This window comes from Arthrobacter sp. TMT4-20 (genome assembly GCF_054510775.1).
Window position 1 is genome coordinate 57,672 of sequence record NZ_JBTNDW010000003.1, and the last position, 57,671, is coordinate 115,342.

The window sequence follows — 57,671 nt, forward strand, 5'->3', positions numbered from 1 at the left end:
TGAAGCTGGGGTACCGGGTGGACCTGGTGGGCGACGGCGCCGAAGCGGTGAAGGCTACCTCCCACGAAACCTACGCGGCGGTCCTGATGGACTGCCACATGCCGGTGATGGATGGGTTCGAAGCTACCCGTGCCATCCGCGGTCGTGAGGGTGCGCACCTGCCGATCATCGCCATGACCGCTGGCGCGCTTAGCGAGGATCGTGAACGGTGCCGCGCCGCGGGAATGGATGACTACCTCGCCAAACCGGTTGATCTGGCGCTGCTGCAGACCACTCTGCTGCGCTGGGTGCACACCCCCGGCGTGCCAGCGCCGGCGGTCAGCGCGCCAACCCTTCCGGCGTCGCCGTCCGCGGCAGCAGCAGTGGAACCCGGTCCGGCTGCCACACCGCGGCAGGTGGTGGATCCAGCCCGGCTGGAGCTACTCCGCGGGCTCGGCGCAGCCGACGGGTGGGGAGTGCTGCCCGCTGCAGCAGCCGCCTTCCTTGAAGGGGTCCCCGCCGATCTGGCCGCGCTTAGACGGGCAATCGAACAGGGGACAGGGCTGCGGGACGCGGCGCACAAGCTCAGGGGCGCTGCCGCTAACATTGGCGCCGACGGCGTCGCGGCCCTCTGCGGCGAACTCGAAAATGATGCGGTTGCCGACGCGGAGACACACCCTGCAAGGATTGAAGAGCTGGCGGCAGAACTGGAGTTGGTCTCCCTGGCCCTGGCCGACTCCGTGAGAGGAGCCCCGTGAAGGTGATGGTGGTCGACGACGACCCGGGATCATTGATGGTCGCCAAGGCCGTGGTGGAACAGGCTGGCTACGAGTGCCTGTCGGCAACCAACGGGGACGCCGCCTGGGACCTGTTCCAGCGGTATCAGCCCCAGGTGGTCGTCACCGACTGGATGATGCCCGGCATGAACGGGCTGGAACTGTGTAAGGCAATTCGCAGCGCCGAGGAGGACACCTACACCTACCTGGTCTTGCTCACGTCTTTCGGCTCCCAGGACGCCGTGCTGGCGGGGATGGAAGCCGGCGCCGACGACTATGTCACCAAACCGCTGGATCCCTTCACGCTTCGCACCCGACTGCTGGTGGCGCTCCGCGTGACCGCGCTGCATTCTCAGCTTGGAAAGTACCGGCAGGAACTCACCCGGCAGGCGAGAACCGATCCGCTCACCAGGGTGGACAACCGGTTGAAACTGACCGAAGACCTCGAACTCCTGCATAACCGGAGCCAACGTTACGGCGGACAGTATTCCCTGGCGCTGTGCGACGTTGACTACTTCAAGAGCTTCAATGATCTGCAGGGGCATCCGGCGGGTGATGAAGCGCTGAAGGCGGTAGCCAGGACTCTCACCCTGCTGTCACGGGACACCGACGGTGTGTACCGGTACGGCGGCGAGGAATTCCTGCTGATCCTGCCCGATCAGGGCGCGCACGACGCCGAGGTTGCGGTTGAGCGGATCCGCTCGGGGATTGAGTCACTGGCCATTGCGCATACCGGCAACCCGTTGCGGGTGCTGACAATCAGCGCCGGGATCTCAACCTTTACCGCTGACCATGCGGTGAGCAGCGGACAACTTTTGAAGGAAGCCGACGACGCCCTGTACTCGGCGAAGGCGGCCGGCCGGAATCGGGTCGCCAGCTCGCTCCGGACCGGCTAGGGGAAGCCCGGCCCGGAGCGTGCGTGGCCCTACTCCGCCCGGGCCTGCCTGATCAGATCCGCGCACCGTTCGCCGATCATCATGGTGGTGATGTTCGGGTTCACGGTGGTGAGTTCCGGCATCACCGATGCGTCTGCGACGCGCAGCCCGGTCACGCCTTTCACCCGCAGCTGAGGGTCAAGGGGTGACAGCTCATCGGCCACGGCTCCCATCCGCACCGTACCGGCGGGGTGGTAGACAGTGTTGTGGGTTTTCCGGATATAGTCGGCAATTTCGTCATCAGTCTGCACGTCCCCGCCCGGGTACAGTTCACGTCCTGCCCACTCCGCCATGGCCGGCTGGGCGACAATGTCCCGAGCCTTCCGGATACCGGCGATCATCACCCGCATGTCGTGGGGATCGGTGAAATAGCGAGGATCCACCATTGGTTTGTCCCGGTAGTCACGGCTGCGCAACCGGACCGTTCCGCGTGACCGGGCATGCGTGACATTCGGGGTCAGGCAGAACCCGTTGTCGGTGGTGGGGTACCCGTGCCGCAGGGTGTGCATGTCGAAGGGTACAGAACCGTAGTGGAACATCAGGTCGGGCCGGTCCAGCCCGTCTTCAGTGGTGGTGAAGATACCAATTTCCCACCACTGGGTGGACGTTTCAGGCATCGGCTGCTTGGCTTCCCACTGGATGACACCCTCAGGGTGGTCCTGGAGGTGTTCGCCCACCCCGGGGGAGTCCACCCGGACGTCGATGCCGTGCGCTGCGAGGTGCTCCGCCGGGCCGATGCCCGACAGCATGAGCACTTTCGGAGAATCGATGGCTCCAGCCGACAGGATCACTTCTGACCGTGCGGTGAGCGCGTGGGTCCGCCCGAAGGAGGAGTCAACGACGTCGAGGCCGGTGCACCGGTTGTCCGCGTCGAACCTCAGTTCCCGCGCCCGCAGGCCGGTAAGCAAGGTGAAGTTGGGCCGTTCCATGATCGGGTGGATATACGACACCGAGGACGAAGCGCGGGTGCCGTCGGCCTGCCGGTTGATCTGGAAGAAACTGGCACCATTGATCACCGTCGCACCCGTGTTGAAGTGGACCCGTGGGATACCAGCCTGTTCACAGGCGTCAAGCAGTGCCTTGCCCGAAGGGTCCGACGCCGGAATGTTCATCAGGTGCACGGGTCCCGCATCACCGTGGTGAGGAGCGTCCGGACCGGCGTCCTCGTTGGTTTCCAGCCGCTGGTAGAGGGCATAGGCGGTATCGGAGTTCCATCCCTCCGCCCCGAACTTCGTTTCCCACTCATCGATGTCCTCCCGGGGCGCCCAGAAGGCGATACAGGAGTTGTGGCTGGAGCAGCCGCCCATCACCTTGGCGCGGGCATGCCGCATGAAGGAGTTACCGTTTTCCTGCGGCTCGATGGGGTAGTCCCAGTCGTATCCGGATTCCAGCAGTTCCATCCACCGGTCAAGGCGGAGGATCTGGTCAACACCCCGGTCGTCGGGGCCCGCCTCGACCAGCGCTACCTGTACGGTCGGGTCCTCGCTCAGGCGGGCCGCGACGGCGGCGCCAGCCGAACCGCCACCCACGACGATGTAATCGAATGCTGTCTTCTCGAAGTGGCCAGTCGCTGCTATTTGATCAGACACGGTTACTGCTCCTCTTTACGGTCCGCAAACCAGCCGGTTACCTGCGGATCGATGTTGTGGTAAATGTGCTTGGCCTCCTGGTATTCGGACAGGCCGGTCGGCCCGAGTTCACGTCCGACACCTGACTGCCCGAACCCGCCCCACTCGGCCTGCGGCAGGTAGGGGTGGAAGTCGTTGATCCAAATGGTGCCGTGGCGCAGGCGCCTGGCGATCCGCTGGGACTTCCCTGCGTCCTGGCTCCAGACCGCTCCGGCGAGACCGTAATGGGTGTCATTGCCGATCGCCACGGCCTCCTCCTCACCGTTGAACGTCTCGACAGTGACCACCGGGCCGAAGGCCTCATCGACTACCACCGACATGCCCCGCTTGACCTGGTCGAGCACCGTCGGGGTGTAGTAGAAGCCCTTTTCCAGGTCCCCGGTGCCCCAGGTGCCGCCGCAGCGGAGCCGTGCCCCCTCAGCGACGCCCTTGTCGACGTAGCTGGTGACCTTGTCACGGTGAGCCGCGGAGATCAACGGACCGGTTTCTGCGTTCTCATCGAAGGGACCGCCGAGCTTGATCAACTGTGCGCGCCGCACCAGTTCATCGACGAAGCGTTCAGCGATTGGTTCCTCGACGATCAGCCGGGCACCGGCCGAGCACACCTGTCCCGAGTGCACAAACGCAGCGTTCAGCGCGTTGTCCAGGGCAGCGTCGAAGTCGGCGTCGGCGAAGATGATGTTGGGATTCTTGCCCCCGAGTTCCAGTGCCACCTTCTTGACGGTTGCCGATGCAGCTGCGGCAATCCGTTTGCCGGTTTCAAGCCCCCCGGTGAAGGAGACCAGGTCGATGTCGGCGTGCTCCGAGAGCGGCGCCCCGACGGTGGCCCCGGCGCCGAGCACCAGGTTTGCCACCCCCTTGGGCAGTCCGAGCTCGTCCAGCACATCCATCATGAGCATGCAGGTGTGGGGGGTGAGCTCGCTGGGCTTGAGAACGAAAGTACAGCCGGCCGCCAGCGCGGGGGCAATCTTCCAGGCGGACTGCAGCAGCGGATAGTTCCAGGGCGAGATCAGGGCGCAGACGCCGACCGGCTCGTACTCGATCCGGCTGACCACTGCGGCGTTTCCGGGGTCCACCAGCCGGCCCTGGTTCTGACCGGCGAGCTTCCCGAAGTAGGTGAAGCAGCCAATGATGTCATCCATGTCGATCTCACTCTCGACCAGACGCTTCCCCGTATCCATGGTTTCGGCGCGCGCAAACTCGGCCTTGCGCTCCCGCAGGCGGGCAGCAACCTTCAACAGGAAGTCACCGCGCTCGGGTGCGGGAACGGCGGCCCACTCGCCACGGTCGAACGCCGAGCGTGCGGCAGCGATGGCTGCAGCGGCGTCGTCGGCGGTCCCTTCGGATACCGTGCCCACCAGTGCGCCGTCAGCCGGGCAGCGGATCTCCCGGGTACCACCGTCCGAAGCGGGTACCCAGGTGCCATCAATAAACAGTGTTGCGGTACTCATGAACGCTCCTCGGGGTTGGTGAAATCGGATTCCCAGTTGTCCGAGGCCAAATGATCCTCGGTGATTGCGGTGTTGCCGGGCGAGGCGCGGTTGCTGTGCAGGAATTCCAGATGTGTCTCGTAGTGATCCAGCACATCGGTGATGACCTGCTCCTTGGTGTAACCCAGGAGGTCGTACCCGTTGCTTCCCTCGAGGGAGAAGACTTCCATGCGGTAGTACTTGTCCGCCGTCGAGGCGCTCCTCAGCGCATAGGACGGAGTGTCGTACTGCACGGGGTAGACCTGGTACTTGAACGCGCGTTCGCTGCCCAGGCTGACCGACAGGTCTACCTGTCCAACCCCACCCGGACCAGCGTTGCCGGCGGTCAGGGTGACGTCGGCGCCCTGCGCGGCGAGTTCATCGTGAACCTCCTGGAGTGCGGGAAGGGCCACCTCGTCGATGAACCGCTGGGCCTGTTTGCGTCCCGGATAGGTCAGGACATGGGCGAGTCGTTGGCGCCAACTGCGGCCACCGCGGGCTTCGCTACCGGATCTGCTGGAGATGATCCCCGGTAGGGAAGTCCGGTAACTATCCATCCGCGAGCTTTCCACTTTAAGAGCCTTGTAAAGCCCGTACATGATGAACAGCAGCAGGATGGAAAGCGGCAGCCCCATTACCACCGTCGCGTTTTGGAGGGTCAGGACCCCGCCGACGGACAGCATGGCGAGGGTGAGGGCACCGGTCACCAGCGCCCAGAACACCCGGAGCCACTTCGGGCCGTCGGAGTTGGCGTCCTTGAGGTGGGAGGTGAAGTTGGCCATCACCAGCGCACCGGAATCGGCGCTGGTGACGTAGAAGAGCAGACCCGTGAAGGTAGCAATCGCGATGATCAGCGGAGCCATTGGATACTGTTCCAGCAGTCCGTAGAAGGCCCGCTCCGGATTGTTCATCCCCACTTCGCCGAACTCGGCGTTACCGCCCATCACAATGTCCAGTGCGCTGTTACCGAAGATCGAGATCCACAGCAGGATGAACGTGAACGGCACGATCATCACGCCCAGGACGAACTGCCTGATGGTGCGGCCTCGGGAAATGCGTGCCAGGAAGAGTCCGACGAAGGGTGCCCAGGCGATCCACCAGGCCCAGAAGAACAGCGTCCACCAGCTCAACCACTCGTCGGGACGGTCATAGGCGAACGTATCCATGGTCATGCCGGGGAACTGGCTGAGGACGTCGCCGGTGTTCTGGATGATCCCGTCCAGCAGGAAACTGGTCTTGCCGGCGACGAGGATGAACAGCATGAGGGCGGCGGCCAGCAGCACGTTCAGCTCGGACAGGCGTCTGATGCCCTTTTCGACCCCCGACACCGTTGAAACCACTGCCATCACGACGGCGACGGCGATGAGACCGATCTGGACTGCGAGGTTTTCCGGCAGCCCGAACATGAGGGTCAGCCCGTAATTGAGCTGCACGACGCCGATGCCCAGGGACGTGGCGATGCCGAAAATGGTGCCGAGCAGCGCTGCAATATCCACGGTGTGTCCGATTGGGCCTTCCACCTTCTTCCCGAAGATGGGGTACAGCGCCGAACGGATGCTGAGGGGCAGATTGTGGCGGTAGGCAAAAAAGCCAAGAGCCAGACCCATCAGGGCATACAGTGCCCAGCCGGTAATCCCGTAGTGGAAGAGGGTCCAGACCATAGCCTGTCGCGCGGCTTCAACTGTTTCACCCGAGCCCTGGGGCGGTGCGAGGTACTGGGTGATTGGCTCAGCCACCGAGAAAAACATCAGGTCGATGCCAATGCCGGCGGCGAACAGCATCGAAGCCCAGGTGAACATGCTGAACTGTGGTTTGGAGTGGTCCGGCCCGAGCCTGACCTTCCCGACTCTGGAAAGCGCCGCGACCAGAACGAAAATGACCACGAGGGTGACGATCAGGAAGTAATACCAGCCCATATTGACTGACACCCAGGTGACCAGGGTGCCAATGACTGCTGCGGCGTTTACCGGGGCGACGATGGCCCAGACGGTGATTGCCAGAATGCCGACGGCCGAGCCGATGAAGACCGTCTTGTTGACTCTGGTTTTGGGTTCTGAATTCGGCTCGCCGGGGGAGTCCGGCCGTGCTTTGATCTCTTGACTCATCATCTGCCTAATCGTTGATCGACGCCGCGTCGGACTACAACTGAACTGTGCAGGTTATGCGAGGGTAAGGGTGCGACGGGCCTGTCAACGCTACCAACCTGGTCTTCTCCCCCCAAGTCGTAGAATCAAAATTACCAGCGAATCAGTGGTTCGTGACCGATCTGCAACCGAACTCTTGATTCAGGAGCGCATAGGGCTAAGGGTTATGACTATGACTATGACAGTTTCGCGGATTGAACTTGCCAGCGGTTTTACTGTCAGTGCCCAGGGTTTTGGTGGCATGGCATTGACCGAGGTTTACGGGGGCCTGGATGAGAGTCAGGCATCGGCGACGTTGAATCATGCGGTGGATATCGGGGTCACGTTCATTGACACCGCGGATATCTACGGTGCAGGAAGCAACGAGGCGCTGATCTCACAGCTGCTGCGCCATCGACGCGACGAGGTCGAAGTGGCTACCAAGTTCGGGCTGATCGGCAGCCCCTCACAGGGGTACTCGGGGATTCGTGGTGACGCCCGGTATGTGAGGGACGCAGCGGACGCGAGCCTGAGTCGGCTCGGCACCGACGCCATTGATCTGTACTACATGCACCGGCGGGACACCCGCGTCCCGATCGAGGAAACGGTGGGTGCAATGGCAGAGCTGGTCACCGCTGGCAAAGTGCGCCACCTCGGCCTGTCAGAGGTCACCGCAGACGAACTGCAGGCAGCCCACGCCGTTCACCCTATTGCAGCAGTCCAAAGCGAATGGTCAATCTGGAGCCGTGACGTCGAGACGTTCGTGGTTCCGATGGCTGCGCAGCTGGGGGTGGGATTTGTTCCCTACTCTCCGCTGGGGCGCGGCTTTTTGACCGGCACAGTCCAGGCAGCAACGCTTGGCGACGGCGACTTCCGCCATCGGGTGCCACGGTTCGCTACCGACGCACTGACCGCCAATGCAGCCGTGGTGGAGGCGGTCCAAACGGTTGCCGCGGACACGGGTGCCACTGCCGCACAGGTTGCCCTCGCCTGGCTCGCTGCTCAGGGCCGCCGGTTTGGGCTGCCAGTAGTTCCTATCCCCGGCACCCGGAAGCCGGAACGTGTCGAGGAAAACGCCGGCGCCACCGCCATGGTGCTGTCCGCCGCGCACCTTGATGTGCTGGACGGTGCGGCTGCGCTGGTGGTGGGTGACCGCAGCGCCGACCGGTCCTGGGTCTCTCAGGGAAGAGAGGCTTAGGGCCCTACCAGTCAACGCCTGGCGGTGCTCTACTGGGGGCCGGTGCAGGACCTGTCTGCTGTCAGCGAACCAGCAGCGGACACGCACCTGTGCCAAGTTGAGCGGGGTACACTCAACTCTAAGGTTATTGCTGTTTGAAAGGTTGAGACATGGACGCCAAGTTCACCACCAAAAGCCAGGAAGCACTGTCCGCCGCAGCCACGAATGCTTCGACCGCAGGTAATCCTCAGGTCGAACCCGCACACCTCCTGAAAGCGTTGATGGACCAGCGTGACGGCGTCGCTGTTGCTTTGCTCAAAGCCGCCGGGTCCGACCCCGACGCCGTGAGCACCCGGGCGAGCTCCGCAATCAAGGCGCTCCCGTCGTCGTCGGGCACGTCAACGGCGCAGCCGCAGTTCTCCCGCGACACCCTGCAAGCCATCAAGGCCGCCCAGCAGGAGGCCGAGACGCTCGGCGACAGCTTCATTTCCACCGAACACCTGCTGCTGGGGATAGCTGCCGGGGTCGGCTCAACCGCCGCCATCCTGAACAACGCCGGCGCTTCACGCGCGGCCCTTGCGGCTGCCCTGCCGGGCATTCGCGGCGACCGGCGGGTGACCACGCCGGAGCCGGAGAACACCTTCCAGGCGCTGGAGAAATTCGGCGTCGATCTGACCGAGATCGCCCGGTCGGGGAAACTCGATCCGGTGATCGGCCGGGATAGCGAAATCCGCCGCGTCATCCAGGTGCTGTCCCGCCGCACTAAGAACAACCCGGTGCTGATCGGTGAGCCGGGGGTGGGGAAGACGGCCGTCGTCGAAGGCCTCGCCCAGCGCATCGTTGCCGGCGACGTCCCTGAATCCTTGCGAGACAAGACCCTGATCAGCCTCGACCTTGGCTCGATGATCGCGGGGGCCAAATACCGGGGCGAGTTCGAGGAGCGGCTGAAAGCAGTCCTCGAAGAAATCAAGTCCGCAAACGGCCAGGTAGTCACGTTCATCGATGAACTTCACACGGTGGTCGGTGCTGGGGCCTCCGAAGGGTCAATGGATGCCGGGAACATGCTGAAGCCGATGCTGGCTCGCGGGGAGCTGCGCCTCATCGGTGCCACCACGCTCGATGAGTACCGCAAGAACGTCGAAAAGGATGCAGCCCTGGAACGGCGGTTCCAGCAGGTCTATGTGGGTGAACCAAGCGTTGAGGACACTATCGGTATTCTTCGCGGCCTCAAGGAACGCTACGAGGCGCACCACAAGGTGACCATCGCCGATTCGGCGCTTGTGGCCGCTGCCACCCTGTCCAACCGCTACATCTCAGGTCGACGGCTCCCGGACAAGGCGATCGACCTGGTGGACGAGGCGGCGTCACGGCTGCGCATGGAAATTGACTCGGCCCCCGAGGAAATCGATCAGCTGCGCCGCTCAGTCGACCGGCTGACGATGGAGGAGCTGGCACTGACGGGCGAGAGCGATGACGCCTCCCAGGACCGGCTCCACGCCCTGCGCGCCGACATGGCCGATCAGAAGGAAAAGCTCGCAGCACTCAACGCTCGGTGGGAAGCCGAAAAGGCGGGGCTCAACCGGATGGGTGACCTGAAGGCTGCCCTCGAGGACCTGCGCTCGCAGGCAGAGCGGGCCCAGCGCGACGGCGACCTTGAGCAGGCCTCACGGTTGCTGTACGGCGAAATTCCCACCCTGCAGCGCGAGCTCGACGCCGCACAGGACGCCGAACCCGAGGACACTCCGCTGCCGATGGTCGCGGAGGACGTCACAGCCACCGACATCGCCGAGGTGATTTCCGCCTGGACAGGCATCCCCGCCGGGCGCATGCTCCAGGGCGAAAGCCAGAAACTTCTGCACATGGAGCAGGTCATTGGCTCCCGGCTGATCGGGCAGTCAAAGGCAGTGACGACGGTGTCGGATGCGGTCCGCCGCGCCCGCGCCGGGATTTCAGATCCCGACCGGCCCACCGGATCCTTCCTCTTCCTGGGGCCTACCGGGGTGGGGAAGACCGAGCTGGCGAAAGCCCTCGCCGACTTCCTGTTCGACGACGAGCACGCCATGGTGCGGATCGACATGTCCGAGTACTCCGAGAAGCACTCGGTCTCCCGTCTGGTCGGCGCCCCTCCAGGCTATGTCGGCTACGAGGAGGGCGGTCAGCTCACGGAAGCCGTCCGCCGTCGCCCCTACAGCGTGCTGCTGCTCGACGAGGTGGAAAAAGCGCACCCCGAGGTCTTCGACATTCTGCTGCAGGTGCTCGACGACGGCCGCCTCACCGATGGGCAGGGCCGCACCGTCGATTTCCGCAACGTTATCCTGGTGCTGACGTCCAATCTGGGCTCCCAGTTCCTGGTGGACCCGTCGATGACGGACTCCGCGAAGCGCGACGCGGTGATGTCGGTGGTGAACGCAAGTTTCAAGCCGGAGTTCCTGAACCGGCTGGACGATGTGGTTCTCTTCGACGCCCTCACTCTCGAGGAGCTGTCCCGGATCGTCGACCTGCAGGTGCAGTCACTCGCTTCCCGGCTTCACGAGCGGCGGCTGAATCTGACGGTCACCGACGCAGCCCGCGAATGGCTGGCCCTCACCGGGTTTGACCCCGCGTATGGCGCCCGGCCACTACGCCGGCTGGTGCAGCGTGAGATCGGTGACCGCCTGGCGCGGGGCATCCTGGCCGGAACCATCAACGACGGGGATACGGTGCTGGTGGACCGGGTGGTTGATGCTGATGGCCTCAGCGTTGCTGCCGAGGTACTCGAGACGAGCTAGTTGTTGATCAGAGTGTCGCTGATGACGTTGCCCTCGTCGCTGGTCACGAGGCAGTCCACCCGGCGGTCGCCGTCGGACCAGGCGCCCTCGCGTGGGGTGACGCGCAGGAGCTCGAGGTTCTCGTAGCGGGCTGCGGCGGTTTCATCGAGGTCGACGCCGTCGCACACCTGCTGCGCGCGGAGAGCCAGCGCGTCGTCACCGGGGAACTCGGCGTCGTCCGCGTAGAAATCGCTGGCCAATAGCTGCGCGTTGTGGGGTGTTGAGCAGGTCACGACAGTTGAGGTGCTGTTGATGTCCACGAAGTCCCGCAGGCACTGGCCCTCTTCAAGGTCCAGGGGCAGGACGTTCTCGGCGATGATCCCGTCAGCACCCGGTGTGCCGTTGCTAATGGGCTCCCGCTCCGGCGACGCCGTCAGGCCGGTGATGAGGGCGACCAGGCCCCAGATCAGGAGACCCAGGGCCAGCAGCCCCAGGAGTGCGCCGCCGATCAGGAGACCCCGCTTGTTTTTGCCGTTGCTGGCCGCCTGACGACCGTCGCGACGCCGGGTACCGGCCGGGGGCAGCCCGTAGGGGCCTCCGGTGGGTTCGGTAGGGGACTCGGACGGCTGCTCGGGGTAGCTGCCCTGCGGGCCGGTCTGACCTGCTGGGGTGCCGGGGCTGGTTGGCGGCGCCGCACCCATTCCCGCGGGGAGGGCTGCTGGGTCCGTGCTGGCGGCTGCCGCTGCTGAGACCGGGCTGGGAATGTCGGCGTCCGCTTCCAGGTCAGTGTCGGAATCAATCCCAACTGCTGGACTGGCATCAGAAGCGGGGCCCGTGGTTTCGAAGAGGCGGTCCCACCGCTGCGCATCAGTGGCTGCGGGAGTCCACTCCGGGGCGTCTCCGGCGGCGGCGAAGTTGGGGAGGGCGCGGGTGGTGTCCGTGCTGGCCAGTGCGACCGCTTCGTCTGTGGAGTCTGTGGAGTCTGTGGAGTCTGTGGAAGCGGTGTCTTCGGGGATGCCGGTGTCTCCGTCGTCCCCGGGGGCGTCGGCTGGTTCCGCGTCATGTGGCTCGTCGACGGCGTCAGGATTGCCATCAGTGCTGTCGGCTGCGGCCTCCGGGGCCCCGTCGGTCGTGTCGCCCGCTGCTCCGCCGGCGGGTGCTGTCCCGGCGGGAGCGGCCTTCGTTGTCGGGTCTGCCGTCGGGACCGCCCCGGCGACGAGCAGGCCTGCATCCAGGGCCTCCTGCTCGACACGGCGGGCTTCGGCGGCGATTTCCTCGAGCGATGCAGCGCGTGCGGTGTCCTCGCTGATCCGTGCCGGGTTGAGGGAAGGCTCAACCAGCTGGACGTCGTCGGCGGAGACCGACAATTCCGGCTCGACCGTCTCGGGGGATACCTCGGCGTCGCTGAGCTGCACAGTGTCCGGGTCAACCAGTTGCGGTTCAGCGACGTGAATGGGCTCGGATTGGTGCTCTTCAGCGCCGCTCTGTGCCGGATCGGATTCGGAGTCCCGCGGGGTGCGCTCCTGATCGCTCATGATGTTCCGCCCTGCCTTCTACGTTCTTGTGCGTCCGCCCTCACTGCAGGCTCCTCTGCTACGACTTTAGCCAAGTTTCGGCTGCAGTAGGCGGGAGCCGGTAGCACCAAGTGTACTGACGAAGATCGGCGATTTTCGGGCGACAGGGAGGGCGCACGCGGAGACTGGGAAAGCATGTAATCTATAGGTACGACAAACTGACCAAATACTCCGGGGCCTCGCTGCAGCCTTGGGCCGATAAGGCCCCAGTGACCACCTCCGGATCGACGCAAAAGGGGGTCACGCCATGGGGCGCGGCCGTCAAAAGGCAAAAGCTACCAAGCAGGCTCGGGACATCAAGTACTTCAGCCCCGCGACTGATTACACGGCACTGCAGCGAGAGCTCACAGGCCCGGGCGAGCGAGCCTCCAAACGTTCTACGGATCCGATGGAGCCGGTTGAACCGGACTACTCGGCTTACGAAGACAAGTACGCAGATGTGGACGACGACGAGGACGACGGCGGATCACGCCGCACTGGTTGATTCACTGCACTGGTTGAGACACTGCACCAAAAAAGTGGGGTACCCGCAAAATAGCCGTTGCGCAACGGCGATTCTGCGGGTACCCCACTTTTTTGTGCTCGAAAGCGGGCGGGGCTTAGGCGTACTGGCCCACGAGGCGCACCGATCCACCGTCGACACCCTTGGCGCCCTGCACATAATCCGGTCCGTCAGTTGACTCGTTGGAGGCTGCTGCAATCTGGCCCATTACCCAGGCGGGGACGCCACGCTCGGTCAACCGGGCAATGGCGGCGTCTGCTGCCGGCGCCGACACCACCGCAACCATTCCCACACCAAGGTTCAGGGTGCGTTCGAGGTCCGGCAGCGGCACGGCACCGAGTTCGGCGACCAGCTTGAAGATGGCGGGCAGTTCCCAGGTGGAGCGGTCCACCGTTGCTTCCAGGCCGTGCGGCAGCACCCGGGCCAGGTTGGCGGCCAGACCGCCACCGGTGACGTGGCTGAAGCCGTGCACACCGGCGTCGTTGGCAACGGGCAGGAAGCGGGCCAGATCCAGGCAGTCCGCGGCGTAGACGCGGGTGGGCTCAAGAAGTTCCTCGCCGAGGGTCCGCCCGAGCTCGCTGACCTGGCGGTCCAACGCCCAGCCAGCCTGGTTGATGATCCGGCGGACCAGCGAGTAGCCGTTGGAGTGCAGGCCGGAGGACGCCATCCCGATGACGACATCGCCCGCACGCACCCGGTCGGGACCGAGCAGTGAATCCGCTTCGACCACGCCGGTCGCGGCACCGGCGACGTCGTACTCATGTTCTCCGAGCAGCCCGGGATGTTCAGCGGTCTCGCCACCCACCAGGGCGGTGCCAGCCACCGAGCATGCGGCGGCGATGCCCCGCACGATGTCGGCGATACGTTCGGGGACAACCTTGCCGCACGCGATGTAGTCGGTCATGAAGAGCGGCTCGGCGCCAACCACCACAATGTCGTCGACCACCATGCCCACCAGGTCAAACCCGATGGTGTCGTGGATATCCATGGCCTGCGCGATGGCCACCTTGGTGCCGACGCCGTCGGTCGACGTCGCCAACAGAGGCTTGCGGTAGGTCAGGAGCCGGGACACGTCGTAGAGTCCGGCGAATCCGCCCACCCCACCAATGACCTGGGGGCCGTGGGTAGCCCGGACGGCGTCCTTCATCAGTTCAACGGCGCGGTCGCCGGCTTCGACGTCAACTCCGGCGCTGGCATAGGTGATGGGGGAGTTGGAGGTCATACCCGTTCTTTCTTGTCTTCGTCGGTCAGCACTGCCTCGAACTCACTGTCAGGCCCGGGATCGCAGCCGTTGGAGCCAGGATTGTCGGCGGGATCAACCCGTTCCAGGAGATTCTTGCCGCGGCGTTCCTCAGCCGGGAGTGCGATTGGATAGTCGCCGGTGAAGCAGGCGGTACACAGGCGTTCGCGGGGCTGCTCGGTGGCGGCGATCATTCCGTCTTCGGAAATGTAGGCCAGGCTGTCAGCGCCGATCGAGTTACTGATCTGCTCCACTGCCGCTCCGTTGGCGATGAGCTCGGCCCGCGACGCGAAGTCGATGCCGTAGAAGCACGGCCAGCGGACCGGTGGAGAGGAAATCTTGACGTGCACCGACGCTGCGCCAGCTTCACGGAGCATTCGCACCACTGCCCGCTGGGTGTTGCCGCGCACAATGGAATCGTCCACCACGATGATCCGTTTGCCCCGGATGACCGACTCCAGCGCGTTGAGCTTCAGGCGGATGCCGAGCTGGCGGAGGGTCTGGCTGGGCTGGATGAAAGTGCGGCCCACGTAGGAGTTCTTCACGAACCCGTGAGCGAACGGTATACCCGACTGCTCGGCGAATCCCACCGCGGCAGGGGTGCCCGATTCGGGGACGGGGATGACGACGTCGGCCTCGGCTGAGTTCTCGCGGGCGAGTTGCCGGCCCATTTCCACGCGGGCCTCGTACACCGAACGGCCAGCGATCGCAGCGTCGGGACGGGCCAGGTAAACGTACTCGAAGACGCAGCCGGCCTTGGTGGGCGTGGCGAACTTGCGGGTCCGGACGCCGTCCTCGTCGATGGCAATGAATTCGCCGGGCTCGATTTCCCGGATGAAGCTGGCGCCCACGGTGGCGAGGGCGGCCTGCTCGGAGGCGACCACCCAGCCGCGTTCCAGCCGACCGAGGACCAGGGGGCGGACGCCGTGGGGGTCCCGGGCCGCGTAAAGCGTGCCTTCGTCCATGAAGACGAAGCAGAATGCGCCGCTGATTTTGGGGAGTAGTTCGAGGGCTGTTTCCTCGAGGGAGCGGCCGTCGTCGCCGGCCAGGAGGGTGGTCACCAGTGCGGTGTCCGAGGTGTTTCCCTGGGCCATTTCGCCGCTGCGGGGCTTGCCGTGGCGGGCGAGGACCATCTGGTAGAGGTCGGCCGAGTTGGTCAGGTTGCCGTTGTGGGCGAGGGCGACGGTGCCGACGGCGGTGGCACCGAGGGTCGGCTGCGCGTTGGCCCAGTTGGAGGAGCCGGTGGTCGAATACCGGCAGTGGCCCACAGCGATATGGCCTTCAAGGGTGTTGAGGGTGGTTTCGTCGAAGACCTGGGAGACCAGGCCCATGTCTTTGTAGACGCTGATCCGCTCACCGTTGCTGGTGGCGATGCCCGCAGACTCCTGGCCGCGGTGCTGCAGGGCGTACAGACCGTAGTAGGCGAGCTTGGCTACCTCCTCGCCGGGCGCCCAGACACCGAATACGCCGCAGGCATCCTGGGGCCCCTTCTCGCCTGGAAGAAGGTCATGGGAAAGATTTCCGTCACCGCGAACCATTGCATCATTCTCTCACGCGTTGGGGTCTGCGGCTCCACCGGTTACTCGGGGAACTGGTCGTCGTCGTATGTGCGCTGGGCGACTGCCCGCTTGGAGCGTCGGACGCTGATCCGATCGAGCACCAGCACCAGCAGCGCGCCGAGCAGCAGGCCGGGGATCGCAAACACCATGATGAAGAATCCGAAGATGGATTCGCGGGTCAGGGTGGGGTCGCCGGGGCCCGCGTAGGCAACGATCGCTGCGATAACAACACCCACCAGCACGCCAAGGCCCATGAAGGGCGCAAAGCGCGGAGCACGGCGCACCGTGACTTCCCGACGGGCTGGTCCCTGCCCCGGGGTCGCGCCGGGGCCTGCGGCCGCGGGGCGGGCAGTAACCGAAGGGTCGTTGTCGTCGCGAGGCGAGGGTAGCTCTGAACTCATGCTTTAAGGCTACCGGCGTTTAGCCGATCCGCCTGACCAATTGGTACCCGTTCTCCTGGAAGACGAGTTCGTAGGATTCCCCGGGGTAGGTTTCCTCGGCATGCGCCACCCCGTCGGCCGGGTGGGTGGGACCCCAACTCCAGTCCTGGTCGTCGACAATCAGGTATTCCGGCGCCGGATTATCGTTGCCCAGCCAGAACACCTCGGTGTCGGGGACCAGGTACGGCATCAGCACCACCCCCGTCTCCACGGTCGAACCAGCGGGAATCTGAGCCATCACCTGGTGCGCTGTCGCCCACCGTTCGGACTGGCGGAAGGTCGCCGGATCGGCCAGTTCGCCCAGGGGCTGGCTCGGCAGCAACAACAGGGCAGCGACGGTCACCGCGGGGACGACGACGGCGTCAGCCGAGCGCAGCCACCGCCGCCCCGACCTGCGGGAGGTATCGATTGCGTCGATCAGTGCGGCGAACAGGACTGGCATCAGGACGGCGCTGTAATGCCACTCCGGGCCCCAGTACACATCGTTGCCCGAGACGAAACGCCAGGCCAGGGTGGGCACCATGATCAGCGACAGCGGTGACCTCAGGAACAGGAAGCCTCCCGCCAGCAGCAGCAGCCACACCGTTTCGTATTTCGCGCTGGCCGAGAAAATGGTGACCAGCGCGCCAACCGGGTCAGCAATCATCCCGCGAACGTCGATCCGGTCTGAATAGTCGTATTGGCCGCCAGTGTTCAGGAGCGGCAGGATCACCGCCACGGAGAGCAGCAGCCAGCCGACGCCCCACGCCGCCAGCCACAGCCCGATCCGGTCCCGATACCGCCACGCGATGACCAATCCGATCGCGGCAACCGTCAGGCCGAGGTCCTCTTTCACGAAAACCAGCAGTCCAGCCCAGGCGACGGCGGTGCGCAGCCGCCCGATGATCATCGACTCAAGAGCGAGCGCAAGAAGCAGGATGGCGAGCGCGATCTCGTGGAACTGCGCGGCCACCGCTGTCTGAAGACCCCACGACAATCCGTAGGCTACGCCGAGGCAGCTGCCGGCCATCGTGCCGAGCCGCCGGATGCCTAGCCGAGCGATCACGAGGACCGACAGTCCGATCAGAATGTTTTGCAGAATCAGCAGGGTCAGGCCGGAGGGGAAAAACGCGTAGGCGGGACCAAGAATTACCAGCAGCGGATGGAAGTGGTCACCCAGGAGGTTGAAGCCGTCACCCTTGATCGACACAATCGGCGCGTCGAAGCCGGCGTAGGCCTTGGCCAGCTGGGTGAAGATGCCGAGGTCCCAGGACGGGGTAGCGAGCCGGTTCCATTGCGCCACGGAGTAGACCGTGTAAGTGGCGGTGATCAGCAGGGCGATGATCACCGCGGCGGGTGGCTGCCGCCGGACGGCCGCCACCGACGACCGCACACCTTCAGTGATGAAGGTGGTTCGGCGAAGTGAATGTTGAGCTGTCACGGTGTCGGGGGCGTGCCGGTGGGGAACAGGGGAAGCCAATCGCTCAGGTCGGCCCGTTGCCCCGAGGCGGCAACCTTTCCAGCGCCGACGGCGTCGGCCCAGGTGAGACTTCCAGTCACCAGTGCCAGCCAGGTGACGGCGTCGGTCTCCACCACATTCGGCGGAGTGCCCCGGGTGTGGCGTGGTCCGGCAATGCACTGCGCCACACCAAACGGCGGCACCCGCACCTCTACACTGTTGCCCGGCGCCCGGTCAGCCAATTCCTCGAGTGCGTACCGCACGGCGGTGGCCGTCTCGGGGCGGGTGGCCGAGCCGGACCGGACAGCGTCGAGGGCTGGCTTGCCCGCCGGGGCGGGGATCCGTCGTCGTGCCATGGGGCCTAGTCCAGGAGAGCCATGACCGGTGCGGCGAGCCGAAGCTTGCCGACCGCTGCGCTGCCGCCCATCACCGGAGGGACCACCTTGGCGAGGACTGCGCTCACTTTGTCGGCGTCGACGGCGCCGGTGGCAGCCAGGAGGGTCAGGCCCACCAGCGTGGTGGCGCGGATGTTGCCGTCGAGTATTTTGAGGGCAAGGGAGACTCCGGTATCGGTGCCCATGACGAGGACGCCTTCGGCGCCGTTCTTGGAGATGATGCCCAGATCCTCCATCACTACCGAGTTTTCGCGGCCCCGGCCGTGTACGGCCCAGGGGTAGTCGAGCATCGCGGTGGCAATGGTCGCGGCGCGGGCGTCAGCGTTCTTGTCCGAGGGTGCCTTGGAGAACTTGCCGATGCCGCGGGCGAGGCCCGTCAGCGAGACGGCGGCGAGGGGAGCCCCGCAGCCGTCGACACCCCAGTGGGAAATCTTCTCTTCGGTGTACTCCTCAATGACCGCGGCGATGCGCTCCTGCAACGGGTGGGAGGGGTCAAGATACGTGGAGTGGTCCCAGTTGTTCTCGGTGCAGGCCCACAGGAAAGCGGCGTGTTTGCCGGAGCAGTTGAACGCGATGCGCTGCTTGCCCTTCTCCGTGCGGATCAGCCAGTTGCGGGCTTCCTCGTCCTGGGGCCAGTCGGCGGGGCATTGGAGGTGCTCCTCCGAGACTCCTGCCGCGCTGAGCATGGTGCGGACCACGTCCATGTGCTCATGCGATCCCACGTGGCTGGCCGCGGCCAGAGCGACCTGAGGCCCACGCAACGGCACTCCAGACTGCATCGCGGCGAGCGCCTGAAAGGGCTTCAGGGTGGAGCGGGGAAAGATGGGGGCGTGGATGTCGCCGAGTTCAGTGACCACAGTGCCATCGGCGGCGAGGATCACTGCAGATCCCAGGTGGCGCGATTCGATGAAGCCGTTGCGTTCCAGGACGGCAAGTTCGACGGCGTCGGCGGAGGAGAAAGTCTGAGGCATGAGACAAGTATCGCTTATCGGCTGTCGAGGTGGAGCTTGTACCCACCGGAGGAACGGACATCCGGTGGGTACAAGGTTTGGGGAGTGCTATTCGGCGGTGAACTGCACTGACTGCCAGCCGGAGGCGCCGTTGGGCACCGTGTCGGCGCGTTCCTCGGTCTGTACGCCGTCGGGGTCGTAGGCGCGGGCGCGGACGGAGTGGGAGCCCGCTTCGACGTTGATCTCATGGGACCACTGGCGCCAGGTGTCCACCGAGGCTTCGGCGGCGAGAGTGGCTTCCTCCCAGTCGCCGTCATCGACCTGGACCTCCACCTTGGTGATGCCGCGGTGCTGGGCCCAGGCAGAGCCGCCGATGGTCGACGTCCCGGCCGACACTTGGGCGAAGGAACGGGGCACCTCGACGCGGGCCATGGTCTTGATGGGCCCCTGCTCGGACCAACCGCGGTCGGTCCAGTAGGCGGTCTTGTCGGCAAATCGGGTGACCTCAAGGTCCACCACCCATTTGGTGGCTGACACGTAGCCGTACAGGCCGGGCACCACCATGCGGACGGGGAAGCCATGCTCCAGCGGCAGGGGCTCGCCGTTCATTGAAATGGCGAGCATCGCATCGCGGTCATCCTGCAGGATCGGCAGGGGAGTGGAGGCGCTGAAACCGTCGGTGCTGGTGGAAAGGACCATGTCGGCGCCGGCCGTGGGCCTGGCGCGGGCCAGCAGGTCGCGGAGCGGGTAGCCGAGCCATTTGGCGTTGCCCGCCAGATTTCCGCCGACCGGGTTGGACACACAGGTGAGGGTGATGTGGCGTTCGATCAGGTCGGCATCGAGCAGGTCCCGGAACGTGATGGTGAATTCTTCCTCGACCATGCCGTGCACCCGCAGCTCCCAGGTTTCCAGGTCGATCTGCGGCACGCTCAGCGCGGTGTCGATGCGGTAGAAGTCCGGGTTCGGGGTGACCCAGGGGACGACGCCGTCGACGCCGGACTCCACACCGGCAGGGATAGCCGGCGCGGCGCTGGCCGGGGTGGGAAACGTGAGGGCCTCCCGGGCCATGTTGACGGTATTCCGGGCGCTGGAAATGGCACGGCCGCCGGCCGCCGCGGCACCCGCGATGACTGCGGTGATGCCGGCGGCGGCAAAAAAGGTGCGGCGGCTGGTGCCGGTGGCTGGGGTGTTGGTGCTGGTCGCTTCCTGGGTGGCGTCGGCGTCGTCGCGGGTTTTATGCAGCGCACGGATCAGGTAGCGCAGGGCCAGGAGGCCGACGGCGGTCCCGATCACCGTGGGGACAGCGTCCAGCAGGGTGGCGCCGGCCCGGGAAATCACCGCCGCAACAATGACGGCGCCCATCAGGACCACGCCGGCTACACCGAGCACCCACTTCCGGTAGGCGACCACACCGAGGATGGCGGCGAGGAGGACGATGGTGACGCCCATGCCAACGAAAAGTGCCACCTTGTCGTTGGTGCCGAACGTGGCGATCGCGAAGTCCTTCAACCACGGCGGGGTGAAGTCGATGAAGGTGGAGCCGAGGGCGATCAGGGGCGCGGCACGGGCGGTCAGGAAGGAGCCAAGCAGTTCTGCCACGCCCAGCACCAGGCCGGCACTGACTATCCCAGCTAGTGCTGCCAGCATGGATTCCTTGCGCCCGGGGCGTCGTAAAGCGTTCATGCACCTTATTCGGAGTGGTGCGCCGTGCGTATGGGTTGTCACAGGGCCGATTACCCCGTCACAGCTTCGCGAGGATCCAGCCGAGACAGTACGCTGAACTACTGTGAAGGTTCTAGTGATTGGCCCCGGCGGCCGCGAACACGCCCTTGTCCGAGCACTGCTATCCGACCCGTTCGTCCACGAGGTGCATGCCGCCCCCGGCAACGCGGGGATGGGCAGCATCGTCCCCACCCACGAAGTCGACGCCGCTGACCCGGCCGCTGTGACGGCCCTGGCCCAGTCCCTGGATTCGGACCTCGTGGTGATCGGCCCGGAGGCGCCGCTCGCTGCCGGAGTAGCTGACGCACTGCAGGACGCGGGAATCCCCGTCTTTGGTCCGTCCCGGGAGGCCGCCCAGCTTGAGGCGTCCAAAGCCTTCGCCAAACAGATCATGGCCGCAGCCAACGTCCCTACCGGCATGGCCCGGGTTGCTTCGAACGCCGAGCAGGCAGCCGAGGCGCTGGACATCTTCGGCGCACCCTATGTGGTCAAGGATGACGGTCTGGCCGCTGGCAAGGGCGTCGTAGTCACCACTGACCGGGCCGAGGCGCTGGACCACGCGCAGGCCTGCTTCGACGCTGGCGGCACGGTGGTCATCGAGGAGTTCCTTGACGGCCCCGAGGTGTCCCTCTTTGTGCTCTCCGACGGCCGTAACGTGCTTCCGCTCGCCCCGGCCCAGGATTTCAAACGCATTTACGACGGCGATCAGGGGCCGAACACCGGCGGCATGGGAGCCTATTCGCCCCTGGACTGGGCGCCAGCGGGGCTGGTTGACGAGGTTATCGACCGGGTGGCCCAGCCCACCATCGACGAGATGGCCCACCGCGGGACTCCGTTCGTTGGAGTCCTCTATGTTGGGTTGGCCCTCACCACCCGCGGCCTTCGTGTCATCGAATTCAACGCCCGCTTCGGTGATCCCGAGACGCAGGCCGTCCTTGCCCGGCTGAAGACTCCGCTAGGCGGAGTGCTCATGGCTGCCGCCAAGGGTGGGCTGGACCAGGTTGAAAGTCTCAACTGGTCTCCCCAGTCGGCAGTGGCCGTGGTCCTCGCGTCGGAGCATTACCCCGACGCTCCCCGCACGGGCGACCGCGTCCGCGGCCTGAAGCGGGCCGAGACGATCGACGGCGTCCAGGTGCTGCACGCCGGAACCGCCCTCAAGCACGGCAAGGTGGTATCGGCCGGTGGCCGGGTACTCGCCGTCGTCGGGCTCGGAGATGACCTGACGGCCGCCCGCGACAGGGCCTACCGTGGGATCGCCGAGCTGAGCCTCAAGGGCGGTCAGTTCCGGCGGGACATTGCGTTGAAGGCCGCGCAGGGTGAGGTGGTGGCGCCCGCTGTGGCGTCCCCGTTGTCGCCTGTCACTGCCGCGTCGGCGGCCACGCCCGCAGGGGCCTGAGCGTGACCTTCGCGCCGTCGTTCATTGACGTACCCGGGTGGACGCACATCTATTCGGGAAAAGTGCGTGACCTGTACTCGCCTCTGACCGGACCAGACGACCGGGTGCTGGTGGTCGCGAGCGACCGGATCAGTGCCTACGACTTCGTGCTGTCCTCCGAGATCCCCGACAAGGGCCGGGTCCTGACCCAGCTGAGTCTGTGGTGGTTTGAACAGCTGGCCGAGGTACCCAACCATGTGCTGTCGACCGATGTGCCGGCCGAGGTTGCGGGTCGGGCAATGATCTGCCGGAAGCTGGAAATGTTCCCGGTGGAGTGCATCGCCCGCGGGTATCTCACCGGGTCCGGGCTGCTGGAATACCGCTCGTCGGGCACCGTGTGCTCGCTTCCGCTGCCGTCCGGGCTGGTGGATGGGTCGCGGCTCGAGCCGGCGGTGTTCACGCCCTCGGCGAAGGCCGCGGTGGGGGATCACGACGAGAACATTGCGTACGACGACGTCGTCGCCACCGTGGGCGCGCCCGTGGCGGAGGAACTGCGTCGGCTGACCCTGGCCATCTACGGCCGGGCCGAGGAAATTGCCCGGTCCCGGGGGATCATCCTGGCGGATACGAAGGTGGAGTTCGGGCTCTCTACCGACGGGCAGATCACCCTCGGTGATGAGGTCCTGACACCCGACTCGTCACGTTTCTGGGATGCTGCCCTGTATGCCCCCGGACAGGCGCAGCCGTCCTTCGACAAGCAATTCGTCAGGGATTGGCTCACCTCGGAGGCATCCGGGTGGGATAAGTCCGCCACCCCGCCGGAACTTCCCGCCGAGATTATCGAGAAGACCCGCGGCCGTTACATTGAGGCCTATGAGCGGCTGACGGGCCTCACCTTCGCCTAGCCTTTGCACTCCTGTTCACCAGACCAGCTCCGGCCGCCGCTTAATCTCCACTGGTCGGCGCGTGGTGGGTGGGAGACTGTGCCGGACCAGCCACAAAAAAGGCCCCGCGGTTGGTCTTCAACCGGCCGCGAGGCCTTTTCTGCTGGTCGGGGTGACAGGAATTGAACCTGCGACCTCGTCGTCCCGAACGACGCGCGCTACCAAGCTGCGCCACACCCCGATGCTGCTCAGCGAACGTCAGAAACGGCCAGCAGAGCAACCTCTAAAGCGTACCCGAGCACACGAAGATGCAAAACTAGACGAGCGTCTCCTGCCAGGCCGCATGCAGGGTCGCGAAGCGCCCGTCGCCGCCAATGAGCTCTGCCGGGGTGCCATCCTCCACCACCTTGCCGTCGTGGACCACGAGCACCCGGTCGGCAATCGACACGGTTGACAGTCGGTGCGCAATGATCAACGCGGTGCGGTTGCCCAGCAGCTTCTGCAGACCCTCCTGCACCAGCCGCTCACTGGGAATATCCAGGGACGAGGTGGCCTCATCCAGGATCAGCACCGCAGGGTTCGCCAGGAACGCGCGGGCGAAGCTGATCAGCTGCCGTTGCCCCGAGGACACCCGACCGCCACGTTTGTTGACGTCGGTGTCATAGCCCTCGGGCAGGGATCTGATGAACGTGTCGGCGCCCACCGAGCGGGCAGCCTCCTCGATCTCCTCGCGGCTTGCCTCCGGCTTCCCCAGGGCGATGTTGTCCGCCACGCTGCCGCTGAACAGGAACGCTTCCTGCGTCACCATGACGACGGCGCGCCGCAGGTCACGGGGATCGACCTCCCTGATGTCGACGCCGTCGAGAGCGATGCTGCCGGAGGACACGTCGTAGAACCGGGCGATCACTTTCGCCAGGGTGGACTTGCCAGCACCGGTCTGACCCACCAGGGCGATGGTCTGCCCGGCCGGAATCTTCAGGTCCATGGTCGGCAGGATGACCGGGCCGTCGCCGTACCGGAACTCCACGCCGTCGAACTCAATTGCTCCCCGAGGGTCTTTCAGCGGCACCGGGTTTTTCGGTGGGCGCACCGTCGGCACCTCCTCGAGCAGCCCAGACACTTTCTCCAGCGCCGCCGACGCGGACTGGAACGAGTTGTAGAACATGGCCATTTGATCGACGGGCTGGAAGAACCGCTTGCTGTACAGCAGGAGGGCGAGCAGGGCGCCGACCGCCAGAGTGCCGTCAAGGACCCGGAACCCGCCGACCAGCAGGACCACCGCAACGGTGACGTTGCCGATCAGCACCAGACCCGGCTGGAAGACGCCGTTGAGGTTGATGGACCGGACGGTGACCTTGCGGTAGTCCTCGGCCAGCTCGTCGTATTTCGAGGCGTTGACTTCCTCGCGGCGGAAAGCCTTGACGGCACGGATCCCGGTCATGGTTTCGATGAAGTGGACGATCAGCCGCGCAGACACCACCCGGGAGGCACGGAACGCGATCTGGGAGTGCTTCTGGTACCAGCGCGCCAGGAAGAACATTGGCACGGCGGCGACGAGGATCAGCAGACCCGTCCGCCAGTCCAGGACGAAGATGGTGATCGCGGTGAAGAGCATGTACATGACGCCGGAGGCGAGGGAGCTCACGCCCGAGTCGAGAAGTTCGCGCAGCGCCTCAAGGTCCGAGGTTTGCCGGGAAATGATGCGACCCGAGGTGTACTTCTCGTGGAATTCGAGGCTGAGCCGCTGGGTGTGCCTGAAGACGCGCAACCGCAAATCCAGCAGCATCGCCTGGCTGAGCAGCGCCGTCGACCGGACATACCCGGCCGTCAAAAAGGCGGTCAGGACTGCCGCGATCAGGTAGGTAAGGCCGGCGAGCCAGAGGTAGATCGGGTCGCCGTCGAGCAGCGATGGCAGGGCGTTGTCGATGCCGAACGCGATGATCGCCGGGCCGGCGACCCGGGCTGCCTGCGACCCGACCACCAGGGAAATGGTCCAGATGAACTGGCGCCGGTTGGGTTTGATGAGAGACCCCAGCAGGCGGAAGGACCGCGAGCGGACCGACCTGTTCTGGGCCTTGGACAGGAGGACGTCGTCCTCGTTGGTCACACCCGACGACGTCCCCCCGGTGGGTGCCGATCCGTTGTTCGGCTGTGGTGATGTGCTCACGTGAGCGCCCCCTCGTCGTCGTTCTCGAAGTCTTCAAGCTCCGTGTCCAAATCGGTCGGGCCATCAGGGAGGCTCGCGATCACGTAGCGGTAATGCGTGTTGCGCGCCAGCAGCTCGGTGTGTGTGCCGACGTCGGTCACCCGGCCGTCCTCGAGCAGGGCCACCCGGTCGGCGAGGGCAACCGTCGACGGCCGGTGGGCGACAATCAGGGTGGTGGTGTGAAGGAGAACCTTGCGCAGGCCTTCCTCCACAAGTTCCTCGGTGCGGACATCCAGGGCCGAGAGCGGGTCGTCGAGCACCAGCACCCGAGGTTTCGAGGCAATGGACCGGGCGAGGGCAATCCGCTGCCGCTGGCCGCCGGAAAGGCTCAGGCCCTCCTCCCCGATCAGGGTGTCGACGCCGTCGGGCAGCGAATATGCGAAGTGCGCCTGCGCGACCTCGAGCGCCTCAGCCAGGATCTCCTCGGCGTGTTTCTCATCCCGCGGCTCCGCGCCCATCAGGACGTTCTCTCGGACCGAGTTGGAGAACAGCGTGGTGTCCTCGAAAGCGACCGACACATGGGTGCGCAGATCGGCGATGGAGATGCTGCGCAGGTCGGTGCCGTCGATGGCGATGGACCCACCGGTCACCTCATAGAGGCGGGGGACCAGCTGCAGCAGGGTGCTCTTGCCGCACCCGGTTACACCTACCAGCGCCATCGTCTCCCCGGCACGCATGGTGAGGTTGATGCCGTTGAGCACATCGGCGGTGCCCTCCTCGGCGTCGGGGTAGCGGAAGTGCACATCGGTGAAGGTCACTTCGCCGCGGGGATCGATCAGCCGGACCGGCTCCTCGGGATCGGTGATGGTGTTGACGGACTCCATGACCTCGTAGTGGCGGTCGATGGCCGTTTTGGCGGTGAAGGTCATGGCGAGCAGCGGGCCGATGAACTCAACCGGGGTAGCGACCACGGCGGCCGTCGCGAAGAAGGCCACCAGGGCGCCGATCGAGAGGTCACCGTTGGCGGCGAACAGCACGCCGACCACCAGTGAGGCGCCCAACGCCAGCTCGGGCAGCAGGGTGACGATCAACGAAAAGTTGGCCAGCGAGCGTGACTTGTAGATCTCGGTCTGCCGGAGTTCCTCGGCCTGCAGGTTGAATCCTTCGAGGGCCTCACGGCTCCGGCCAAAGGCTTTCAGCACCCGGATGCCGTGGACGGATTCCTCGACGGTGGTGGCAAGGTCGCCGGCCTGGTCCTGGCTTTTCCGCGAAACCTTGCTGTAGGAGGTGCGGAACCGGAAGCCATAGATCATGATCGGCAGCGCCGCGGCGAGGAAGATCAGGGCCAGCACCCACGAGGTGAGGAACATGATGACGACGCCGATGACCACGGTCAGCGACGTCACCACCAGCATGATCAGCCCGAACGCCATCCACCGGCGCATCAGGTTCAGGTCCGTCATGGCGCGGGAGAGGAGCTGGCCGCTACCCCAACGGTCATGGAAGGCGACGGTGAGATCCTGCAAATGGCGATAGAACGACGTCCGCATGTTGGTTTCAACGGTCGTCGCCGGGGCGATGACGAACTGGCGCCGCAGTGCAACGAAGGTTGCTTCGAGGATGCCCAGTAGCAGGACCACGCCAGCCGCAATCCAGACGGTCGACGTCGCGCCTCCGACGGCGAGGGCATCGTTGATCAGCACGCGGAAGACCTGGGGGATGGCAAGGGCCATCAGACTCGCGCCGAGCGCGCAGACGAGGCCCAGGATCAGCCGCGGCAGGATGGGCTTGATGTGTGGGTAGAGTCGGCTGAGCGATTCCCACAGGGTGGTTTGAGTCGGCATACTTCTGTCTTTGACATTTCAGAGGCGGATCTACCCGGAAGGGACATTTCGTGTCCCGTAGCAACTATCCTATGTCAGAGCTTTGCCGCTGCGTCAGCGGCCCCAAACTACCGTTCGGTGAGGGTCAGCAGCACTGCTTCGGGTCGGCAGGCAAAGCGGACCGGCGCGAACCGCGAGGTCCCGATTCCCGCTGACACGTTCAGCGGTATGCTGCGTCCCTTGTGCTCCCAGTCAGTCAGGCCGCGGGCCCGCCAGGTGGGGAGGTCGCAGTTGGTGACCAGGGCGCCGTAGCCCGGAATGCAGACCTGCCCGCCATGGGTATGACCGGCGAGAATCAGGTGCGCGCCGCCGTCGGTGAAGTAGTCCAGCACCCGCTGATAGGGGGCGTGCGCGACGGCGATCTTCAGGTGCCGCGCGTCGGAAGAAGTGCTGCTGCCCGCCGGGTAGCCGGCGTAGGAGTCGCGATCGATGTGGGGATCGTCGACCCCGGTGAAGTCGAGCCGGAGGTTGCCCATGGCCACCGACTGCGACCGGTTGGACAAGTCGATCCAGCCTGCGTTCCCGAAGCTCCTGAACAGTTCCGTCCAGGGGAGTGCCTTCGGCTCCCGCCCGGTGCGGTGCTTCGACGGTCCAGAGAGATACCGCAGCGGGTTGTTTAACACTGGCGCAAAGTAGTCGTTGGACCCGGGCACAAACACGCCGGGAAACTGCATCAGCGGGCCGAGCGCCTCAAGCAGCGGCTCGACACCCTTGTGGTGGCTGAGGTTGTCGCCGGTGTTCACCACCAGGTCCGGTTCCAGCCGGGCCAGTCCCTGCAGCCACCGGGTCTTGGCGGCCTGCCGGGGGGCCATGTGAATGTCGGAAAGGTGCAGGACCCTCAGCGGGCGGCTGCCCGGCGGAAGGATCGGCAGGGTCTCCTCCCGCAGCTGGAACAGGTTCCGTTCCACCAGGGAGGCGTACCCGAGGCCGGCTACGGCGACCGCTGCGGTTCCTCCCAACGCGATAGTAGTGGCGTCGAGCAGCTTCGATGAACCCAAGGGTTAGCCTTCGTCTTCGTTGTTGTCTGGGTCCTCTGGGCTGTTTCCCGGTGGGGGATCAGCAGGAGGGCCGCTGTTCCCTGGACTGCCCTGGTTATCCCCGGGCCTCCCGGTCTGGTTGCCGTTGCCTGGCTGGGTCTGAATGGTGGGACGCTGCGCGTTGAGCATCCGCTGAGGGGGGTCGGTGAAGGGTTCTCCCGAGTGCAGCCCAGGTATCTGCTGCATAAACCGCTCCCAGGACGGAGCCGCAATGAACGAACCATCAATTTCGGGGTAAATCTGGCCGCCGATCTGCAATTCGCCCAAGCTGACGCTGTTCGCCTTCCAGTTACCCAGCCAGGTGGCAGTTGCCATGCCCGAGTTGTACCCCATGAACCAGGTCTGGGACCGGGCATCGTTGGTTCCTGTCTTGCCGGCCATGGGAATGTCCCCGAACTCCAGGAGCTGACCCGAGCCTCGCTCCATGACAGCCTCGGTGGCGTAGTTCACTCCGCGAGCCAATTCCTCGGGAATCGCCTGTTCACAGGCCGCTTCAGGGACGGGGAAGCTGGTGCCGTCAACGGCTACCACTTCAGTGAGCGCCCGCGGCTCACAGCTCATTCCCTCGGCCCCCAATGCCGCGTACGCAGTGGCCATCGAGAGCGGTGAAACCTCAGTTCCGCCGCCAATAAGGGCTGAAGGTGACACTGTCAACGGTGTGTAATCCCCGTCGGCGCTCTTTCCATCGTGGATACCTAGATCCGCGGCAATCTGGAACGGCATGCAGAGATCGATCTGACGTGCCGTCTCCATGGTGATGGTGTTGTACGACTGGGCCAGTCCTTCAAGGACGGTGTAGCTGCCGTAGTTGATGTCCCCGTAGTTCTGCGGTTCGTACCCGTCCTCATCAGGCAGGACGTACTTTCCGTCGGGATAGCAGCTTGCCTCCCACTCATCGAACTGGGGGTAGATCCTTTTGCGGCCGTCGATGGTGGTGTTCAACGCCCGGCCGTCTTCGAGCCAGGCAGCGACAATGAAGGGCTTGAAGGTCGATCCGGGCTGGAATCCTCCCACACCGCCCAAGGGCTGGTTGGGGTCTCCACCGCTGTACTGATCAACATTGAAGTTCAGCACCGAATCGCCTGGCTCGGTGCCAGGCATGTACCTGGTGTTCTGTGCCATCACGAGGATGTCGCCGGTTCCGGGTTCCATGCTGACCATCGAGTGTCCTACCGAGGGGTCGGTGGTCTCGCGGCCAGCGGTTTCATTGATGGCGGTCTGGGCAGCAGTCTGCGCAACGGGGTCGAGCGTCGTCGTGATCGTCAGCCCCGCGCGGTACAGGGTGTCCTGGCGTGCTTCAAGGGATTCGCCGTAGGCGGGATCGTTCAGGATCAGATGCGTGACGTAGTCGCAGAAGTACGGTGCCTGTTCCGCGCCGACACAGCCGCTCAGCGTGGGGGTGATGTCCAACCCGAGGTCGGTGGCGACGGCGGCGTCGTACTCTTCCTGGGTGATGTGGCTGTTCGACAGCATGGCGCCAAGCACCAGGTTGCGGCGCTCCAGGGAGCGCTCCGGGTTGAGTTCCGGACTGTAGAAGGTGGGTCCATTGACCACGCCTGCGAGGAGGGCCGCCTGCTGGATGTTCAAATCAGCTGCCTCGACGTTGAAGAAGTATCTCGATGCTGCTTGCACGCCATAGGTGGTGCCGGTGAACGGCACAATGTTCATGTAGCCCTCAAGGATTTCGTCCTTGCTGAGCTCCTTTTCGACGGCGATGGCCAGTTTTGCTTCGCGGAGCTTGTCGCCAAGAGTCTTGCCGCCGCTGAAAGTGACCGATCCGTCACCGCTCTGCAGGCTGGCATCAATCAGGACGTTGTTGACGTACTGCTGGGTGATGGTGGAGGCGCCGCGGGTGGTGTCGCTGCTGACGTTGCTCACCACAGCGCTCATGATGCCCTGCAGGTCCACGCCGCCGTGCTCGTAGAACCGGGCGTCTTCGATGGCGAGGAGGGCGTTCACCATGTTGGGGGAAACCTGGTCGAGGGTGACTGGCTGCCGGTTCTCCTCATACAGGGTGGCGATCAGCGTCCCGTCCGAAGCGAGAATCCTCGATGGCTGGGCCAGCGCCCCACGCTCGAGTTCCGCCGGCAGCTCTTCGAAGAACTGAATCGAGGCGGAAGCACCGGTACCCGCTGCCGCAGCAACTGGGACCAGTAGACCCGCAGCAAGCACCCCGCTCAAAGCACTGATTCCGAGAAACGCAATCATCTTCCCCAGGGTGGTTGCTGTGTCAAAGATCGGTGATTTACGAGCAGCCATTACTCCAGTTTACAAGCACGCGCTAGTCTGTGAACCATGACCAAATGGGAGTACTCCACAATTCCGCTCATCATCCACGCCACGAAGCAGATTCTGGACCAGTGGGGAGAGGACGGCTGGGAACTGGTGCAGGTAGTTCCCGGACCGGACGGCAAAGGCCTCGTCGCCTATCTGAAACGAGAGAAGAACCAGTCGTGACCAGCACCGACAACCCAACATCAGCTGTCGAACAGCGGCTGCTGGATCTCGGAATCACTCTCCCGGACGTCGTGCAGCCACTGGCTTCGTACGTCCCGGCAGTGGTGACGGGCAACTATGTTTTCACCGCCGGGCAGCTACCGCTTATTAACGGTGAACTCCCAGCTTTGGGCAAGGTTGGTGCCGAGGTGACGCCGGAGGCCGCGAAAGAGTACGCAGCGACCTGCGCGGTGAACGCCTTGGCCGCGATCAAGTCCCAGATCGGGGATCTGGACCGGATTAGCCGGATCGTGAAGGTGGTCGGGTTTGTCGCCTCCGATCCCAGCTTCACGGGCCAGCCTCAGGTTATTAACGGTGCGTCCGATCTGCTGGGGCAGGTGCTCGGCGACGCCGGTGCTCATGCTCGCTCCGCCGTCGGCGTCGCAGTGCTTCCCCGCGATGCGCCGGTGGAAGTCGAGATTATCGCGGAGTTTGTCTGATTCCTGTGGGCCACATTAGTAACCGCCTTTTTCCAGTTCCCGAAGACCAGTTGGGCGCAGCGCGAAGCTGGGTCGAACACGGCGAGCGGACGCCGGTCAAACCCCGCCTGGCGTCGTCGGTGGTCTTGATCCGCGATGCCCCTCCGGGGACTGAAACTTACCTTTCATACCGGCGTGGCGAATCCCCACTGGGGATCGTCGCGTTTCCCGGCGGCAGCATCGAGGAGTCCGACGACGACGACGTCGTCTGGTTTGGGCCCACCCCTGCCCAGTGGGCAAAGGCGATGGGGATCGATGACCTGTTTGTGGCGCGGCGCCACGTGGTCGGAGCCATCCGCGAACTGTTCGAGGAGACCGGTGTGCTGCTGGCTGGACCGGATGCCGTGTCCCTCGTCGACGGCAGTAGGAGCCCTGAGTGGATGAAGGCCCGTGAGGACATTGCCACCCAGGAGCGATCGTTTTCGGACATCCTGGCCCGCCGGGGACTGGGGCTCCGCACCGACTTGCTGAAACCGCTTGCGCACTGGCTTAGCCCCGATTACGCTCACCGCCGGTTCGACACCCACTATTTTGCGGCGGCCCAGCCGACCGGCCAGGAAGCTACGGCGCTCGCGAGTAAGGGTTTGTGGGGTGAATGGCGCTGCGCGTCCAGGGAAGTCGCGAAGGCCGAAGCCACCACCTTGGGCGATGAAGTGGGTCAGCCCAACACGGTGGGCCGGGCGCTGGATGATCTGACCGTACCAGCGGTGCGTTTGATTCTGGAGAAGATTGGATCCTCGAAGGGTTGCGTGGCTTATTTGAGTCACAAACGGCCCATGAAGGTTTATTACCCGCATCTGATGACACCCTCCGAGGAGGCGGATCCAATGCTTGAGGTCGCTTGTTCGGTGGCCACCGAGGGCGGATCCGGCCAACGCGGTCGTTAGCGTGGCCTTCACCGCCCTCTCTGGTCGGCTCAGGGCCGTACTGCCCTAGCGCGGCTTCCGGGATACCTTCGATTCCTCAAAGGGCTCATGTCCTTCCTCGATCCGCGCGAAGGCGGGGTCGTCAGCATAGGACTTCAGTCTCGCGATGCGATAAATAATCAGTGCGTAGACTGCTTTAGCCGCAATATCAGCGATGGAGTACCCGCCTTGCTTCAGGACCCATGCGTCGGCGCCTGAGATGCCAAGTAGCGGCAGCGCATATGCGAGCGGGTAGACGATCCAACTCGCGAGAAGCAGGATCCGAAGGCGACTGATGAGCTTCCGGACCTGCGGAGGCTGGCGATCAAGCGATTTCGTCAGCTCGACGAACAATACGTACAGGATGAAGATAAAGGGAATTGTGGAGAGGATCCCCCACAGGACTCTTACGCTGTCTGAGCTACTGATCTCTCCGGGGTATCCGAGCACGATCATCAGGGTCGCAGCGGGAACCAGTTTCCATAGCAGGCTGGTTTGCACTTTTCGGGCGAGGGCCAGAACTGCGATGAGTTCCACCAGCAGCAGTGGCACCGTCAGTAGCCAGTCCACATACCGGTACCCCTCGTTGAACGACGCGCCCTCAGCTTGCGCATACGTCCCGCGTCCGCCGACAGCGTCCGTGACGAATGCCTCCTTGAACGAGTCAAAGATCCGGAAGTAGTGGTAGGCAGCAATGCCGCAGACTATTGCTGCGATGACAAGTGCCTGCCGGTACCGGGGAAGGACGCGGGGAAGAACGAGGATGAGGAAAACGGCCGTGAATAGCTGTGAAGCAATAACCAGCGAGAGCAAGTTGTAGACAGTGTCGAACTGGCTCTGGGTCAGGTCATCAGGAATCATGGTTGTGCTCCTTTGCACAGAAGGTGAACCCCTGCATGGCGGCAGATGATGGAATTCATCCCGTTCCGCACGATGCGTGAAAGAATTCTACGCTGTGTAGAATCCCTAGCCAAGGCTTTTGTTCCAGCAAAAGGGAGCGTCCACATCGCGACCTAATAAAAGGCCACACAGAAAAGACCGGGAACGTGATGCTCCCGGTCTTTTCGTGGACTTATGAGGGTGTGATGCTAGCGGCTGCGCTGACGCAACCGCTGGATGTCGAGGATGACGACGGCGCGCGCCTCAAGGCGCAGCCACCCGCGCTGCACGAACTCCGCGAGAGCCTTATTGACGGTTTCACGGGAAGCGCCGACCAATTGGGCAAGCTCTTCCTGAGTCAGCTCGTGCGCAACGAGGATGCCGTCGGTGGCCGGACGGCCAAACCGGTCCGCCAGATCCAGCAGGGCCTTCGCAACGCGGCCCGGGACATCGGAGAACACCAGGTCAGCCAGCGACTCGTTGGTACGGCGCAGCCGGCGGGCCAAGGCCTGCAGCAGCTGGGCCGAAACCTCGGGACGGGTTTCCAGAAGGGTCCGCAGGTTCTCATTCTTCAATCCGGCGAGGCGCGTCTCGGAAACGGCGGTGGCCGTGGCCGTTCGAGGGCTGGGATCGAACAATGCCATCTCACCGAACAGCTCGCCCGGGCCAAGAATTGCCAGCAGGTTCTCGCGGCCGTCCTGCGCGGTGCGACCGAGCTTGATCTTGCCGGACACAATGAAATACAGCTGGTCGCCCTGATCTCCTTCGCGGAAGACAGATGCCCCGCGGGAGAGATCCACTTCGGTGAGCTCGTCGGTGAGTGCGGCGAAAACGTCGTCGCCCAACGAAGCGAAGAGTGGCGCGCGGCGCAGTACCTCGATGTCCATGAAATCTCCTGATAAATTGTCGGCTCATTCCATCTTGCCGTACATAACGAACTTGTGACACCTGCTACACGCGTGTTCGCCGTCGGAATAGCCTATTTGCCTCCCATTTGGGCGGAAACGCCGAGATTTTCCGCCCAACGGGCTGAAAAAGGGGGTCAACATGCGCTCAGGAGATTGTCAGTACCGCCGGATAGACTCAGTCGGGTAACGGAGGCGTCGCGCCTCCCGATGATCAGGGAGAGCGCACGTGCCGGACTTCACCATCTTGGACATCCTGCTGGTGCTGGCACTGGTCGGGTATCTCGTTGCCGGTCTCCGCAACGGGTTCCTGGTGACCCTCGGCGGGATCGCGGGCTTCGTTGCCGGAGCAATAGCTGCGTTCTTCGCTATTCCCCTCGTCAGCGAATGGGTGCCCGACGACGCCTGGCGCCTTCCCGCCATCATCCTCACAGCATTCGTCCTGGTGGTCCTTGGCCAGGCCCTCGGCTCCCGGCTCGGTGGAGCCATTCGCCGTGCCCTCGATTTCCGTCCGATCCGAATGGTCGACCGGCTGCTCGGCGGCGTCGTGAATGTGGTGGTTGCTGCACTGGTGATGTCCATGCTGGCCTTCAGTATTGGCACGCTCGGCATGCCCTTCCTGTCCCAATCCATTGCCTCGTCACAGGTGATCAGGGGAATCGACAACCTTACGCCGTCGCCGGTTCGCACGTGGATGGCGCAGTTGCGCACCATCGCCGTCGACGACGGGATCCCCACTATTCTCGAAAGCGTTGCACCGGCTGCCCCCCTGCCGGTCCCCGAGGCGGCCGTCGACACCCCCGAGCTCGCGTCGGCTTCCCAATCGGTGTTGCGTATTGCTGGTACCGCGTTCCAGTGCGGCCAAAACCAAACCGGGTCGGGCTTCGTTATTGCTCCAGGGCGGGTGGTGACCAACGCCCACGTGGTTGCGGGGGTCAACGAACCGGTGGTGGAGATTCCCGGTGGGGGAGCGCTGCCCGGCCGTATCGTCCACTTCGACGCCGTTCGGGACATCGCGGTCCTCGCCGTCGACGGTCTGGACCGTGCGCCCCTGCCCCTCGGTGAGGATCTCGCCACGGGGGACACTGCGGCTTTCGCTGGCTACCCCGCCGGTGGCCCCTTCCAAATCCAGCCCGCCAGCATCCAGAATCGCAGTGACGTCCTGGTCGCCAACATCTACGGCGCGGATCCGGCGTCAGTCAACGTGTACAGCCTGGCAGCGAATGTTCAGCAGGGTAACTCGGGCGGGCCTCTGCTGGACATGCAAGGGCGGGTGACCGGCGTGATCTTCGCAAAGTCCACTCAAGATGCGCCGGTGGGATACGCGCTGACCCTGGCAGAATTGCAGCCCATTGCCGAGCAGGCCAGCGTCTTCACTGACACGGTGTCAGCTGGTCAATGCAACAACCGCTAGGCCTTAGCCAAGCCAGTCGAGCGTCTGCCCGTGTCCGCCAGTGCGTGCTGCCGGGCTCCCATTGTGTGCGAGGACGAACAGCCGGTCCACCTCCACCTCCGCCTTAGCCATCGCACCCTCCACTCCTGGCAACACCCCGTGCCCTTCGGATCTCGGCGGGCTACTGCGACGGCGGTGCGGAGCCGGTCCCGCCGTCGCACATGTTCCGGCCAGATCAGTGCTTCCAGCCAGGCGACGTCGTCGTCCTTTGCGACGTCGAGCGGAGTCAGGTCGAGTCCGGCGCGGAACCTGATGAGAGGTAACGACGTCGGCAGCGGCGGGTGGCCGGTGGTAGCGCAGTCCATCACCAGGGCGTCGGGGACCGCGTTAGCAGTAGGTGGGGGAATATCCGCGGGTTTCGACGAGCGCGAACCGCCGGTACCACGCGGCCGTGTCGAGTTGCTCAGCCATGCCAATCCCTCCACACCGATGGGTCAACCGTCACCCTAGCGTGCTCTTAGGGGGACGGCCAGTCGACAACGCGTAACCAAATCGTGACCACATCTGTGAGGTAAATCCCATCTGAGGACATCCCCGGGGTTAGGCTCGTTCCACAGATTGCTCCGCTCCGGCGAAGCCGTCAGGGCATCACGTTACGTGCGCTGCCTCCCCACTCGTACATGAGGAGCACAACATGCAAGAAAGCGCCACACCGCCGCGCAGCTCACGCCCCGCAAAGAAGCGGGCAGCTGTGGTGACGGCCGGATTGGCAATCGGTGCGCTGTTGCTTTCCGGTTGCGTCGAAAGCCAGCGGGATGAAGGCACTGCCGACGGTGGTGAAGCGACCGTCGACTCGACGTTCGTCTTTGCTGCGTCGTCGGATCCTGCGTCCCTTGACCCCGCCTTTGCCAGTGACGGCGAGACCTTCCGGGTCAGCCGTCAATTGTTTGAGGGTCTCGTCGGGGTAGAGGCCGGCACGGCCGATCCAGCTCCGCTGCTCGCCGAATCCTGGGAAACCTCCGAAGACGGCCTTTCCACCACCTTCGCGTTGAAGGAGGGCGTCACGTTCCACGATGGCACCGAGTTCAACGCGGAAGCCGTCTGCTTCAACTTCGACCGCTGGTACAACTGGACCGGTGTCGCCCAGGCGCCATCCGTCTCCTACTACTACAACAACCTGTTCCGCGGGTTCGCCGACTCACCTGACGCAGCCGTCTACGAATCCTGTGAGGTGAACGGGGACCTTGAGGCGACCGTCACCCTTGCACAGCCGTTCGCCGGGTTCATTCCCGCTCTGTCGCTGCCGGCCTTCGCCATGCAGAGCCCGACGGCGCTCGAGGAGTTCGCCGCCGATGACATTGGCGGTTCAGCTGAAGCGCCAGCGTTGAGCGCTTACGCCGAGGGTAACCCCGTGGGTACCGGGCCGTTCAAGTTCGATTCCTGGTCGGTGGGCGAGCAGTTGCAGCTGTCCACCTACGAGGACTATTGGGGTGAGCAGGGCGATGTGGAAACCATCATCTTCCGCGTCATCGACGACCCACAGGCGCGCACGCAGGCCCTGCAGGCCGGCACGGTCGACGGGTTTGACCTGGTCTCGCCCGCCGATATCCCCACCCTCGAGGGCGAAGGCTTCATGATTGTGCCTCGCGATCCCTTCACGATCCTCTACCTGGGTCTGAACCACGAGGTGGAGGAGCTCAGCGATCCACTGGTACGCGAAGCAATCCACCACGCCATCGACAAGCAGGCACTGATCGACCAGACGCTTCCTGAAGGAACGCAGCTGGCCACCCAGTTCATCCCCGACGTCGTAGACGGTTACAACGAAGACGTCACCACCTATGACTATGATCCTGAACGGGCCATGGAACTGTTGGAAGAAGCCGGTTACCCTGACGGCTTCGAGGTCCAATTCAACTATCCGACGAACGTATCCCGGCCGTACATGCCAACCCCCGAGCAGGTCTTCACCAACCTGACCGACCAGTTGGCCGCCGTGGGTATCACCGCAACGCCAGCGCCTGACGTCTGGACGCCTGACTACCTGGACAAGATCCAGGGAACAACTGACCATGGCATCCACCTGCTCGGCTGGACCGGTGACTACAACGACACTGACAACTTCATCGGTGTTTTCTTCGGCCAGGAGAAGCTCGAATTCGGCTTCGACAACCCCGAACTGTTCGCGGCGTTGGACGAAGCCCGTGGCATGACCGACCGTGAAGAGCAGACAGCGGCGTACGAGGAAATCAACGAGCAGATCGCCGAGTTCAACCCGGCGATCCCGTTGGCTCACCCCGCGCCGTCACTGGCCTTCGCCGAGCGTGTCACGTCCTACCCGGCAAGCCCCGTCAATGACGAGGTCTTCAACATGATCGAACTCAACGAGTAACAACATCAGATGACAGGAGAGCCTGGCCTGCGCGGCCCGGCTCTCCTGTTGTTCGTTGGACAGTGTTTGATTCCTGTGTGTTTGATCCGTTCCTGAAAGGACCCCGTGCTACGCGTCATTGGTAAGCGCCTCGCGCTGCTGGTACCCACGTTGATCGGCTTGTCGATCCTGTTGTTCCTGTGGGTGCGCAATCTACCCGGCGGCCCTGCCACTGCCCTGCTGGGCGAGCGGGCCACCCCTGAAGCGGTGGAACGGGTGAACGAGCTCTACGGCTTCAACGAGCCGATTGTCTCTCAATACTTCACCTATATGGGCAAGCTCCTGCAGGGTGACTTCGGCACCTCGATCAACACCGGCCGTCCGGTGCTGGAGGAGTTCGCCACCCGGTTCCCCGGCACCGTCGAACTCACTGTCGTCGCCCTGATCTTCGCCATCGGCATCGGCATTCCCCTCGGTTATCTGGCCGCCCGCTACTACGGGCGGTTTGTGGACCACGGTTCGGTAGTGCTGAGCCTGCTCGGTATCACGGTGCCCGTCTTCTTCCTGGCGTTCATCCTCAAGTATCTGTTTGCCATCCAATGGCCCATTCTTCCTCCGGACGGTCGCCAGGATCCGCGAATGGACGCCACCCACGTGACAGACTTCTACGTGTTGGACGGAATGCTCACCGGTGAGTGGGACGCAGCCTGGGACGCGTTCCAGCACCTGATCCTGCCGGGTATTGCGCTCGGCACCATCCCCTTGGCCATCATCGTACGGATCACCAGGGCTTCGGTTCTTGAGGTCCAGAATGCCGACTACGTCCGCACCGCCCGAGCCAAGGGCCTACTTGAGAAGACCATCCGGAACCGCTTCATCCTCCGCAACGCGATGCTTCCCGTTGTGACCACCATCGGTCTGCAGGTGGGCTTGCTGATTTCCGGGGCAGTGTTGACCGAAACGGTCTTCGCTTTCAACGGGATCGGCAGATTTTTGCGTGATGCGATCTTCGGACTCGACTACCCCGTCCTCCAGGGGTTCATCATCATCATTGCCATCCTGTACGCAGTGATCAACCTGATCGTTGACATTTCCTACAGCATCATCGACCCAAGGGTGCGTGTGAGTTGAGTACGACATTGCCGCCAACTGCCGGTGACGAGCCGACGCCCACCGAACCGAGCATCCCCGACGGAGCCGGAACCGGACTCTGGAAAGACGCCTTCCGACGGCTCAAGAAGAACCCGCAGGCCATCGCCGGAGCCGTCATTGTGGGCTTGTTCCTACTGGTGGCCATTCTGGCGCCGGTCCTTGCTCCCTACGGCGGCGATGAACTACCGGGACGTACCGAGATCACGCCCACCAACATCCCGGGGCCGGGGGAGTTGGACGCTTACCCACTCGGTCTCGACCGATTCGGTGGGGACCTACTGAGTAAGCTCATCTGGGGTGCTCAGGCGTCCCTGTTGATCGGCGTCGTGTCCACCACCCTAGGGCTGGTCGGCGGCATGATCCTCGGCCTGCTCGCCGGTGGACTGGGCGGTTGGGTGGACAGCCTCATCATGCGGTTCGTCGACATTCTTCTTTCGGTGCCGAACCTGTTGCTGGCAGTCAGTATTGCAGCGATCCTGGGTCAGGGGCCCTACGCGGTCATGATCGCGATCGGTGTCTCGCAGGTGCCGATTTTCGCCCGCCTATTGCGAGCATCGATGTTGTCCCAACGCGGCTCGGACTACATTCTTGCCGCCCAGACGTTGGGTCTGAGTCGGTCCACCATCACCATGAGCCACCTGCTGCCCAACAGTGTTGGGCCGGTTATCGTCCAGGCGACCCTGACCCTTGCCACAGCAGTCATTGACGCGGCTGCTCTGTCCTTCCTTGGACTGGGCGGTGGGCGCCCGCAGACCGCGGAGTGGGGGCGGATGCTCACCTATGCGCAGGCCGAGCTTGCCAATTCGCCGCAGCTGGCGTTCCTGCCGGGTATCTGTATCGCTGTGACGGCGCTGGGCTTCACCCTGCTGGGCGAGTCGTTGCGGGAGTCGCTCGATCCCAAGACCCGCAAGAAGTAGCCAGCTTCGACTGGAGTAAAGAAGATCCCGGCACCGATGGTGCCGGGATCTTCTTGTCTGCCTGCGGTTCTAGGCGATGTTCAATTCGTTGCCAGGGATCGCCGAAAGCAATTGCCGGGTGTAGGGGTGGCGCGGATTCTGGAAAACTTCCTCGGAACTAGCGGCTTCGACCAGCTCACCGTCCTTCATCACGCAGACGTAGTCGGAAATGAGGCGGACCACGGCGAGATCATGGGAGATGAACAGGTAGCTCAGACCGAGCTCCGACTGTAGGTCCCCGAGCAGCTTCAGGATCTGGGCCTGAACCAGAACGTCCAGCGCGGACACCGGCTCGTCGCAGATGATCAGTTCGGGCTTCAGCGCCAAAGCCCGGGCGATTGCTACCCGCTGGCGTTGCCCGCCCGAAAGCTCCGACGGGTACCGGCGCAGGGCGGTCTGCGGCAGGGACACCTGGTCCATCAGCTCGCGAACCCTGGCCCGCCGTTCACTCTTGGAGCCCCGCTTGTAGGCGTTGAGTGGTTCCTCAATGATCCGTTCAATCGTGAACATGGGATTCAGCGACGAGTACGGGTCCTGGAACACAGGTTGAACCCGCTGCCGGAAGTCAGCTAGCTGTGCTTTGTTCAGTGTTCCAACATCCATGCCGTCGAAAGTCATGGTGCCCGACGTCGGCTCAATGAGCTTCAGGAGCATCCGCGCGGTGGTGGTCTTCCCTGAACCGGACTCACCCACAATGGCGACGGTCTGTCCCCGTGGCACATCAAGGGTCACGTTCTTCGCCGCGTAGAAGTCGTCCGAGCTGCCCCGACGCTTGTAGATCTTGGTCAGGTCCCTGATCTCGACAATGTTCTTGCCCGGATCAGTGGCAGCCGGGGCCGCTGGGGCGTGGGCCTGGTGTTCCAGGAAGACCGCTTCTGCTGCCTGGACCCGCTTCCCTGCGTCGGCGTTGTAAGCGCCGGGCCGCAACCGCACCGCAGCCACACTGGGGGCCGCGCGGACGAGGGATTGGGTGTACGGGTGCTGGGGGTCATTGAGAAGCTGCTGCGCCGGCCCGGCCTCAACTACCCGGCCGCGGTGCATCACCACGAGATCCGAAGCGCGTTCGGCGGCCAGCCCCAGGTCGTGGGTGATCAGCAGCACCGATGTTCCGAGCTGTTCGGTCATCAGATCGATCTGGTCCAGAATGGTCCGCTGCACCGTCACATCCAGTGCGCTGGTCGGTTCGTCAGCGATGAGCAGCCGCGGCTGGCAGGCCATGCCGATCGCGATCAGGGCACGCTGCCGCATGCCACCCGAAAACTCGTGAGGATACTGTTTGGCGCGTTCACCGGCGTCGGGCAGTCCAGCGGCGGTGAGGACCTCGATGACGCGTTCCTTGACGTTCTTCTTGGTCGCCATTCCGTGGACCAGCAGGGTTTCAGCAACCTGCGTTCCGATCTTCGATACCGGGTTGAGGTTGGACATCGGGTCCTGAGGCACCAGACCGATCGCCCGCCCGCGGATGGCGCGCATCTTCGTTTCAGAAATGGTGGCGAGGTCCTGGCCTTCGAACAGGATGCTGCCGCCGGTAATCCTGCCATTGGACGGCAGCAGGCCGATGCAGGACATCGCCGTCGTCGACTTTCCCGAACCGGACTCGCCAACAATCGCAAGGGTTTTCCCGCGTCGCAGGGTAAAGCTCGCATTTTCGACGGCGATCACATCGCCGTACGAAGTGCTGAACGTTACGGCGAGGTCCTTGACCTCAAGGAGCGGGGCATCGCTGGGGACACCGTCAACGGGTGTGATGTCGATCATGCCTCTATCGTCCCTCATGAGGGGGCGTAACCCACGGATCCGGAGGAGAGTTTTTCGATCAGGAAATCGACGGCGTACCGGTAGCCACTGATCCCGGCGCCCACGATCACGGCTTCCGCAACAGCCGACAGGTAGGACTGGTGCCGGAATTCTTCCCGCCGGTGCACGTTGCTGATATGCACCTCTACCGTGGGAAGGCCGACGGCGGCAATTGCGTCACGGAGGGCGACGGAGGTGTGGGTGTAGGCGCCGGCGTTGATGACGATACCGTCGGCGGCCCCTGCCGCAGCCTGGATGGCGTCGACCAGTTCGCCTTCATGGTTGGACTGCAGGCACGTGACGGCCCAACCGTGACGCCCCGCGGCGTCGGCGGCGAGAGCCTCGACGTCGGCGAGGGTTCCTGTGCCGTAGGTGGCCGGTTCGCGGGTGCCCAGGAGGTTGAGATTCGGTCCGTTGATGATCAGGAGCGTGGTGGTCTTCGGCATGGCTTAACTATGCCCCACACCCGGGTGCACCAAAAAGCAGCTGTGAGTCTTACAGCGGCTGGTCTGGGACTAGCTGACATCCACCACGGGCTTGGATGTATCGATAACTTCCCGGGCCAGCTCGTCCTTGAACTCCTGGCTAAACCGGCGACGCGATGCAGACATACTGCAGATCTCACTTTCAGTAGAAACCTCAGTTTAAGAGGTCCCACTGTCCGAAATCCCTAGGCTGCTCAGTTAGCGGAGGCCGCGTTGTAGGTCTTTTAGGGCGGTGGTGTGATCGCGGTAGGCTTTCCGGCCGGCTTTGGTGAGTCGGAAGACGGTGTGGGGTTTTTTGCCGAGGAAGGACTTGTTGATTTCCAGGTAGCCCTTGTCCTCCAGGATCGTGGCGTGTTTGGACAGCAGCGCGTAGCTGGTCCCGAGTTCGTCTTTCAGGGCCTGGTAGGTCGCGTCGTCCACGGAGGCTAGTGCTGCCATAATCGCGAATCTCACCGGTGAATGAACGACCTCGTCGAGGCGGTTCATGGCATCTCCTAGGCTCACCTGCCGCGTACCGCCAACCATAGTGAGCAGCCCAGCAGGGGAAGTGCCAGTACGATCGACGCTAGGATCGCCGTAGTCAGGGGTACTCCGCCGGTTTCGGAGCCGACCGGGCTCAGAATCTGATAGGTGATTCCGCCGCCTACTCCCAACCAGAGGGCCGAGAGTCCTTCGATCAAGGTGAAGTGTCTGGGCCGAACGGTACGGGTCCGGGAGCGGACGAAAACAAACAGAATGGCCAGCAGGACCAAACCGCCATAGACCACAACGGTACTTGTCCCGTTCACCAGGTCGGCGCCGGTGTGAAAAAACATGGCCATGAACAGCCCGCCTAACACCGCCCACACGGCGAGGACCACTGCCTCCGGCCCACTGGAAACATGGCGTCTTCTGGTGGCAGGCCTGGTTACAGCCGAGGGAACGCCGGTGCCTCGTTCATCATCCATGGTTCCAACGTATTGACAACTCAACGATTCGTCAACAAGCTGGCGCGCAGTAAAAGCCCCTCACAAGAGGAACCTCGACGGTGTGGCGGTGCTCAGGCTGACATCGGTGCGACGTCGGCTGGCCGGGTGAGGTTGGCTGTCCGGCGGAGGCGGACGGCGGCCAGCGCCCCAGCAACGGTCACCAGGCTCATCACCGCAAGAACAATTCCGGGGTGCCACCAGGCGCCGTCGGTAGCTGTACCGAGGACCTGGGTAATGGAAGGAGCGAATCCGGCGACAATCGCCGCCAGGCTATAGGCGAAGGACAGAGCGGTGAACCCGGTGCGGGGCTCGAAGATGTCTGCCATCAATCCGCCAAGCGCGGCCCAGCTGGCGGTCGGCAGGATGCCGCCCAACAGGATGGCGGCCACATAGGTGGGCGCATCGGCGATGCTGATCACCCAATACAGCGGGAAAGCGATGAGGGCGGTGCCGATAGCCCCGCCGGCGACCACCTTGGCCGAGCCGATCTTCATGGCCAGATAGCCGAACGCGGGAATGGTCAGCAGTTGCAGGAGCGAACCGATCAGGGCCGCGTTGAGCACGGTCTCCTGGCTGAGTCCCAGCCGTTGGGTGCCGTAGGCCTGAGTGTAGGAAACCATGAGGAAGTAGGAACCGATACCGAGCACTGCCGCTGCGGCCGCGACGGCGATTGCCGCAGGCTGCCGCCGGATGACTTCGACGAACGGAATGCTGGCGCGCGACTGTGTCTGCACGGTCTCTTTGAAAACCGGCGTCTCGTCAATGGCGAGCCGCAGGTACAGGGCGATGCCCAGGAACGGGAACGCGAGCAGGAAGGGGATACGCCATCCCCAGGTGGTCATGACGTCGGGCGCCACGACAGCGAGGATCAGGAACACCAGGGAGATGAGCATGGTGCCGACGGGGGAACCGAGCTGGGGAATCGAGGCGTACAGCGCGCGTTTACGCGGTTCGGCGTGCTCGGTGGCGATCAGGATGGACCCGCCCCACTCGCCGCCGAGGGACAACCCCTGCAGAAGACGGAGCACGGTCAGCAGGATGGGCGCCCAGACGCCGATCACGCTGTAGTCCGGGAGCAGGCCGACGGACCCGGTGGCCAGGCCCATCAGCACGATGGTCCAGATGAGGGTCTTTTTGCGGCCGATCCGGTCGCCGAGATGACCAAATACGATGGCACCCAGGGGGCGGGCGACGAAGCCCATCGCGAAGATCAGGAAAGCGGAGAGGGTGCCCGCGAGGGGATCCTGGGCGGCGAAGAACACCTGGTTGAAGACCAACGCAGCAGCGGTTCCGAAGACGTAAAAGTCGTAGGACTCGAGGGTGGTGCCTACAAACGAGGCGGCCGCGGACTTACGGGCCATCTTGCGGTTGGCGGCCGGGGACGGGCCAGTGGTCGCGGGGGCAGCGGTAGTAGACACGTTTCGAAATTGTCCTCGTGCCGCAGGCCGAGGCGCCACCCCTGCCGGGCAAGATCACAACCCCCCGGGATGCACATCACACCGCCCGGAGGCACCCCCCCGGGTCCGCCTGGGACCCGGGATGGTGCCCCGGGACCCAGGCGGGGAGTTACTTTCTCAGGGACTGAGCGATCTGAGCCATGATCGTCGGGTCGGACAGGGTCGACGAGTCGCCGACTTCCCGGCCCTCTGCAACGTCCTTGAGTAGGCGGCGCATGATCTTGCCGGAGCGGGTCTTCGGGAGCTCGGGCACCACCAGGATGTTGCGCGGCTTGGCGATCGGCCCGATCTCCTTGCCCACGTGGTTGCGCAGGGTGGTGACGATGTCGTCGTCGTCGACGGCCGAGCCACGCAGGATCACAAACGCGACCACTGCCTCGCCTGTCGTCTCATCGGAGGCACCGACGACGGCGGCCTCAGCCACCGACGGGTGGCTGACCAGCGCCGACTCGATCTCGGTGGTCGACAGCCGGTGACCGGAGATGTTCATCACGTCGTCCACGCGGCCCAGCAGCCAGATGTCGCCGTCCTTGTCGCGCTTGGCGCCGTCCCCAGCGAAGTACATGTTGTCGAAGCGGGACCAGTAGGTGTCCTTGAACCGCTGCGGGTCGCCCCAGATGCCGCGGAGCATGGACGGCCACGGTTCGCGGACCACCAGATACCCGCCCGAACCGTTGGGCACCGATTCGCCCATCTCATCCACGACATCCACCGAGATCCCCGGCACCGCCACCTGCGCGGAGCCCGGCTTGGCGTGCGTGACGCCCGGCATCGGGGCGATCATGTGCGCACCGGTTTCGGTCTGCCACCAGGTATCCACGATCGGTGCACTGCCCCCACCGATCATTTCCCGGTACCACATCCACGCCTCAGGGTTGATGGGCTCACCCACGGAGCCCAGCACGCGGATCGAGGTGAGGTCGTATTTCTTGGGGATGTCGCGGCCCCATTTCATGAACGTCCGGATCGCCGTCGGAGCCGTGTACAGGATGGACACCTTGTACTTTTCCACCAGTTCCCACCACCGGCCCTGATGCGGGGTGTCGGGGGTGCCCTCGTACATGAGCTGGGTGGCGCCGTTGACGAGTGGCGCATAGGCGACGTAGCTGTGCCCGGTGACCCAGCCGACGTCGGCCGTGCACCAGAACACGTCGGTCTCCGGGCGCAGGTCGAACGTGTTCTTGTGGGTGAAGGCCGTCTGCGTCAGATACCCGCCGGTGGTGTGGAGGATGCCCTTGGGCTTCCCTGTGGTGCCCGAGGTGTACAGGATGAACAGCGGGTGCTCCGAGTCGTGTCCGACGGCGGTGTGATCGGCTGATGCACCGCCGACGGCGTCACTCCACCAGACGTCCCGACCTTCGGTCCACTCCACCGGCTCGCCGTTGCGCTTAACCACCACGACGTTAGTGACGGTGTGCCCCTCGCGTTCCAGGGCGCCGTCGACGGCTGGCTTCAACGCGCTGGGCTTGCCGCGACGGTAGGTGCCGTCCGCCGTGACGACGAGCTTGGCTTCAGCGTCATCGATCCGGTTGCGCAGAGCCTCGGCGGAGAAGCCGCCGAAGACCACCGAGTGCACAGCACCAATCCGGGCACAGGCGAGCATGGTGATGACTGCCTCGGGGATCATCGGCAGGTATACCGCCACCCGGTCACCCTTCTCGACTCCGAGCGAGAGGAACGCGTTTGATGCTTTCTTGACCTCTTCCGTGAGTTCCGCATAGGTGTAGGAGCGGGTGTCGCCGGGCTCGCCTTCAAAATGGATGGCTACACGATCCCCTCGGCCGGCCTCAACGTGGCGGTCAAGCGCGTTGTAGGCGGCGTTCACCCGGCCTCCGACAAACCATTTCGCGAAGGGAGCGTCGGAGAAGTCGAGAGCCTGGGTGAAATCTTCGTCCCAGGTGAGCAGGTCGCGTGCCTGAGCGGCCCAGAACTCCGGCCCGGCCTTGCCTTCCTCATAGAGGGAGGGCTGAGCTACGGCATTCGCCGCGAACTCTTCGGTGGGAGGAAAGCTACGCTCCTCCAGAAGCAGATTCTCAAATGCGTCGCCTTGCGTGGTCTGGGTGTTCTCAGTCATGTTCAACCCTTCATCGTGCCGGATAGCGTTAGGCGGCGAGCCACCCGGTTCGAAACCGGCACGCAGCACCGCGATACTGCTGACCAGACTAACTGCGCGCACCGACTTTGTGTGGGCGCGCTCACATCCGCAAATGTGAATGGTCGAATTTCTGCGGTGAGCGGCGGTGAGAAGGGCGCGAGTGGACCCGGATGGCTAGTGGAGGAGGGGCGGGTTGACTACTCTGGTGACAGGAAGCAAGGCTGGCCACTGCGGCCCGCCCGGCCGCTGCGACGAATGGAATCCCGAAATGACACATCCGCACACCGATCGGTTCGCTGGCAGCAGCAGCGACAGTTCACACCGCGCCAGCGAGGCGGTTCTGGGCCCATTCACTCTCCGCGAGGCGGTAATCGGCGGTTCGGTGTTGCTGATCTTCATCGGCTCGCTGCTTCCCTTCTTCGAGGCCAATAACTGGTTCGGCAACCTGTGGAACGCGTCCTCCCTCTTCTTTCTCGGAATCGGTATCATCCTCCCGGTAGCAACTGCGGGCTTGATTGCCGCCCGGCGGCTCGGGACCGACCTGCGGATCGGTTCGCTTTCGGTCGACCAGTTCGCGTCGGTGGTGGCCGCGCTTGCGACGACCTTCTTCTTCCTGCAGACGGTCACCTCCTTCCACATTGGGCCGCTCGTCTGCCTCATCGGCGGGATTGGCATGCTGGCCGCCACCGTCGGAGGCCCGCATCTGCCGATGTTCGCCCGAGATTTTGCAGGCCGTCCCAGCTCAAACGCCCACCTGATGGCCCGTAGCATCCTGCCAGCCGCACCGAAAAAGCCCAAAGCCTCCGAGCCAGTTGCGGCCGAGCAGGTTACCGAGTTCACTCCCCAGCCAGCCTCGACGGCGGCGGCAGGTGCCAGCGCAGCAGCAGCGGGCTTCGGCGCAGGTCACGCCGGGACCACATCGCAGCCTGCCGCGCAGAAGAAGAGCCCAGGCATTGCCGGCAAGTTCGGATTCGGCGCCGCAGCGAAGTCCTCTTCGGGCGACCAGGGCCCGAGCAGGCCCGAGGCCCATCTGAACAGCGGAGTGGGGGCAGCAGCGGGGGTCCAGGACAAGGAACTGGCTGACGCCGATTCATCCGGCTACCCGAGGTTCGCTGATGAGGATTTCGCCCCGTATGGCACGTCCCCCGACTCGGCGCAGTCGCCTGACTCCGCACAGTCGCCTGACTCTGCAAAGTCGCACGACTCCGCCCAGTCGCCCGACGGCAACTCCGACGCTGGTGTCAGCTCACCGACCGCGGATCAGGCTCCGGTGGATACCGGCCAGCAGGCAACTGCAACCCGGAAAGCCGCTACCCCCGAAACATCCTCCGCAACAACTGCTGCAACCGCCGCCGCGACAACTGCGCAGCCGGTCGTGAAACGCCAGCCCAGCGAGTCCCAGGACTCTATCTCAGCGACCAAGGACGCGGACGACGACGCCCCGGTGGTGGAAGCCTTCTGGTTCGCCGTCGGTTCACCCCGCCCGGTGGTCGACGAGGCCTCGGGTGTCGAACTCTTCGTCCTGCTTCCAGGTGACTGGGAGGTGGGCATCGAGGACCGTGGCGAGGAATTTCTGGTGCAGGACAAGCGCACGGGCCGGATCGGTGTCATGCGGGATCTCACCAACATCGAGCGCGCACCGAGCGACGGCTAGGCACCGACAGTGGTCGGTACGGTCTCCGCGGGTTCCCCTGATCCGTCGCCGCTCGCCATCAAGCGGCGGGCCCGCAGGATTCATCGCAGGCTGGCCGAGGAATACCCCTACGCCGTTGCCGAACTCGACTTCACCAATCCCTTTGAGCTTCTCGTAGCGACAGTCCTGTCGGCCCAGACCACCGATGTCCGGGTCAACCTCACCACCCCGGCCCTGTTCGCCAGGTACCCCGACGCCCGCCGTCTTGCTGAAGCCGACGAAATGGACCTGCAGGATCTGATCCGGCCCACCGGATTTTTCCGCGCCAAGTCGAAGAGCCTGCTGGCCTTGTCCAACCGCCTCGTCGATGAGTTCGATGGGGTGGTCCCACCACGCCTGGAAGACCTTGTCACCCTCCCCGGAGTGGGTCGTAAAACCGCCAACGTGGTGCTCGGTAACGCGTTTGGCATCCCCGGGATCACTGTCGACACCCACTTCGGCCGGCTCGCGCGGCGCTTCCGTTGGACCGAGTCCGACGACGCGGTCAAGGTGGAGGCCGATGTCGCCCGCTTGTTCGACCCGTCGGACTGGACCATGCTCTCCCACCATGTGGTGTTCCACGGTCGCCGGGTCTGCCATGCACGCAAACCAGCCTGCGGCGCATGCCCCCTGGCCGCCCTCTGCCCCGCCTATGGTGACGGCGAGGTGGACCCGGTCAAAGCCGCGAAGCTGCTGAAGTACGAGTTGGCGCCGGGGCGGGAAGAGTTGCTGCAGCTGATGCGCGGGGGCGCCACGCGGCGCGAACTGCAGGCCGCCGGATACAGCCTCGGAGCATGAGTGCCCGTCAACAGTTGCTGGATCTGGCGAAGCGGTCCGTGTCGCAGCCGGGGACACTGCGCGGCATCGACCCGGCAGAGGCGCGCCACGCAGCGGTCCTGATCCTCTTCGGTATCCTCGATGACCGGCCAGCTGAGTTCCATGCGGGTGCCGTGCCCGATGATCTGGACGTCCTGCTGGTGCTACGTTCAGGGTCGCTGACGGACCATCCAGGTCAGGTGGCGTTCCCAGGGGGCCGGATCGACGACGGCGACGACGGCCCGGTGGCGGCGGCGCTTCGGGAGGCGTGGGAGGAAACCGGCGTCGACACCGCCGGGATCGAGGTGCTGGGACCGCTCCCCGAGTCTGGGCTTCCGGTCAGTAACTTCCTGGTCACACCAGTGCTCGCCTGGTGGGCCGACCAGTCACCGGTCACGGTGGTCGACGAGGCGGAGTCCGAACACGTCTTCCGGGTACCCGTGGCGGACCTGCTCAACCCGGCGGGCCGACGTTCCGTGATTGGGCACCGCAACGGCGTCACCTGGACCACCCCGGCTTTCCTGGTCAGGGACGTCACGGTGTGGGGATTCACTGCGCTACTCCTGGACGCCTTGTTTGATGACCTGGGGTGGACCCTGCCGTGGGACAAATCAGATCAGATCCCACCACCGCTCTGACCGACCAAGGCACCCTATTTGGCGTCCGCGTAGGAATCCACCACCACCACATTGACCGCAAAGTCGATGGGTATGTCCCCGAACATCAGCCGGGTCGCCGACTGTGCCGCGTCGGTGACCACCCGGCAGACCTCGTCGACCTGGGATTCGGGGACATGCAGCATCACCTCGTCGTGCAGAAAGAACACCAGTAGGTCAACGGGGGCTGGAACTGCCTTCGCGCGCAATTGACGCCGCAGTTCCGCGAGCCAGCAGAGCGCCCATTCGGCGGCGGTCGACTGGACCACAAAGTTGCGGGTGAACCGGCCTCGCGATCGGGCAAGACCTTCCGCACGACGCTGCTCATCAGCGGTGGAGCTTTGCTGCGACGCCAGCCACGCGTCAGTTGCCGGGGGGCAACCGCGTCCCAGGTAGCTACTCACCACACCACCGGCCTCGCCCGTGCGGGCAGCACTCTCCACGACCCCGATAGCCTGCGGATAGGTGCGGGCCAGTTGGGGCATCAACCGGCCAGATTCGCCGGTAGTGGCGCCGTACATCGCGCCCAACATCGCAAGTTTGGCCTTGGCCCGGTCGCCAAAGCCCTGCTCGGCAATCCCCTGATACAGGTCTTTCCCCCGGGCCGCAGTTGCCAGCGCCGAATCACGGCCGAGCGCTGCCAGCACCCGGGGTTCCAGCTGCGCTGCGTCAGCCACCACAAACCGATAGCCCGGATCGGGTCGCACCGCGTCACGGATCTGTCGAGGAATCTGGAGGGCGCCGCCACCCCTCGAGGCCCACCGCCCCGATACCACTCCGCCCACCACATACTCGGGTCTGAAGCGGCCGCCCTGCACCCAGGCATCCAACCAGGTCCACCCATTGGCGGTCAGCAACCGGGAGAGCTTCTTGTAGCGCAGCAGGGGTTCAATCCCCGGGTGCTTGTGCTGTTCCAGCTCCCAGGACCGCGTGCTGGTTACCTCGATGCCTGCCCGGTGGAGCGCTCGCAGCAGCTCCTGCGGTGAGTCAGGGTTGAAACCGGGGTTGTTCAGGTGCACCCGTAGCTCACCGGCTATCCGCTCCAGCTCAGCAGGCCGCACGCCTTCACGGGGGCGGGGACCCAGCTGCGATTCCAGCAGCTCCTCATGAAGATCACGACGCCACGGTATTCCTGCGGCCTCCATCTCGGCGGCCAGGAGGGCGCCAGCCGATTCAGCCGCTAGCAGCAGCGACAGCCGCTGGGGAAACCGCCCTTCCGCAACAGCCTGCTGCTGGTCGCGGAACTCGGTGAGAACCTCGTCCGGCCCGGGTCCGCCGGGGGCGGAGGGGGTCTCGAAGAGGCTGAACTGCCCTATCGATGCGGCAACCGGGGGAAGTTGCCGCGCGGGGGCCTGATCCTGTGCGTCGGCGCTGTCCTGCAGCTTGGTGATGTAGGGCAGGTCAGCTGCGAAGCGAGAGTGCCGGAGGATGTCCCGGCACAGGCTCAGGTCATGGCACCGCTCGACGCTGATCTTTTGGTGCAGGAGCTGCGGGTACCAGTTGCGGGTGGCATCCCACACCCAGCGCACCTTCTGCGCCTCAAAGTGGCGGACGGCCGCGGCAAGTTCGTCGTGCCCGACGACGACGGCCGCACCAGTGGCCGATCCCGACGCATCCGCGGGTTGCAGCACGGCGACGGCGTCGTCTGTCGACCCCCCAGCCGGCCAGACAGGGCTGCCTGGGGCGGGCGGTGAGGACACGACAACATACATGGCTCTATTGTCTCCCGCCCCCCAGACAATCCTGGTCGGGCCCGGCACCCCGCAAACCGCTCCTGTGGAGGCACCCGTCCTCCACAGGAGCAATTGTCGGACGCCTGTCCACATACGCCCGCTAGACTGCCCGGGCATCAGCTCCGGGGCCCCACGCTTGACCCATGACAGAAGGACGTCCCTGGCTCCCGGCTTCCGGGCGGGCAGGCGTAGCGTTGGTGACCAGCTCGCAACGCATCCGGGATGAAACCGCGAGGGTCGCGGCCGCGGCAGGGCTGGAGCTGACTGTGACGACCACGCTCCCCGAAGCCCGCCAACTGCACCCCGCCGTGCTGCTCGTGGGCAGCGACAGCGCCGAAACAGGATCAGCAACTGACGGTGAGCTGATCCTGGTGGGCCTATCTGGGGAAGACGGTGCAGTGTGGCAGACAGCAGCCCGCCTCAACGCCTCCCAGGTTGCCCTGCTACCCGCTGCTGCCGGCTGGCTGGTGGAACGCTTCGCTGGCCTTCGGGCAAGCGGCCCGCGCGGTCACGTCCTCGGCGTGATGGGCTGCACGGGCGGGGTCGGAGCCAGTTCGCTGAGCTGCTGGCTCGCACTCGCCGCCGCCCGGTCCGGTCGGTCGTGCCTGCTCCTCGACGGTGATTGTGCGGGCGGGGGACTGGATCTCGCCGTATCTGAATCGCTCTCCGGTATCCGGTGGGAAGATCTCGGTGAGGTCAGCGGCACGCTCAACCCAGATCAACTAGTGGATGCGCTCCCCGTGGTCAGGGGTGTATCAGTCCTGGCCATGGGAGGGTCGCCGGCGATTGAGGCAGGGATACTCGGCTCTTCAGCTGTTAAGTCAGTGCTGGACGCGGTCCGAAGCGGTTTTGACCTGACAATCGCTGACCTTCCGTCCGGGTGGCCCTGGGGCGGACCGCTGCTTCCCTTCTGCGACGAACTGGTGCTGCTCGTCCCGGGGCGCCGTCGCCCCCTCGCTGTGGCCCATTCGATCGTGCAACAAACTCAGTTTCTCCCCGTCGGTCTCGTGGCCCGCGGCCCATTCGCTCAGGGCCTGGATCCGCACCGGGTGGCCGAGCTGGCGGGTGGGCCCCTGATTGGGTATCTTCCGCAGCTGCGCGGCGTACCCACGGCTGAACGGCAGGGACGACTCCTAACCATTGGCAAGCACCGCCGGGTGCAGGCCCTCACCGCGCAGGCGTTGGCCACGGTGCCTTTCCATGCGAGGGGAGCCAGGCCGTGAGCGATCTGACACGCAGCCGACACCGTGACAATACGCACCGTGACAATACGCGCCGAGACAGCGCGGGGCCTGACAGCGCGGGCCGTGATGATGGGAACCGTGGTGCAGCCGCGGCGATGGTGAGCGAAGTGCGCCAAGCGGTCCTTGCCGACCAGCTACCGCTCACCGGGGCTCGTCTGGCTGCCGCCGTCCAATCGACGGGCAAGCTGCTGGGGGCCACCGGAATGCTCCGGACCGTTGACCAGGTGCAGGCAGAGCTGCAGGGGTTGGGGCCGCTGCAACACCTTCTCGAGGACCTCTCCGTGACAGACATCCTGGTCAACGGGCCCGATGAGGTGTGGGTGGACGGGGGCGCCGGACTGCGGCGAACCTCCCTCCGTTTCCGTACCGATGCTGAGGTGCGTGCCTTGGCAACCCGGCTCATTTCAGCCGCTGGTAGACGTCTCGACGACGGCAACCCGTGCGTCGACGTCCGCCTGGCTGCATTTCGCGTCCATGCTGTCCTGCCACCGGTGTCCAACCGGGGCACCCTGCTGTCTATCCGCGTTCAACGCCATCGTGAGTTCACCATGGACGAGCTGATCCAGTCGGGAACCCTTGATCCGCTGATGGCCGAGGTGTTGCACGCGGTAGTGGTGCGGCGGCTGAACTTCCTGGTCAGCGGTGCAACTGGCACCGGCAAGACCACGCTCCTGTCGACGCTGCTGGCCCTGAGCGCTTCCTCTGAGCGCCTGGTGACGGTTGAGGATGCGGCTGAGTTGAACCCGCGTCATCCCCACGCAGTATCTTTGCAATGCCGCCACAATAATGCGGAGAGCTCCGGTGCAATCGACCTGGCGGAACTGGTCCGACAAGCGATGCGGATGCGTCCCGACCGGCTGATCGTCGGGGAGTGCCGTGGCGCAGAAGTCCGGGAACTCCTCGCGGCGATGAACACTGGTCACTCCGGTGCCGGCGGCACGATCCACTCCAACTCAGCTGAAACCGTCCCCGCACGGTTGATGGCCCTGGGATCCCTGGCCGGCCTGAACCGTGAAGCAATCACACTGCAAGCCGCCAGTGCGCTGGACGTCGTGGTGCACCTGGTACGCAGCCCGGGGGGACGGCAGGTTGCGGTGATCGGCCTGGTGGAACTTGACGACGCCGGCGCGCTAAGAGTTCGCCCCGCCCTTGTCCGGTGCGGCGGTGGATGTGAGGCGGCGCCGGGCTGGGCGCGGTTGCAGGATCTGCTCAGGATTGGACCAGCGTCATGACGGGATTCGCCGTCGGCGGGTTGATGCTTGTGGCCTTTCTCATCCTCGCCGTAACGGAGGTCCGGAGGGAGGGCCAGAACAACGCTGGGGAGCCAACCGGGGTCGGGTACCGGATCGCAGCGACGCGCAACCTGACCCGACCCGCCCAAGTAGCCCCGTCGGAGCTGCCCCTGTTCGTGTACCAGCTGACAGCGCTGCTGCAGGCGGGAAGGGCGCCGCACCAGCTATGGCAGGACATGACCGTGGTGTATTCGGCGGCCGGCAGGGAACGGATCCCGGGTTCCGGTCCTGGGTTCGAACAGGTTGCGCTGCCAGTTGTTCGCGCCGCCCAGCAGGCAGCAGCAATCGGGGCTGGGATCCCGGAGGTCCTCCGGCGCGCAGCAGCTGATCCGCACGGACGCGAACGCTGGCGCCTTAGCCGAGTCAGGACCCCACCAGCGGACTGTTCAGGCATGTGGCGGGACCTGGCGGTATGCCTGGAAGTATCCGAGCGAAGCGGCGCGCCACTGGTCGAAGTCCTGGGCCGGTATGCCGCCCAGCTGGAGCAATCACTCAGCGCCGCTGCGTCACGGGCAACGGCGCTGGCCGGGCCAGCCGCCACCGCGCGTCTCCTCGGCTGGCTCCCGATCTTCGGACTTGGATTGGGCTACCTGACCGGCGCTCAACCCCTCGCTATCCTGTTCGGGTCGCTTCCCGGGCTGGTGTTGCTGTGTACAGGGAGCCTTCTGATGGTGGGCGGACGAGTCTGGTCCAATCGGCTTGTTGCCGCTGCGGCCCGGGACGGCTGAGGTGACCGGGCTGCTGGTCTTTAGCCTGACGGGCGCGGCTTTCCTCCTGCTGACAGCGTCCAACGGGCTGGTTGGTGTGAGGTGGGGTTGCAGGGAGGTTCCCGGGCACCGGACAGGGGCACCGCCGTGGCGGTGGCGCCGCGGCGGTGCGCCGCACGCGAAGAATCAGGACGCAGACGTCCTCGACACCGCATTGATGATTGATCTTCTCGCCGCAATTCTGACCGCCGGGGCGCCAATCGGAGTTGCTCTCACATCACTCGCTGGCTCCTGTCCACCGTCGTTGGCACGTGGCCTGCGAGCCGTGGCGAGTGCCCTGTCACTAGGCGCTGATTGGGACGTGGCGTGGAACTCAGCCGTCGCCCGCTCAGATGTCCGGACGGGGGAAATCCTCGTGGTGCTCAGCAGCGCTTTGCGGTTCGCTGCACTCACCGGTGCCTCGTCAGCCGGAATTGTCCACACCCATGCATCGCAGCTCCGGCGCCGCAGAAATAGCGAAGCAGAGCAACGAGCGGCCACGCTCGGCGTCCGGCTCGTGGTGCCTCTGGGTCTTTGTTATCTCCCGGCGTTCATCTGCTTCGGGGTGCTTCCGGTGGTCTTCGCCCTGGTTCCGGAGTGGTAGCGCCAGTGAATACCGAACTACTGAGACTTGTCCACATAACCCGGTTGCGGTGCCCAACGGCCGGGCACTGCCGGGCAGAGTGTGAAGAGGGCGTCCTGGCGCCCACCAGCAACCTCCCAGATACCCAGTCGGAGAGGGCGGCGCAGTTCGCCGGTGCTGCAGCATACGAATACTAAGGAGAGAGATATGTCGTCAGTAAGAGGGTCAGGTTCGCAATGGAGACGTCGGGTTGCCGACCGGTGGCACCGCCTAGCCAGTTCGGAGGCCGGGATGGCCACCGCCGAGTACGCGATTGCCACGCTCGCCGCGGTGGGATTTGCTGCCCTCCTCGTGGCGGTCCTGTCGAGTGGGGAGGTCAGGGGAATGCTGATGTCCCTCATCAGCTCGGCCCTGAGTTTCGGGTAGCTGGCTGATGCCAGGGATCAGGCCGGTGGTGATACGGCAGCGCGGTGCGGTGACGGCAGAAGTCGCGATTGCGCTGCCGTCGCTGGTTTTGCTCCTCGCGCTCCTCCTGGGTGCCGCAACCGCGGGACTGACGCAGCTGCGGTTGGAGGAGGCAGCCCGCGCAGGTGCCCGGGAGGTCGTGCGCGGCGAGTCAACGGGTCAGGTGCAAACGACGGTGCGGCGCCTTGCAGGTGGGAATGTGCAACTTGATCTAGTGAGCGACGGTGGCTGGTCAACGGTGACAGTCAGCTCACGTCTGGCCGTCCCGTTGCTGGACCAGTTGGGGTGGGAGCTGTCAGCGTCAGCAACGGCGCGCTCCGAGCTGCAGAGCGAGGAATCCGCACCCACTCAGACCGGGACAGCCGGGCGTTATCACCTACAACCCGAGGCCCCGATCGGACCAGACGCGCCGCGGATAGGTCCGGTAGGTCCCGTAGCGACGGCAGGTAGGACATGAGGAGTCTGTGCGTCGCCAGGAACCCCCACGCTGAAACCGGCGCCGGGGCGCACGCTGAAACCGGCGCTCAAACCGGCGCTGAAACAGGGGCCGGGACCGCACTGATCTGTGGGTTCGCGCTGGTGGTTCTCACCCTGATTACGGCAGTAATCTTGTTGGCACAGGTCGGTACGGCAGCGGCACGGGCAGCTACCGCCGCTGATCTCGCGGCCCTGGCCGCCGCCGACGCGTCGCGTGGATTGACCGCGGGAGATCCCTGCACTGTCGCGATGGAAACCGCTGCGGCCCATGGCGCCTCCGTGCAGTTCTGTGCCCGGGAGGGCCCCGGGGGCACCATCGTGGAGGTGCGCACTTCGTTCACGGTGAAGGTGGTGATTGCCGGGTACCCGCTGCTGCCGGATGCACTGGGTCGGGCACGCGCCGGACCGCCGCCCTAGGACCGAACCGGAACTGGGCCAGGAACCGAACCCGGGCCAGGAACAGGAACAGGAACAGGAACAGGACCCGAACCCGAACCCGAACCCGAACCCGAACCCGAACCCGAAGCCGAAGCCGGCCCAGGAACAGGAACAGGGACAGGGAAGCGCCGGTCGCCGCACCTGGCCAGCGGTCCTAACGGTGCGACGGGTTGGGGTCCTGCGCCAGGATCAATGCCAATAGTGTTGCGGCGCCGGACTTGCTCAGCGGGTTGTTGCGGTTGCCGCACTTGGGCGACTGCACGCACGAGGGGCAGCCCGTGTCGCACTCGCACGCATCAATGGCGTCGAGGGTCGCCTTGACCCAGATCCGGACGGCTTCGTAGCCCCGCTCGGCAAACCCCGCCCCGCCGGGATGGCCGTCATAAACGAAGATGGTAGGGAGCATCGTGTCGGCGTGCAGTGCGGTTGAGACTCCACCAATATCCCATCTGTCGCTGGACGCCACGAGGGGTAGCAGACCGATGGCGGCATGTTCCGCGGCGTGGAGTGCGCCCGGCAGATCGGCGGCGGTCAGGCCGCTGCCTTCCAGTAGCTTCTGGTCGAACTCGAACCAGACACCCTTCGTGTGAAGATCCCGGGCCCCGAGTTCGAGCGGCTCTTCACCAAGGATTTCGTTGGAGACGAAGGCCTTCCGTTGAAACGACACCACCTGCGTGGTCACCATTACCTCGCCGAACCGGATCTGTAACCCGCCCCAGTCCTGTGTCCGGCTGGTGCTGATCACTTCAATCTCGGTGATATCCCTGGCCTGGGTGTAGTAATCCGGGTTGGACCGGGTCACCATGGCGCAATGATCCTGTTCATTCAGCTCGTCGACCACGTAGGTCTGCCCTTGATGCACATAGATCGCACCGGCATGCGCCTGGTAGTGGCTCTGCGGCGAATCCATGGTGCCGAGCATGGTTCCGGTCCCGGTCTCGACAATGCTGATCGGGCCGCCACCGTCGGCGCGCAGGCTGACCATCCCGGCAGCGCTTTGCGGGTGCGTCCAAAACCATCCGGCGGGCCGCTGGCGGAGGAACCCCTGGCTGACCAATTTCGCGAGCAGGTCCTCAACTCCGGAACCGAAGAGCGCGAGATCAGCCGATGTCAGCGGCAACTCGGCGGCGGCTGCGCAAAGGTGTGGGCCGAGCACATAGGGATTGGTGGGGTCAAAAACGGTAGCTTCCACCCCGACGTCGAACACTGCCTCCGGATGATGCACCAGATAC

49 protein-coding genes, 1 tRNA gene and 1 pseudogene (2 of these 51 cut by a window edge) are annotated in these 57,671 nt (G+C 64.6%); 24 read left to right on the plus strand and 27 right to left on the minus strand.

What is annotated here, in order from left to right; genetic code table 11:
* On the plus strand, positions 1-737 hold the 3' portion of the coding sequence (locus ACX80Z_RS04550; RefSeq protein WP_459315041.1) for a hybrid sensor histidine kinase/response regulator. The gene continues 2,683 nt to the left of window position 1, outside the view; 737 of the gene's 3,420 nt are visible here — the last part of the coding sequence; the start codon falls outside the window, past its left edge; the stop codon is at positions 735-737.
* Between the two features lie 5 nt (positions 738-742).
* Complete coding sequence (locus tag ACX80Z_RS04555) at positions 743-1,651, plus strand: GGDEF domain-containing response regulator (protein ID WP_459315151.1); 909 nt, start codon at positions 743-745, stop codon at positions 1,649-1,651.
* A gap of 29 nt (positions 1,652-1,680) precedes the next feature.
* Here ACX80Z_RS04555 and ACX80Z_RS04560 read toward each other — a convergent pair whose 3' ends face one another.
* Genes ACX80Z_RS04560 through betT form a run of 3 tightly spaced genes read right to left on the minus strand, consistent with a single transcriptional unit; the run spans position 1,681 to position 6,895 of the window.
* Positions 1,681-3,279 carry a GMC family oxidoreductase gene (locus ACX80Z_RS04560; protein ID WP_459315042.1) on the minus strand — a complete coding sequence of 533 codons (1,599 nt, stop codon included), beginning with the start codon at positions 3,277-3,279 and terminating at the stop codon, positions 1,681-1,683.
* Between the two features lie 2 nt (positions 3,280-3,281).
* A complete protein-coding gene (locus ACX80Z_RS04565) occupies positions 3,282-4,769 on the minus strand; it encodes an aldehyde dehydrogenase family protein (RefSeq protein ID WP_459315043.1) in 1,488 nt (495 codons plus the stop codon).
* On the minus strand, positions 4,766-6,895 hold the full coding sequence (betT, locus tag ACX80Z_RS04570; protein ID WP_116778400.1) for a choline BCCT transporter BetT: 2,130 nt from the start codon (positions 6,893-6,895) through the stop codon (positions 4,766-4,768). The genes ACX80Z_RS04565 and betT overlap by 4 nt, the downstream gene beginning before the upstream one ends.
* 214 nt (positions 6,896-7,109) lie before the next feature.
* Here betT and ACX80Z_RS04575 point away from each other — a divergent pair, with 214 nt between their 5' ends.
* Positions 7,110-8,108 carry an aldo/keto reductase gene (locus ACX80Z_RS04575; RefSeq protein WP_459315152.1) on the plus strand — a complete coding sequence of 333 codons (999 nt, stop codon included), beginning with the start codon at positions 7,110-7,112 and terminating at the stop codon, positions 8,106-8,108.
* A gap of 149 nt (positions 8,109-8,257) precedes the next feature.
* Positions 8,258-10,855 carry an ATP-dependent chaperone ClpB gene (gene clpB / locus ACX80Z_RS04580; protein WP_019482181.1) on the plus strand — a complete coding sequence of 866 codons (2,598 nt, stop codon included), beginning with the start codon at positions 8,258-8,260 and terminating at the stop codon, positions 10,853-10,855.
* Here the strand turns inward: clpB and ACX80Z_RS04585 are convergent.
* A complete protein-coding gene (locus ACX80Z_RS04585; protein WP_459315044.1) occupies positions 10,852-12,369 on the minus strand; it encodes a hypothetical protein in 1,518 nt (505 codons plus the stop codon). The two genes, clpB and ACX80Z_RS04585, sit on opposite strands and share 4 nt — an antisense overlap.
* A gap of 286 nt (positions 12,370-12,655) precedes the next feature.
* Here ACX80Z_RS04585 and ACX80Z_RS04590 point away from each other — a divergent pair, with 286 nt between their 5' ends.
* On the plus strand, positions 12,656-12,892 hold the full coding sequence (locus tag ACX80Z_RS04590) for a DUF3073 domain-containing protein (RefSeq protein ID WP_019482180.1): 237 nt from the start codon (positions 12,656-12,658) through the stop codon (positions 12,890-12,892).
* Between the two features lie 115 nt (positions 12,893-13,007).
* Here ACX80Z_RS04590 and purM read toward each other — a convergent pair whose 3' ends face one another.
* From purM to ACX80Z_RS04625, 7 genes are all read right to left on the minus strand, one after another.
* Positions 13,008-14,132, minus strand: a complete 1,125-nt coding sequence (purM, locus tag ACX80Z_RS04595; protein ID WP_019482179.1) for a phosphoribosylformylglycinamidine cyclo-ligase — start codon at positions 14,130-14,132, stop codon at positions 13,008-13,010.
* Positions 14,129-15,688, minus strand: coding sequence for an amidophosphoribosyltransferase (gene purF, locus ACX80Z_RS04600; protein ID WP_019482178.1), 1,560 nt, complete (start codon positions 15,686-15,688; stop codon positions 14,129-14,131). Before purF ends, purM begins: the two co-directional genes overlap by 4 nt.
* A 41-nt stretch (positions 15,689-15,729) precedes the next feature.
* Entirely contained in the window at positions 15,730-16,110 is a 381-nt protein-coding gene (locus ACX80Z_RS04605; protein WP_237715239.1) for a hypothetical protein, read from the minus strand.
* 19 nt (positions 16,111-16,129) lie between these two features.
* Entirely contained in the window at positions 16,130-17,569 is a 1,440-nt protein-coding gene (locus ACX80Z_RS04610; RefSeq protein WP_459315045.1) for a DUF2079 domain-containing protein, read from the minus strand.
* Complete coding sequence (locus tag ACX80Z_RS04615; RefSeq protein ID WP_459315046.1) at positions 17,566-17,943, minus strand: sterol carrier family protein; 378 nt, start codon at positions 17,941-17,943, stop codon at positions 17,566-17,568. Before ACX80Z_RS04615 ends, ACX80Z_RS04610 begins: the two co-directional genes overlap by 4 nt.
* Before the next feature lie 5 nt (positions 17,944-17,948).
* Positions 17,949-18,953, minus strand: coding sequence for an asparaginase (locus ACX80Z_RS04620; protein ID WP_459303967.1), 1,005 nt, complete (start codon positions 18,951-18,953; stop codon positions 17,949-17,951).
* An 87-nt stretch (positions 18,954-19,040) separates the two neighbouring features.
* Positions 19,041-20,615, minus strand: coding sequence for a molybdopterin-dependent oxidoreductase (locus ACX80Z_RS04625; RefSeq protein WP_026041125.1), 1,575 nt, complete (start codon positions 20,613-20,615; stop codon positions 19,041-19,043).
* A gap of 103 nt (positions 20,616-20,718) precedes the next feature.
* Between ACX80Z_RS04625 and purD the strand changes: the two genes are divergently transcribed.
* Both purD and ACX80Z_RS04635 read left to right on the plus strand, forming a co-directional pair.
* Positions 20,719-22,050, plus strand: coding sequence for a phosphoribosylamine--glycine ligase (gene purD, locus ACX80Z_RS04630; RefSeq protein WP_459315047.1), 1,332 nt, complete (start codon positions 20,719-20,721; stop codon positions 22,048-22,050).
* A 2-nt stretch (positions 22,051-22,052) separates the two neighbouring features.
* Positions 22,053-22,934, plus strand: coding sequence for a phosphoribosylaminoimidazolesuccinocarboxamide synthase (locus ACX80Z_RS04635; RefSeq protein WP_116778392.1), 882 nt, complete (start codon positions 22,053-22,055; stop codon positions 22,932-22,934).
* Between the two features lie 143 nt (positions 22,935-23,077).
* On the opposite strand, the gene ACX80Z_RS04640 is transcribed toward ACX80Z_RS04635, so the two are convergent.
* The 5 genes from ACX80Z_RS04640 to ACX80Z_RS04660 form a co-directional block, all read right to left on the minus strand.
* Positions 23,078-23,154, minus strand: a tRNA-Pro gene (locus ACX80Z_RS04640).
* A 75-nt stretch (positions 23,155-23,229) separates the two neighbouring features.
* Complete coding sequence (locus ACX80Z_RS04645) at positions 23,230-25,080, minus strand: ABC transporter ATP-binding protein (protein ID WP_459315048.1); 1,851 nt, start codon at positions 25,078-25,080, stop codon at positions 23,230-23,232.
* Positions 25,077-26,903, minus strand: a complete 1,827-nt coding sequence (locus ACX80Z_RS04650; RefSeq protein ID WP_459315049.1) for an ABC transporter ATP-binding protein — start codon at positions 26,901-26,903, stop codon at positions 25,077-25,079. Before ACX80Z_RS04650 ends, ACX80Z_RS04645 begins: the two co-directional genes overlap by 4 nt.
* Before the next feature lie 107 nt (positions 26,904-27,010).
* A complete protein-coding gene (locus ACX80Z_RS04655; protein ID WP_459315050.1) occupies positions 27,011-27,940 on the minus strand; it encodes a metallophosphoesterase in 930 nt (309 codons plus the stop codon).
* 3 nt (positions 27,941-27,943) lie between these two features.
* Positions 27,944-30,238 (minus strand): transglycosylase domain-containing protein, encoded by a 2,295-nt coding sequence (locus tag ACX80Z_RS04660; RefSeq protein ID WP_459315051.1) that lies wholly within the window; start codon positions 30,236-30,238, stop codon positions 27,944-27,946.
* Positions 30,239-30,274: 36 nt separating this feature from the next.
* Here ACX80Z_RS04660 and ACX80Z_RS04665 point away from each other — a divergent pair, with 36 nt between their 5' ends.
* Genes ACX80Z_RS04665 through ACX80Z_RS04675 form a run of 3 tightly spaced genes read left to right on the plus strand, consistent with a single transcriptional unit; the run spans position 30,275 to position 31,841 of the window.
* Positions 30,275-30,436 (plus strand): DUF4177 domain-containing protein, encoded by a 162-nt coding sequence (locus ACX80Z_RS04665; protein WP_019483144.1) that lies wholly within the window; start codon positions 30,275-30,277, stop codon positions 30,434-30,436.
* On the plus strand, positions 30,433-30,915 hold the full coding sequence (locus tag ACX80Z_RS04670) for a RidA family protein (protein WP_019483145.1): 483 nt from the start codon (positions 30,433-30,435) through the stop codon (positions 30,913-30,915). Before ACX80Z_RS04665 ends, ACX80Z_RS04670 begins: the two co-directional genes overlap by 4 nt.
* A gap of 5 nt (positions 30,916-30,920) precedes the next feature.
* Positions 30,921-31,841, plus strand: coding sequence for an NUDIX hydrolase (locus ACX80Z_RS04675; RefSeq protein WP_459315052.1), 921 nt, complete (start codon positions 30,921-30,923; stop codon positions 31,839-31,841).
* Between the two features lie 45 nt (positions 31,842-31,886).
* Here the strand turns inward: ACX80Z_RS04675 and ACX80Z_RS04680 are convergent, their stop codons facing one another.
* Both ACX80Z_RS04680 and ACX80Z_RS04685 read right to left on the minus strand, forming a co-directional pair.
* Entirely contained in the window at positions 31,887-32,720 is an 834-nt protein-coding gene (locus ACX80Z_RS04680) for a bacteriorhodopsin-like (RefSeq protein ID WP_019483147.1), read from the minus strand.
* A gap of 227 nt (positions 32,721-32,947) precedes the next feature.
* A complete protein-coding gene (locus ACX80Z_RS04685) occupies positions 32,948-33,625 on the minus strand; it encodes a Crp/Fnr family transcriptional regulator (protein WP_019483148.1) in 678 nt (225 codons plus the stop codon).
* A 247-nt stretch (positions 33,626-33,872) separates the two neighbouring features.
* On the opposite strand from ACX80Z_RS04685, the gene ACX80Z_RS04690 reads away from it, so the two are divergent.
* The gene (locus ACX80Z_RS04690) at positions 33,873-35,057 is read left to right on the plus strand and encodes a MarP family serine protease (RefSeq protein WP_459315053.1); all 1,185 of its coding nucleotides are present in this window, start codon (positions 33,873-33,875) and stop codon (positions 35,055-35,057) included.
* A 158-nt stretch (positions 35,058-35,215) separates the two neighbouring features.
* Here ACX80Z_RS04690 and ACX80Z_RS04695 read toward each other — a convergent pair.
* A pseudogene (locus tag ACX80Z_RS04695) lies at positions 35,216-35,401 on the minus strand (DUF2332 family protein); the annotation flags it as partial.
* A 329-nt stretch (positions 35,402-35,730) separates the two neighbouring features.
* Between ACX80Z_RS04695 and ACX80Z_RS04700 the strand changes: the two are divergent.
* The 3 genes from ACX80Z_RS04700 to ACX80Z_RS04710 all read left to right on the plus strand — a co-directional run bounded on the left by ACX80Z_RS04700 (position 35,731) and on the right by ACX80Z_RS04710 (position 39,476).
* Positions 35,731-37,428 carry an ABC transporter substrate-binding protein gene (locus tag ACX80Z_RS04700; protein ID WP_024477235.1) on the plus strand — a complete coding sequence of 566 codons (1,698 nt, stop codon included), beginning with the start codon at positions 35,731-35,733 and terminating at the stop codon, positions 37,426-37,428.
* 105 nt (positions 37,429-37,533) lie between these two features.
* Positions 37,534-38,538 (plus strand): ABC transporter permease, encoded by a 1,005-nt coding sequence (locus tag ACX80Z_RS04705; RefSeq protein WP_024477236.1) that lies wholly within the window; start codon positions 37,534-37,536, stop codon positions 38,536-38,538.
* Positions 38,535-39,476: an ABC transporter permease gene (locus ACX80Z_RS04710; RefSeq protein ID WP_459315054.1), complete on the plus strand. Its 942-nt coding sequence runs from the start codon at positions 38,535-38,537 to the stop codon at positions 39,474-39,476. Before ACX80Z_RS04705 ends, ACX80Z_RS04710 begins: the two co-directional genes overlap by 4 nt.
* 69 nt (positions 39,477-39,545) lie before the next feature.
* Here ACX80Z_RS04710 and ACX80Z_RS04715 read toward each other — a convergent pair whose 3' ends face one another.
* The 6 genes from ACX80Z_RS04715 to acs form a co-directional block, all read right to left on the minus strand.
* Positions 39,546-41,273, minus strand: coding sequence for a dipeptide ABC transporter ATP-binding protein (locus ACX80Z_RS04715; protein WP_459315055.1), 1,728 nt, complete (start codon positions 41,271-41,273; stop codon positions 39,546-39,548).
* 14 nt (positions 41,274-41,287) lie between these two features.
* Positions 41,288-41,758, minus strand: a complete 471-nt coding sequence (aroQ, locus tag ACX80Z_RS04720; protein ID WP_019483156.1) for a type II 3-dehydroquinate dehydratase — start codon at positions 41,756-41,758, stop codon at positions 41,288-41,290.
* A 237-nt stretch (positions 41,759-41,995) separates the two neighbouring features.
* A complete protein-coding gene (locus ACX80Z_RS04725) occupies positions 41,996-42,283 on the minus strand; it encodes a winged helix-turn-helix domain-containing protein (protein WP_459315056.1) in 288 nt (95 codons plus the stop codon).
* Between the two features lie 14 nt (positions 42,284-42,297).
* Positions 42,298-42,744, minus strand: a complete 447-nt coding sequence (locus ACX80Z_RS04730; RefSeq protein ID WP_459315057.1) for a hypothetical protein — start codon at positions 42,742-42,744, stop codon at positions 42,298-42,300.
* A 92-nt stretch (positions 42,745-42,836) separates the two neighbouring features.
* Positions 42,837-44,183 carry an MFS transporter gene (locus ACX80Z_RS04735; protein ID WP_019483157.1) on the minus strand — a complete coding sequence of 449 codons (1,347 nt, stop codon included), beginning with the start codon at positions 44,181-44,183 and terminating at the stop codon, positions 42,837-42,839.
* A gap of 148 nt (positions 44,184-44,331) precedes the next feature.
* On the minus strand, positions 44,332-46,296 hold the full coding sequence (gene acs / locus ACX80Z_RS04740) for an acetate--CoA ligase (protein ID WP_019483158.1): 1,965 nt from the start codon (positions 46,294-46,296) through the stop codon (positions 44,332-44,334).
* Between the two features lie 289 nt (positions 46,297-46,585).
* Between acs and ACX80Z_RS04745 the strand changes: the two genes are divergently transcribed.
* Genes ACX80Z_RS04745 through ACX80Z_RS04755 form a run of 3 tightly spaced genes read left to right on the plus strand, consistent with a single transcriptional unit; the run spans position 46,586 to position 49,443 of the window.
* Entirely contained in the window at positions 46,586-47,971 is a 1,386-nt protein-coding gene (locus ACX80Z_RS04745) for a hypothetical protein (RefSeq protein WP_459315058.1), read from the plus strand.
* A gap of 9 nt (positions 47,972-47,980) precedes the next feature.
* Positions 47,981-48,787: an endonuclease III gene (gene nth, locus ACX80Z_RS04750; protein WP_459315059.1), complete on the plus strand. Its 807-nt coding sequence runs from the start codon at positions 47,981-47,983 to the stop codon at positions 48,785-48,787.
* A complete protein-coding gene (locus ACX80Z_RS04755; protein ID WP_019483160.1) occupies positions 48,784-49,443 on the plus strand; it encodes an NUDIX hydrolase in 660 nt (219 codons plus the stop codon). Before nth ends, ACX80Z_RS04755 begins: the two co-directional genes overlap by 4 nt.
* A gap of 14 nt (positions 49,444-49,457) precedes the next feature.
* Here ACX80Z_RS04755 and ACX80Z_RS04760 read toward each other — a convergent pair whose 3' ends face one another.
* Positions 49,458-51,173: a bifunctional 3'-5' exonuclease/DNA polymerase gene (locus ACX80Z_RS04760; RefSeq protein WP_459315060.1), complete on the minus strand. Its 1,716-nt coding sequence runs from the start codon at positions 51,171-51,173 to the stop codon at positions 49,458-49,460.
* 164 nt (positions 51,174-51,337) lie between these two features.
* Here ACX80Z_RS04760 and ssd point away from each other — a divergent pair, with 164 nt between their 5' ends.
* The 7 genes from ssd (at position 51,338) to ACX80Z_RS04795 (ending at position 56,418) form a co-directional block, all read left to right on the plus strand.
* Positions 51,338-52,417, plus strand: a complete 1,080-nt coding sequence (gene ssd / locus ACX80Z_RS04765; RefSeq protein ID WP_459315061.1) for a septum site-determining protein Ssd — start codon at positions 51,338-51,340, stop codon at positions 52,415-52,417.
* On the plus strand, positions 52,414-53,670 hold the full coding sequence (locus ACX80Z_RS04770) for a TadA family conjugal transfer-associated ATPase (RefSeq protein WP_459315062.1): 1,257 nt from the start codon (positions 52,414-52,416) through the stop codon (positions 53,668-53,670). The genes ssd and ACX80Z_RS04770 overlap by 4 nt, the downstream gene beginning before the upstream one ends.
* Positions 53,667-54,458, plus strand: coding sequence for a type II secretion system F family protein (locus ACX80Z_RS04775; RefSeq protein ID WP_459315063.1), 792 nt, complete (start codon positions 53,667-53,669; stop codon positions 54,456-54,458). The genes ACX80Z_RS04770 and ACX80Z_RS04775 overlap by 4 nt, the downstream gene beginning before the upstream one ends.
* The gene (locus ACX80Z_RS04780) at positions 54,433-55,080 is read left to right on the plus strand and encodes a type II secretion system F family protein (protein WP_459315064.1); all 648 of its coding nucleotides are present in this window, start codon (positions 54,433-54,435) and stop codon (positions 55,078-55,080) included. The genes ACX80Z_RS04775 and ACX80Z_RS04780 overlap by 26 nt, the downstream gene beginning before the upstream one ends.
* A 186-nt stretch (positions 55,081-55,266) precedes the next feature.
* Positions 55,267-55,485 (plus strand): DUF4244 domain-containing protein, encoded by a 219-nt coding sequence (locus tag ACX80Z_RS04785; RefSeq protein WP_459315065.1) that lies wholly within the window; start codon positions 55,267-55,269, stop codon positions 55,483-55,485.
* Positions 55,486-55,534: 49 nt separating this feature from the next.
* Complete coding sequence (locus ACX80Z_RS04790; RefSeq protein WP_237715297.1) at positions 55,535-55,981, plus strand: TadE family type IV pilus minor pilin; 447 nt, start codon at positions 55,535-55,537, stop codon at positions 55,979-55,981.
* Positions 55,978-56,418, plus strand: coding sequence for an Rv3654c family TadE-like protein (locus ACX80Z_RS04795; RefSeq protein WP_459315067.1), 441 nt, complete (start codon positions 55,978-55,980; stop codon positions 56,416-56,418). Before ACX80Z_RS04790 ends, ACX80Z_RS04795 begins: the two co-directional genes overlap by 4 nt.
* A gap of 175 nt (positions 56,419-56,593) precedes the next feature.
* Here ACX80Z_RS04795 and ACX80Z_RS04800 read toward each other — a convergent pair whose 3' ends face one another.
* Positions 56,594-57,671, minus strand: the end of a protein-coding gene (locus ACX80Z_RS04800) for a DEAD/DEAH box helicase (protein ID WP_459315068.1). It continues 1,256 nt past the right edge of the window; 1,078 of the gene's 2,334 nt are visible here — the last part of the coding sequence; its start codon lies beyond the right edge, outside the window — the gene reads right to left on this strand; it ends in the stop codon at positions 56,594-56,596.

What these genes read in the sequence shown, in the direction of transcription:
- ACX80Z_RS04555 (WP_459315151.1), top strand. Translation starts at nt 743, where the DNA reads ATGGTGGTCGACGACGACCCGGGATCATTGATGGTCGCCAAGGCCGTG.
- ACX80Z_RS04565 (WP_459315043.1), bottom strand. Translation starts at nt 4,769, where the DNA reads ATGAGTACCGCAACACTGTTTATTGATGGCACCTGGGTACCCGCTTCG.
- betT (WP_116778400.1), bottom strand. Translation starts at nt 6,895, where the DNA reads ATGATGAGTCAAGAGATCAAAGCACGGCCGGACTCCCCCGGCGAGCCG.
- ACX80Z_RS04575 (WP_459315152.1), top strand. Translation starts at nt 7,110, where the DNA reads ATGACAGTTTCGCGGATTGAACTTGCCAGCGGTTTTACTGTCAGTGCC.
- clpB (WP_019482181.1), top strand. Translation starts at nt 8,258, where the DNA reads ATGGACGCCAAGTTCACCACCAAAAGCCAGGAAGCACTGTCCGCCGCA.
- ACX80Z_RS04585 (WP_459315044.1), bottom strand. Translation starts at nt 12,369, where the DNA reads ATGAGCGATCAGGAGCGCACCCCGCGGGACTCCGAATCCGATCCGGCA.
- ACX80Z_RS04590 (WP_019482180.1), top strand. Translation starts at nt 12,656, where the DNA reads ATGGGGCGCGGCCGTCAAAAGGCAAAAGCTACCAAGCAGGCTCGGGAC.
- purM (WP_019482179.1), bottom strand. Translation starts at nt 14,132, where the DNA reads ATGACCTCCAACTCCCCCATCACCTATGCCAGCGCCGGAGTTGACGTC.
- purF (WP_019482178.1), bottom strand. Translation starts at nt 15,688, where the DNA reads ATGGTTCGCGGTGACGGAAATCTTTCCCATGACCTTCTTCCAGGCGAG.
- ACX80Z_RS04605 (WP_237715239.1), bottom strand. Translation starts at nt 16,110, where the DNA reads ATGAGTTCAGAGCTACCCTCGCCTCGCGACGACAACGACCCTTCGGTT.
- ACX80Z_RS04615 (WP_459315046.1), bottom strand. Translation starts at nt 17,943, where the DNA reads ATGGCACGACGACGGATCCCCGCCCCGGCGGGCAAGCCAGCCCTCGAC.
- ACX80Z_RS04620 (WP_459303967.1), bottom strand. Translation starts at nt 18,953, where the DNA reads ATGCCTCAGACTTTCTCCTCCGCCGACGCCGTCGAACTTGCCGTCCTG.
- ACX80Z_RS04625 (WP_026041125.1), bottom strand. Translation starts at nt 20,615, where the DNA reads ATGAACGCTTTACGACGCCCCGGGCGCAAGGAATCCATGCTGGCAGCA.
- ACX80Z_RS04650 (WP_459315049.1), bottom strand. Translation starts at nt 26,903, where the DNA reads ATGCCGACTCAAACCACCCTGTGGGAATCGCTCAGCCGACTCTACCCA.
- ACX80Z_RS04660 (WP_459315051.1), bottom strand. Translation starts at nt 30,238, where the DNA reads ATGGCTGCTCGTAAATCACCGATCTTTGACACAGCAACCACCCTGGGG.
- ACX80Z_RS04665 (WP_019483144.1), top strand. Translation starts at nt 30,275, where the DNA reads ATGACCAAATGGGAGTACTCCACAATTCCGCTCATCATCCACGCCACG.
- ACX80Z_RS04680 (WP_019483147.1), bottom strand. Translation starts at nt 32,720, where the DNA reads ATGATTCCTGATGACCTGACCCAGAGCCAGTTCGACACTGTCTACAAC.
- ACX80Z_RS04685 (WP_019483148.1), bottom strand. Translation starts at nt 33,625, where the DNA reads ATGGACATCGAGGTACTGCGCCGCGCGCCACTCTTCGCTTCGTTGGGC.
- ACX80Z_RS04700 (WP_024477235.1), top strand. Translation starts at nt 35,731, where the DNA reads ATGCAAGAAAGCGCCACACCGCCGCGCAGCTCACGCCCCGCAAAGAAG.
- ACX80Z_RS04715 (WP_459315055.1), bottom strand. Translation starts at nt 41,273, where the DNA reads ATGATCGACATCACACCCGTTGACGGTGTCCCCAGCGATGCCCCGCTC.
- aroQ (WP_019483156.1), bottom strand. Translation starts at nt 41,758, where the DNA reads ATGCCGAAGACCACCACGCTCCTGATCATCAACGGACCGAATCTCAAC.
- ACX80Z_RS04725 (WP_459315056.1), bottom strand. Translation starts at nt 42,283, where the DNA reads ATGAACCGCCTCGACGAGGTCGTTCATTCACCGGTGAGATTCGCGATT.
- ACX80Z_RS04730 (WP_459315057.1), bottom strand. Translation starts at nt 42,744, where the DNA reads ATGGATGATGAACGAGGCACCGGCGTTCCCTCGGCTGTAACCAGGCCT.
- acs (WP_019483158.1), bottom strand. Translation starts at nt 46,296, where the DNA reads ATGACTGAGAACACCCAGACCACGCAAGGCGACGCATTTGAGAATCTG.
- ACX80Z_RS04745 (WP_459315058.1), top strand. Translation starts at nt 46,586, where the DNA reads ATGACACATCCGCACACCGATCGGTTCGCTGGCAGCAGCAGCGACAGT.
- ACX80Z_RS04755 (WP_019483160.1), top strand. Translation starts at nt 48,784, where the DNA reads ATGAGTGCCCGTCAACAGTTGCTGGATCTGGCGAAGCGGTCCGTGTCG.
- ACX80Z_RS04760 (WP_459315060.1), bottom strand. Translation starts at nt 51,173, where the DNA reads ATGTATGTTGTCGTGTCCTCACCGCCCGCCCCAGGCAGCCCTGTCTGG.
- ssd (WP_459315061.1), top strand. Translation starts at nt 51,338, where the DNA reads ATGACAGAAGGACGTCCCTGGCTCCCGGCTTCCGGGCGGGCAGGCGTA.
- ACX80Z_RS04775 (WP_459315063.1), top strand. Translation starts at nt 53,667, where the DNA reads ATGACGGGATTCGCCGTCGGCGGGTTGATGCTTGTGGCCTTTCTCATC.
- ACX80Z_RS04785 (WP_459315065.1), top strand. Translation starts at nt 55,267, where the DNA reads ATGTCGTCAGTAAGAGGGTCAGGTTCGCAATGGAGACGTCGGGTTGCC.
- ACX80Z_RS04795 (WP_459315067.1), top strand. Translation starts at nt 55,978, where the DNA reads ATGAGGAGTCTGTGCGTCGCCAGGAACCCCCACGCTGAAACCGGCGCC.